This is a genomic window from Psychrobacter sp. GP33 (assembly GCF_014119005.1).
In the GTDB taxonomy this organism is placed as follows: Bacteria; Pseudomonadota; Gammaproteobacteria; order Pseudomonadales; family Moraxellaceae; genus Psychrobacter.
The window spans coordinates 1-57671 of sequence record NZ_JACGYX010000008.1 but is presented as its reverse complement, the minus strand read 5'-3'; the positions used below and the strand labels follow the sequence as shown (position 1 = coordinate 57671).

Genomic DNA, 57671 nt, shown 5'->3' with positions numbered 1-57671 from the left:
ATACCAGCAGCAGCGACTATACTGAGATAACCATTAGCGCCGCCGATAGTCTAAAAGACGAGCTTATCAGTACTTTTTATACAGAAGAAGCATTAAAGCCCGTATTAACAGCCACCTTAGACTATATTAATGAACGCATGAATGGTGGTCTTAGCCTGCCCTATTTTGCCGATATTGATGAGTCATTATGGCAGCAGAAACCTAAAGCGCTGGATATTTATATTACCGACAGTATTGAAGGGCGCGAGCTAAATGCCGAGGCGCGTGGTAAGGATTACCCCACTAATATTTTATCCTATCCAAGCGAGATGCCAGTCAGCATTATTGAGCTCATGCCGACATTACCGCTAGGCGAGCTGATTATCTGTCATGAGGTGGTTGTACGCGAAGCCACTGAGCAGGAAAAAACGGTTGAGCAGCATATTAGCCATTTATTAGTGCATGGTATTTTGCATTTACTTGGCTTTGATCACGAGCTTGGGCAAGATGAGCAGGATGAAATGGAAAGTTTCGAGATTGATATTTTAGCTCATTTAAACTTACCTAACCCTTACCTTTAATCCTACTCATTCTTATGACTTGTGCTTATAACTTATATTAGTTACTTATCTTTATGTATAGTGTTAATGGGCGGTTTGGGAGATTGCTCCTTATTCACCAACTGCTCTAAACCTTTAACATGGACACTACGCTGCGGAAAGGGCATATCGATTTTATTATCGTCCAGCGCATATTTAAACTGCTCGAGCAAATCACATTGCATGCTCCACCAGTCATCATTGGTCGTCCACACATTTAGGGTCAAATCAACGGAGTTATCGCCCAAGTTGGTTACCCGAACGATGGGCGCAGGTTCACTAAGTGCAGCAGCGTTGTTTGTGGCTAACTCAAGCAAAATATCCTTTGCCGTTTTTATATCGGCATCATAGCCAATCCCAATGGTAATATCGACACGGCGATTGGGCAGCGTAGTATAGTTGGTAACCGCTGAGGTAGTGATACTGCTATTCGGAATGATAATGTCATGATTATTAACCGTCGTCATATGAGTATTGACTAGCGTAATCTCGTTAATGGTGCCCGTAAACTCCTTGATTTGCACATAGTCGCCCCGTACAAACGGACGAAAAGTCACAATCATAATACCTGCTGCAAAATTTGACAGCTGATCCTTTAAAGACAGACCGATGGCAACGGCAGCCCCGCCCAAAATCGCAACCACTGAGGTCGTATGCACGCCAACCTTATTAAGCGCGGCAAGCACAACGATGACCAGCAATATACCGTATAGCAATCGACTTAAAAAATTCGCCGCTGTATGTTCTATACGGCTACGCACCATAAGTCGGTTGGCAAAATTGACCACTTTGTGAGCCAGCCAGCGCCCAAACACAAAAATAAGCAACGCAATAACGACTTTAAATAATAAGCGCAAGCCATTATCTGTGAGTGTTGCCAAATCAAGGGTAAATCCTAAAAATTCCATAACAACTCGTTGTACTGTCTTTTTATAAATGGGTTGTAAACACGATGTGTTTGATAAATCTATTACTGTTAGCCAAAATTTATCGGCATATCAGCACGTTGTTTAGGTTATTTGCTACAATGCGCACCCATCAGTTTTGCCCCATACTTTTTTGCTATATACTCTTTTCATTGCCCATCTTGCACTGCCGCTCATAGAAACAACTCACCGGTTTACGGTTTATATCAGCGCAGCTTTTTCTATTATAACAACTTATAAGGATAATAATTTTGAGTAATTTTGAGAGTTTTGATAAATCTGCTAGCTCTAACAACTTCGACAGCTTCGACAGTTTCACAGACAATCTAGATCAGCGTTTTAATGAATCTTTTATCGACGGCTGGGATACACTGACTCAAGCCATAAAAAAACTTTATAATAAAACCACGGATAAGCTTGATGATGAAATCCGGCTACCTGTCGCACAAAAATACGTCAATGATGCGCTACAAAAATTTGTTACTGACAATGTAAAAGCCATTTTAGAGCTACGTGTAGAATTGCATGAGCAATGGTTTCGGCTGTATTGTACGATTAACGTCGCTGGCATCTACGTCGAAGTTGCCAGTAACTTTAAACTGGTACATGTTCAACTTGATCGCAATGTTCAGCGTTTTGTCTTTGGGCAATTAACCTACACCGATGTGCTCAATTTACGCTGCGAATCCTTTGCCAAAAGACAAGGTATCAAACTGGCGATTTGGTTCTATCATAGTGTTCTTAAAAAGGACCCGTTGGGCGTTATTCTGACCTACATTAATATTGCTCGTGCTAAAGAAGATATCATTTATCTAGACATTCATCGCTGGCTGAAAAAGAACCAAAAAATTATGAGTACGCTGCATAAAGTTCAAGTTAATTATGGTGAGGTTGAAGAAGAACAACTTATTCTTAAAACCCAGATTAATTATCGCGATTTATTGGGCACAAGCGGCGGTGAAAACATCATTAACGATGACGACAGCAACGAGCCAGAATTAATGAAAGGTCCTATCAACCCTATCGGCGATGCTACCGAACCCAGTCAGGAATAAATAGCCAAGAATGACCAATCAAGACTAGACGAATTCCAATCTAATCTCTTTATAAAATATATAGCCGCTACTTTACTTTTTTGATAAGATTGCGACTATAAAGCCTATTTACCAATAATTTTCTACAGCAATATTGCCCTCACCGCGACGGTTCATTACCAAGCCGAGGGTTTTTAACGCCTCCTTGGTATCATCAACCATTTCTGGATTACCGCACACCATCACATGGGCACTATCAATCTCTAGCGCAATGCCAGCTTGTTGTTGCAGAGCTTCTTCTAATAACAACTTGGGCAAACGCTCGCCCAGCGTACCGTCAACCGACTCTCGCGTGACAATGGGTACAAAAATTAAGCGGGCAGGATTGTCCACCAGTGAGCCAAAATCGTCCTGTAGCTGCTTAATTTTACCTACATATGCCAGCTCATCAGCCGTTCGCGCGCTGTATGCCAACACGATATGCTTATAGTCTTGCCACGTTTGCAAATCTTGTAACATCGATAAAAAGGGTGCTAATCCCGTACCCGTTGCCAGTAACCATAAATCTTTAGGTAACGGCTTCTGATAGCGAGCAAGCGTCAAAAATCCAAATGGCATTGTATTAAGTAAGAGCTCATCACCTACTTGCAGATGCTGCAATTGCGATGTAAAAGCACCATCTGCAATGACAATGGAGAAGAATTCTAACACCTCGTCAAAAGGTGATGACACAATAGAGTACGCCCGAAAAATGGCTTCATCTGATACAGAATCTAAAGTGAGATTGTTTTGCTGATGATAGTGCAGCTGACTGGGATTGACACCCAAGCGTACAAACTGCCCTGCTGTAAATTTAAAACTTGTTGGACGTGTAACGGTAAAACTAAAAAGATTGGGCGTCCAAGCGGTCTTACTAAGTACCGTCACTGCTTGAATATTATCACTCATAGTACTAAATCGCTTATCGGTTATTGATGTTTTTTATTCATTATTAGATGTTAAGAATTTAGCAAGTCATACAAAAAAGATGCGCCAAGTTTATCATAAACATGGCGCATCTTGGTTTTCTATCAGTAACCGCTCAATGAGAGCGCTTATTTAGAGTTAGTTATTGATAAGTTGCTATTGCCAAATACGAGCCATACTTGACCAAACAATCAGACTATTCGGCAAAATACCAAGGATAAGAACTACAGCGGTGACCCCAATAACCATCAATCCGCCCATACGCACGCCCCACTGTCCAGAAACATCAAACTCGATGAATTCTTTTGGACGTTTAAATAGTGTCAACAACACGCGTAGATAGTAGAACAAGCCAATACCACTACCCAAAATAATCATCGCCGCCAAGAACCAGTTTGTGCCTTGCACTGCTGCTAATATCGCAAACAACTTGGTAATAAATCCTGCGGTCAACGGAATACCAGCTAATGACAGCAACATAATGGTGAGTACTGCAGTTAATACCGGACGACGCCAAAATAATCCTTGATAATGAACCAGCTCTTCGGCTTCACCACTCAAACGATAAGGGCTCGACATCAAAGTGACCACACCAAACGCACCAATGGAAGTAAAGGCATAAATTGCCATATACATGCTTGAGATGCTATCGGCTGCGCTGCCAATACTAACTATGACCACCATGACATAACCCATATGGGCTATGGAAGAATAACCAAGTAAACGTTTTAGGTTGGTCTGGCGTAACGCTAATATATTACCAACAAGAATAGATAACGTCGCCATAACCATAATCAACATCTGTACTGATGGTAAAGCTAATAGCGCTGTATCAATAAGAAAGCGGATTGCTAATGCCATCATAGCCACTTTGCTCACTGACGCTAAGTAAGTGGCAATAGGTGCGGGTGCGCCTTCATAGACATCAGGTGTCCATGCATGAAAAGGTGCTGCCGATAATTTAAAGGCAATACCAAACATCATCATTGCTGCGCCCACGATTAATAGTGGTGAATCGAACATATCCGCCATCTGCAAGCTGATCTGCTTAAAGCTTAATGAGCCCACTTGCGCATAAATAAACGCCATACCCATAAGCAAGGTTGCTGATGCGGTAGCCGACAATACCAGATATTTTAGCCCCGACTCAAGCGACTTATTGCGTAAAAAGGTATAAGACAATAAACCATATAATGGAACAGACAATAGCTCTAAACTCATAAAGAATGATGCCATATGCTGCGAGCAAACCATCAGTAAGGCACCGACAGTAGATAGCAGCATAAGCAGATACAGCTCATCTTTATTGTCTTTTAAATTTAATAAGTAAGCGTACGACAACGTACAACACGCCAGCGCACAGATAAAGATGATCACCATATTAAACTGGGCAAAGTTATCTATAACAAAGAGGTGCTCCGCTTGCGGCAACGCTGAGCCTGTAGTAATAATTCCGCCAATTTGCGCTAATAAAGTAAACAAACCCACGTTAAGGCCAACCACGGTAATCGTACCCGTAACCACATGCGAGCGTTTAATGGTAATGGCGATCATCACAATCAGAGAGGTAATTACTACCGCAATGATTGGGGCATAAGGTATCAGCCCCATCAAATCATTCATCGTAAATTCATTCATGACTTAACGTGCCTCCATTGCATCAAGTAACTGCGACGCATCGACTTGGGTGACTTGACTATAAACATATGCATTATTGATCCACTGCATCGCATGACTTGAGGTATCAAGGAACGGCTGCGGATAAAGTCCAAGCCATACCAAACCCATCGCTAGTAAAATAAGCAATGACAACTCACGCTTACCCAAATCCTTTAAATTACGCTCAGGTAAACCGTGTGACTTAGTTTCATGTAACGCTACTTCTTTAATATTATTCGCCCCAAATAGCGCGCGGTGAATCAAAATCAGTGAATACAATCCTGCTAAGACCAAGCTGAATGTTGCCAATACCACAAACACCGGATACTGAGCAAAAGAGCCAAGCAGAATCATAAATTCACCGATAAAGTTCCCCGTACCCGGTATACCTAGCAATGCCGCACAGAAGAACATCAATATTGGCGCGTAATAGCGAAACTGACCCCACATACCACCCATTAGAGTTAAATCGCGGGTATGCAGACGCTCATAAAGCTGACCCGCCATAATAAACAGTGCGGCTGAACTTAACCCATGTGCCAGCATCTGAATCATTAAGCCTTGCAAGCTGAGTAATGTACCAGCGTAAATCGCCAACACTACAAAACCCATATGCGAGATACTGGTATATGCCAATAATCGCTTCATATCGGTTTGCATAAATGCCAGCCATGCGCCGTAGAAGATACCAATGGTACCTAAGGTCATAGCAATCGGTGCAAACTCTTGTGATGCTGCTGGGAATAATGGCAATACAAAACGAATCAAACCATATGCAGCGGTCTTAATCAATACCCCTGCCAAATCCACTGAACCTGCTGTTGGGGCTTGCGCATGCGCATCTGGCAACCAACCATGAAATGGAATAATCGGCAACTTGACGGCAAAGCCAATAAAGAAGCACAGCATAATCGGATATTCCCAGCCGCCCAAAGGCGTACCGAGCAAGTCATTATAATTAAAGCTTACCGTACCACGGTAGGCATAATTAATAATTACCAAAATTAAAATACCGATGAGCATGATAAGCCCAGACGCTTGGGTATAAAGGAAGAACTTAGTCGCCGCATACTCTTTGGTTTTGCCCGGTACATCATGACCCCAAAGGGCAATCAAGAAGTAAATCGGAACCAGCATCATCTCCCAAAAGAAGAAGAATAAGAACATATCAATAGCTAAGAATACGCCAATAACACCGCCCAAACTCCACAATAGATTGAGATGGAAAAACCCAACACGGCGTTGAATCTCGTTCCACGAACAGGCAACGGCAGCCACACCCAGCAATCCAGTTAGACCTACCATCAATAATGATAAACCATCCATTGCTAAGTGAAAACTGATACCAAAGCTAGGTATCCAAGGCACACTAAATTCTGCAACCCAAGGTACCGACGCATCTGGCGCGATAACCTGAGTACTCATTCCAGAAAAATCGCCTTGCTGCCATAACACTACTGACAGACCAAAGGTAATGATCATACCAATTAACGCAATCCAGCGTGGCAAGCGTTTATTAACCCGCTCAACCAACCAGCACAGCAGACCGGCTATAAACGGCACTGCGATTAATGCTGGTAGCATCCACGTTTGTTGTAACTCTATCATCTTATACCACCGTCATCATTACCAGCACCAACAATACAGCGACGCCCAAGCCAAAGCTTGTGGCATAGCCTCGAAGTGACCCTGTTTGCGTTGCAGACAAGGCTTTATTACCTGCTGATGCCAGCATTGGCAATATATTCCACGACTTATCAATAGGATCGGCTTTGAATAAGCGGCCAATGAATAAAAAGGGTTTTACAAACACAATATCGTATAGCGCATCGAAGCCCATACCATGATAGCACCAGTGATATAGCGCAGCGCCAATACGTGTATGCTTAAATCTGGTCAATATACGACCTTTATCTACCGCATATAATAAGGCGGCAATAATTAAGCCCGCAAGCATTGCTCCCATTGCGATAAATTCAGCCGTATGTTTGTCATGTGCCTGATTCGCCAATTCTAATAAATGCCCAGCGCTCTCTGGCAACACGCCTTGTAGCGGTGGCGTAATAAATGCCCCAACAGCTGTTGATAACACTAGTAATACGCTAAGTGGTAACCAGTAAGAGATACCTGATAGCTTGTGCGCATGGGTTTTTTCTTCACCAAAAAAGATAATCCAAATCATACGGAAAGTATATAACGCAGTTAAGAAGGCACCAAACACACCCATATAAAATAAGAACTGATGACCCGTGGCATAGGCTTCCCAAAGAATCGCTTCTTTTGAATAAAAGCCAACGGTGACAAAGGGTATTGCTGCCAGCGCGCCACCACCAACGATATAACACCAGAATACCAATGGAATCTTTTTACGTAAGCCGCCCATCTTAAAGATATCTTGTTCATGATGTACGGCTAGTATCACCGCACCTGACGCTAAGAATAATAAGGCTTTAAAGAAAGCATGGCTCATTAAGTGGAAGATTGCCCCTTGCCAAGCGCCAACACCCAGTGCCAAGAACATATAGCCAATTTGACTCATCGTTGAATAGGCAAGAATACGCTTGATATCAGTTTGTACCAGTGCACAGAATCCAGCAACAACTAAGGTTAAAGCACCTACAGCGCCAACCCAATACAGCAGTACACCCGGAGTCAATAAGAATAGCGGATGCATACGGGCAATTAAATACACCCCAGCGGTTACCATGGTTGCCGCGTGAATCAATGCGGAGACTGGAGTTGGACCTGCCATTGCATCGGCAAGCCATGTATGTAGCGGCAACTGAGCCGACTTACCCATCGCCCCACCAACCAGCATCATTGTGGTTAAAATCATCACTGGATTATTAACATCGAACACCTCAGGCGCACGGGTAATAATCTCTTGAATGTTTAAGGTACCAAATTCGCGGAATAATAAGAACAGTCCGAACGCTAAAAATACATCACCGACGCGCGTTACGGTAAAGGCTTTCATTGCCGCACGACCGTTGGCGCGGTCTTGGAAATAAAAACCAATCAGCAAGTAAGAACAAATACCTACACCTTCCCAGCCAAGATATAGTAATAATAAATTATCGCCCAATACCAATAACAACATACTGGCAACGAATAAATTCATATAACTGAAAAAGCGCCCAAAGCCCTCTTCACCGTCCATATACCAGGCGGCAAACAGGTGAATCAAAAAGCCAATACCAGTAATCACACCAGTCATAGTCAACGCTAAGCCATCAAAACTGAGACCGAAACTGGGTGCAAAATCACCGACTTGTAGCCAAGTCCATAACGGCATCTCGACCACTGCTCCGGCAGGATAGCTGGTTAAAAATGTAAAACTGACCACCAGTGCGCACAATGCTGACAATAGCATGCTGCCGACACCGACCACGGCGGCTACCTTTTGGGACAATCGATCTCGCATAAAGGCTAGAATCAAAAAGCCAATGAGCGGGAAGATAAAGGTTAATGGTAATAAATTCATGACATCATCCTTTCATCTCATTGGCGCTATCGACATCAAGATGCCCACGCTTATGATAAAACTGTAATAATATTGCCAAACCAATAGATGCTTCAGCGGCGGCTAGGGTCAAGATAAAGATGAACATAATTTGTCCATCAGGATCTACCCAACGACTGCCTGCTATCACAAATGCCAACGCTGCCGCATTCATCATGATCTCAAGGCTCATTAGCATAAATAAGAAGTTACGCCGTACCATCACACCACACAGACCAATGGCAAATAAAATACCTGCCAAAATTAATCCATGGCTCATGGGTATCGTGCCAAGCATATTTTGTGCCGCAACCGCTGGCTGTACTAAGCCTGCCACTTCATGGGCAAACGGTACATTTGACACCTCTTGTGCCACACTCACAGCTAATACCATCAGTCTGACTCCTTACGTCTGCTTGCCTGAGTATTTATCTGCGTATTGACAGCACTAACATAGTCATGAGGGTCAACATCTTTATATTCGTAAGATTCAGGCATTACATCTGCTGTATCGGCAACATGATTGGCATTGATATCCATCGTGGTGTTGTGAAGATAGTTTTTAACATTACCGCCACGTCTATCAATATCCAGCTCATTATCAGCAATGATCTCATCATTAAGAGATTCTTTACCTAAGTGATACGCTGCGACCAATGCTGCTAATAATAACAATGCCGCTACTTCAACCAACATCATATATTTACTAAATAATGCCGTACCGACCACTTTAGCAGAGACGGTCACACCGCCAATGACTGCTGCCTCATCATGATTGATACCAATCAGCGCATAAAGTACTACAGCAATAACAATCGTTAACCCTGTTGGTACTGCCCAAGTTCTAGCATCTAACCAGCGCTCTTCTCGCGACTCGTTCGCCATTCCTAAGTTGAGCATCATAATCACAAACACGAACAATACTAAAATAGCACCTGCATACACTACAATCTCAAGCGCACCTGCAAAAGGCGCACCTAATATAAACAAAATACCCGCAACGGCTAATAACGACACAATCATCGATAAAATAGCATGAACAGGATTGGCATGGATGACGACGCGCAGACTGGCAAAAATAGCCACCGCTCCAAGCGCATAAAACCCCACCAAATCAGGATTATTTAAAATAGTCATTATGGCAGTAAGCTCCTTAGATCAATAGGTGCCGACTCATTTTGCGCCGCGCCTTTAGGTTTATCTGCCACCGCCATTCCGGATACACGATAATAGTTATAATCAGGATATTTACCCGGTCCTGAAATAAGCAAATGTTCTTTTTCGTAGACCAAGTCCTGACGCACATATTCGCCCATCTCAAAATCGGGGGTCATCTGAATCGCGGTCGTAGGACACGCTTCCTCACACATACCACAAAAGATACAACGCGAGAAGTTAATGCGGAAAAACTCAGGGTACCAACGCCCATCTTCACGTTCTGCTTTTTGCAATGAAATACATCCTACCGGGCAAGCGACGGCGCACAGATTACAGGCGACGCAGCGCTCATCTCCATCCGGGTCACGAGACAAAATGATACGCCCCCGAAACCGTGGCGGAACTGGAACTGGCACTTCAGGATATAGGATGGTATCGCGCGGACGCAGCGCGTGACTGTTGACCATCCACATGCTGCGGACAATGGTAAATATACCAATGACAGTCTTTTTTATGGTCGTAAACATGGGATTATTATCCTTATCAGCATTACTCTAGATCATCCGCGAGCTTACAGCGTTGGAGAGAAAATCAAAATGACTGCGGCAGTAACCAATAAATTAATCAAGGTTACTGGTAAACATACTTTCCAGCCAAAGTTCATCACCTGATCATAGCGTGGACGCATGAGCGAACCACGAGCCAAAATAAACATGGTCATAAAAAATAGCGTTTTAATCATGAACCAAAAAGCTGGCGGTACAAAGGGAATATTTAAATTAAAAGGCGCAAGCCAGCCACCAAAGAACAGACAAGTCATTAACGCTGAAATCAATACCACGTTGACATATTCGCCGATAAAGAACATACCAAACTTCATACCTGAATATTCGACATGATAACCTTCGGCAAGCTCTTGTTCAGCTTCTGGTTGGTCAAACGGATGTCTATGGGTAACGGCAACACCAGCCACGACAAAGGTCAAAAACCCAAAGAACTGTGGAATGATATACCAACCATCAGCCTGTGCTTCAACAATCGCACGTAGGTTAAAAGAACCCGTCAATGCAACCACACCCATTAACGATAAGCCTAAAAAGACCTCATAACTGATGGTTTGTGCGGCAGAACGTAGACCACCTAATAGCGAAAACTTATTTGCTGACGCCCAACCGCCAAACATCACCGCGTAAACCGCGATACCTGCCATGGCAAAGAAGAACAATATACCGATATCCCAATCTGCAACACCAAGCGTTGGTGAAATCGGAATAATCGCAAAAGATGCCAAGGCGGTAAACATAGCAACCGCAGGTGCCAGCACAAAGATAAACTTATCGGTAAAGTTTGGCGTCCAATCTTCTTTAAAGAAGATTTTGAGCATATCAGCAACCAGCTGCAACGACCCAAAAGGACCTACACGGTTAGGACCATAACGATCTTGCCATAGCGCCAGCATACGGCGCTCATAGACAATCATCAATGCAGCAACTATTACCACTACTAAAAAGATGACTAATGATTGTACAACCATAAATAGAATAGACCACGTTTCAGCAGTCATCATACCAGCTAAAAAGCTTGGCGCTTCAGGGATAATACGGGTAAATGACATATTAAACCTCTTGTATGGTTGTCGGTATTGGTATTACAGGCTCTGCTTTATCAGTCGTTAATAAGGCGCTATCATTTGCCATAGCGCCAGATAACGATACGGCAGCGAGTGGTGCAGAAACTTTAAGTACTGACGCAAACATAGAGGGATGAATAATAGTCACCTGCCCGACCGGATAGCCAATACACCCTTCTGCTAGATAGTGCACCAATTGCACAGGTAAGGTAATGTGCTGTTTATCAATTTCAATAGCTAAGTAATCGCCTTGAGCAACATCCCAAGCACTGGCATCATCACGACCGATTTGCCATGTAGCAACGGGTAATTGCTCTGCGACGACTGGACTACGTGATGCCATCATTGAGCTGGCATAAATATTATATACTGGCACAAGCTTGGCTTGACCCAGCTGTATGTCAGTGGTGATTGACGCCATATCAGGTGCCACATATTGACGTGCTGCTAATCGCTCTAGCTGATCAAATAAGCGAACGCCCGGATCACCATTTTTCAAGCTACCGCCGACTTTATCTTGATATTTATTCCACGCTTGTGGCGAATTCCAACCAGCTGATTGGGCGAAAGGAATCATTGAACTTGGCGTTTGCGTACCGCTATAACCTTCCATTGAGAAGGTTAAGCCTGTATCCAAATCTTTTGGCTGCATCGGCTCATGTACAGAAATTGGTGCGCGCATTGCCGTACGACCTGAATAACGGCGTGGCTCACGCGCAATTTTTAAACCACTAATACGGTAATCAGCATCAGGTGCTGCCTTTTTAATACCAGCAAGCTTTGGATGCGTGACTATTAAGGCATTAATAACGTCATCAAGTTGTGTCCAGTCGACCGCTTTACCGAGTAAGCTGCTATGCAAAGCATGTAACCAGCGCCAGCCTTCTTTAATATTACTTAGCGGATGATAATAGGTATTGTCATAAACTTGAAAAAAGCGCTGAGCACGACCTTCAGCCGATACTAACGTACCGTCTGCTTCAGCAAAGCTTGCAGCTGGCAATACAATATCGGCATTTTTATGCCAATCTAATAGCTGATGATCCAAGGCAATCACTGTCTTATCAGCTAATAGCTGAGTAAGCTTTTCAGCATCAAGTACGTCAGTGAGTTGATTTTCAGCCACAATAACCACATCAAAATCTGAGGCCAATATCTCCTCTACTGACTGTCCACCCAGTAAACACACACCAATACTATTGGCATCGGCTACCGCTAAGTAAATACCTGCTTGTGCATGGTAATTAGTATTTTCATACTTTAGTTCTAACGGCGTTGCTGGCGTACGCTCAACGTTATCTTGTGTTTCAGTATTACTGCTCATTTCAGGTTTATCTGGCTTAGCGGCTAACTCTTGATCATCAACTGGCTGAGTTTTCTCTTGGGCTTGTGCAGCACGAACTTTTGCATTATGTGCTTCAATATACGTATGTTCAGTGGCTTTAATCGCGCTACGTTTTTGCGTTAACGCTTGTGTAATTTGCGCTGCAGCTTCTATTAACGCAACCGAAGACAAACTGCTGCCTGATACAACCAACGGCTTATCGGCTTTAATCAAGTCGTAAGCAATTTGCTGTGCAAGCACTTGCATCGGATCAGCATCTGCACTTTGTTCTGTATTAGGCGCGTCAATTTTTGCCAAATTATCTGCTAAATTGGTAATCTCACTAGCGACTTTAAAGCCAAGCTTAGTAATATCTTCAGGCGTTGCCACCACGCTAACTTTACTAATATCATCAAGTTTGGTTTGTGTCACATCAATGACATATACTGGGCTGAGAGCACCTTGCGCAATACGTTGTACAGGCTCTGCTAACCAAGGCTGCGTTTGTACGGCCGCTGCCATTTTAAACGCTTCATTTTTTGCTGCCTGACGTACTGACAATGCTACTCGTGATGATGTTTGGGTAATATCTTCACCCAAAATCAATACCGCATCATGACTTTCAATATCCGTCATGCCTGGGTTATAAATACCTTCTGTACTTAATACTTCAATACATTTATTAACCAATGCTTGTTGCTGATGGCTCATACCGGTTGAGAAGTTATCAAAACCAACCAGATTTTTAAGCGCAAAATTAGTCTCTAAACTAGCGCGTGCCGAGCCAATACCAATAATTTTTTTATCTTGTAAGCGTTTAACTGTCTCATCAAGGGCATGATCCACGCTAACTTCAAGCAGCGTATTATTAGTACGCTCAAGCGCTTGAGTTGGACGATCTTCACGGTTGACGTAGCCATAACCAAAGCGACCACGGTCACATAAGAAGTAACGATTAACCTCACCGTTATAGCGGTTTTCGATACGGCGCAGTTCGCCATAACGCTCACCAGCTGATATATTACAGCCCGCAGAGCAACCATGACAGATACTTGGCGCATACTGCATGTCCCATTTACGGTTATAACGATCCGAATGCGTTTTATCCGTAAATACGCCGGTTGGGCACACTTCCGTTAAGTTGCCAGAAAACTCACTTTCAAACTGACCATCTTTATCACGACCAAAATACACGCGATTGTTAGAGCCATAGACGCCTAAATCTTCACCGCCTGCATAGTCTTTATAGAAACGGACACAACGATAACAAGCAATACAGCGGTTCATCTCATGCGCGATAAACGGACCAAGCTCTTGGTTATGATGCGTACGCTTGGTAAAGCGATAGCGGCGCCGACTGTGACCTGACATATACGTCATATCCTGCAAATGACAATGCCCACCCTCTTCACAGGTTGGACAGTCATGCGGGTGGTTGGTCATGAGTAGCTCAACCATTGACTTACGGAACGCTTTGGCTTCATCATCGGTGACCGAGATATACATATCATTGCTTGGCGCCACCATGCATGACATGACCAAGCGTCCGCGACCTGCTTCCATATCTTCTTTAGTCAGATACTGCTTTACCGCGCACTGACGGCACGAGCCTACCGAGCCTAAAGCAGGATGATAACAAAAATAGGGGACATCAATGCCGAGCGACAAGCATGCCTGTAGCAAGTTGTCCGCGCTATCTACTTCGACAGTGGTTCCATCAATATGTATGACTGCCATGCCGCTCTCCTTATTTCGCGTCTAGCTGTTGATTCGCTGCAGCAGCAATAACATCTTCACCAACTGCCTGTGCAATTTTTTGATCAAACTCAGGACGGAAATATTTAATTGCACTCATAAGCGGTTCCATAGCACCGGGCGCATGGGCGCAGAATGTTTTACCGATCCATAAGTCACGGGTTAGACCCTCAAGCTTCTCAACATCACCCACTTGACCTTCGCCATCGTTAATCGCAGTGAGTAACTTCACACCCCACGGTAAACCGTCACGGCATGGCGTACAAAAGCCACATGATTCACGTTGGAAGAAAATCTCAAGATTACGTAGCAATGGCACCATATCTTGTTCTTCATCAACAACCATAATCAGCCCGGTACCCATCCGACTACCAGCTTTTTGAATGGTATCAAAATCAACCACGGTATCTAAATGATCAGCAGTCAAAAAGTCAGTAGATGCACCGCCCGGTAACCATGCTTTTAGCTTTTTACCTTCTTGCATTCCGCCAGCAAAATCTTCAATAATTTCACGTGCCGTATAACCAAAGGGCAATTCCCAAAGACCAGGATCATTCACCAAACCTGAACAGCCAAACAGTTTCGTGCCTGGCGTTTCAACCACGCCTTTGGCTTTTGGTAAGTCTTGATACCACTTGCTGCCATGCAAAATAATAGCTGAAACGTTATGTAAGGTTTCGACATTATTCACAACAGTCGGTCGACCCCATGCGCCTGCCACTTGTGGAAATGGCGGCTTAGTACGTGGATTAGCACGGCGCCCTTCGAGACAATTAATTAATGCAGTTTCTTCACCACAAATATAACGACCGGCACCAGTATGCACATGCAAATCAAAACTAAAATCTGTGCCTAAAATATTATCACCAACCAGATTGTTAGCACGTAACTCTTCAATCGCTGTATTCAAACGTTCTGCTGCTAGAATATACTCGCCACGAATAAAGATATAACCTGCATTTGCGCCAATAGCATAGGCAGATATCAGCATTCCTTCGATAAGCTGAAGCGGTAAACGCTCCATAAGCAGACGGTCTTTAAAAGTACCCGGCTCCATCTCATCCGCATTACACACTAAATAACGTGGTCCACCATCTGGCGGTGCCATCAACGACCATTTAATACCCGCTGGGAAACCTGCGCCACCACGACCTTTAACGACCGCTTCTTTAATAGTGGCTAAAGTGGCTTCTGGTGGTTGATTTAAAGCCATTTTAAGCGCTTCAAAACCACGTAAAGACTCATAAGTGGCTAAATCCAATACGGCATCATGATGTGCTAAGCGCCACGTCAAAGGCTTGGTTTCACTGGTTGCCGTTGCCTTATCACCGTAAATTGCAATACGCTGATTATTTAACTGGCTTGGCGCCTTACCTTGGTTGCGAAGAGCAATCTGCTCTGAAATGGTTAATCTCATGCGTATAACTCCAACAATTGAGTAACTTCATCAGGCTGAACAGGACCATAGGTATCTTCATCAATAAGCACTGCAGGCCCTTTATCGCAGTTACCCAAACAACAAATTGGTAGCAAAGTAAAACGACCATCAGCTGTGGTTTGACCATAATCAATACCCAACTCGGTACGCAAAGCGGTTGATAAAGCTTCATAACCTGTTAAGTAGCACGCCACTGAATCACAAATCAAAATCACATGACGACCCACTGGCTGACGATAAATGCGATTAAAGAAAGTCGCGACACCATCCATATCGGTTACTGGAACGTCCAATATATTTGCAATAGCATTGACTTGGGCATCATTTACCCAACCGTTGCGCTTTTGCACAATTTTTAGTGAATCGAGAGAAGCGGCGCGCGCATGAGGATAATGATGCATAAACTCATGAATCGCTGCAATCTCATCAGCCGTTAGGATGCTGGCCACATCTACTCTTGGCGCTTTATCGGTAACAATTTTCATAATCTTTTATCTTTCCTCACTCATCACGCCGCTTGTGCTGTGGTTGTTGCACAGCCGCTGCGATTTGGTGTGCCAGTTGGCGCTAATCTATGAAATAATTTAATTTTATTAACAATAAATAAAATCTAACGATCACAATCTGCCATCACAATGTCAATAGAAGCTAGATACATAATGGCATCTGATACCAATGAGCCATTAATAACCGACGGCATTTGCTGAATATGAGCAAATGTCGGTGTGCGAATACGAGTACGATAGCTCATGGTCGAGCGGTCTGAAGTAATATAGTAGCTATTAAGCCCTTTGGTCGCTTCGACTATCGTAGTACACTCACCAGCTGGCATCACAGGACCCCAAGAAACCGAGAGGAAATGATTAATCAGCGTTTCAATATCATTTAAAGTCCGATCTTTTGGCGGTGGTACGGCAAGTGGATGATCTGCTTTATAAGGACCTTGCGGCATATTGTCCATACATTGACGGATAATACGTAGCGACTGACGCATTTCTTCCACTTTAACCATACAACGGTCATAAGCATCACCATTATAGCCAACCGGGATTTCAAAATCGTAATTCTCATAGCCCATATATGGACGTGCTTTACGTAAATCAAAATCAACGCCAGTGGCACGCAAACCTGCGCCGGTCACGCCCCAAGCCAGCGCTTGCTTAGCATTATATTGCGCCACGCCTTGAGTACGACCTTTTAGCACACTGTTTTGTAGCGCTGCTTTGACATACTCATCCAAACGCTTCGGCATCCAATCCAAAAACTCGCGAACTAAACGTTGCCAGCCACGCGGCAAATCATGCGCCGTACCACCGATACGGAACCAAGCTGGATGCATACGGTAACCTGTTACCGCTTCAATAACGTCATAAGCTTTTTGACGATCCGTAAACATATAGAAGACGGGCGTCATACCACCAGCATCTTGAATAAACGTACCGACGAACAGTAAGTTATTAGTAATGCGGAAAAACTCACTCATCATGACCCGAATAGTTTCGGCACGAGGTGGAATAGTAATACCAGCAAGCTTTTCAACTGACATGATATACGGCAGCTCATTCATAACCCCGCCGAGATAATCAATTCGATCGGTATAAGGGATGTAGGAATGCCACGTTTGGCGCTCTGCCATTTTCTCCGCACCGCGGTGGTGATAACCGATGTCAGGAATACAATCGACCACTTCCTCACCATCTAACTGCAATACCAATCTAAAAGCACCATGCGCAGAGGGATGGTTTGGACCGATATTCAAGAACATGAAGTCCTCATCACGTCCTGAGCGTTTCATGCCCCATTCTTCAGGGACAAAACGTAAGTTTTCCTGCTCATACTGCTGCTTGGCAGTATTCAAGAAGTAAGGAGTAAATTCGGTCGCGCGCGCATGATACTCTTTACGCAGCGGATGCCCTTCCCAGTATTTAGGTAGCAAAATGCGGGTTAAATGCGGATGTCCGCTAAAGACAATACCAAACATATCCCATACTTCGCGCTCGTACCAATTGGCATTAGGCCAAATTTTGGTCGCACTGGGTATATTTAAGTCATCTTCACTGAGTGCCACTTTAATGCGTACATCACTGTTACGCTCAAGCGACATCAGATGGTAAAACACCGTAAAGTCACTGGCAGGCATACCCGCGCGGTGCTGACGCAAGCGCTCATCCATTGCTGATAAGTCAAATAGCATGACATAAGGCTTTGGCAAAGTACGCAAGTACATTAGTACGTCTAACACATCAGCACGTGCCACCCAAACAGTCGGAATCTCATCGACAGTCTGCTGGATGACAAATTTGCCGGCATACTTAGCTTCCAGCTCTTGAATAACCGCTGGTACGGGCTTGATCTTAGGATCTGTGTTTTCAACTACCGTGACCATGAATGATGTCTTCCTTCATTAATCATAACTGATTTGTCATAACGAGACTGTAATGGGCGCATAAAACTATGAAAGCATGAATCTAAAGCATTAACCATAAAACTATTAAATACTGTCTGGACTACGCAGGTTTTTCACTGCAATGCGATCGGCTTGCTTACGATCTCGCTCAGGCATCATTTGTGGCTGATAGATACCCTGATCGTTCACATGAATACCAAGCGGACGACGCTCTTTAGTTATTGACTCTTGTAACAGCATTAATCCTTGAATCAATGCTTCAGGACGAGGCGGACAACCAGGAACATAAACGTCTACCGGAATAATCTTATCAACGCCTTGTACTACAGAATAGATGTCATACATCCCGCCTGAATTGGCACAAGCACCCATCGAAATGACCCATTTTGGCTCTAACATTTGCTCATAAAGACGCTGAATAACAGGTGCCATTTTAACAAAACAAGTCCCTGCTACAATCATCACATCTGCCTGACGAGGTGATGCACGAATCACTTCCGCCCCAAAGCGGGATAAATCGTGAACCGCTGTTAGGGTCGTCGCGTATTCCACATAGCAACAAGACGTACCAAAGTTAAATGGCCACAGAGAATGCTTGCGTCCCCAGTTTGCTGTTGAATGCACAAGGTCTTCTAAACGTCCCATAAAGACATTTTTATTGACTTCATCTTCAAGAGGATCACTAACCGTTTGGCGAGTCTGAGCAGGATAAATATCTGCATCAGGGTTGGCTTTTGTTAATGTATATTTCATAACATTCAACCTTTCAATTAACCGCAGCGCAGTAACCATAGGGTTAGCGCTATTATTCGCATACTGTTACAACGTCGACTATTAAAAGCTCATAAACGTCATCATTTATAAGCTTTTCTAGCGATTACGTTCAATACTCTGATTAGGTGCAGATACCGCAAAATCTACCGAGGTAATATTACCTGTGGTATTAATACGGTCGATGCTTTCTAAATGACGACGATTGGCTTCAATATTATTGGACACATTGATTCGACCAGAGGACTGCGCTGGTATCTTACCCGTTGGGTCAACCATCAGCTCATCAACGCCATCAAATTTAGTAATGTCGGCTAGATTAAAGCCAGCAGGAGCGGCATATAAACGCACCTTTTTACGCAACTTATCTGCCGGCGCCCAATTAAGTGCGCCTAGACTCAAGGCATAAACCAGACCAATCAATAAGTCGATAATAAATGTCGCAGCTGCAATAAAGCCTGCCCATCCTGTTTCACGTACTGAAACAGCGTAAGCATATAAATAAAGAGCTTCTAAATCAAAAATGACAAAGAAAATCGCCACCAAATAGAATTTGGCAGATAGACGGATACGAGCGTTACCAGCCCCGACAACACCTGCCTCAAAGATTTCTTCTTTTTGTAAGCCCTTAGAGCGTCCGCCGAGTAAACGCGGAACGGTCAACATAAATACAACCAGACCGATTGCAGCTAGAATAAAGGCAATTGCTGACCAATTAAAGGCAGACATGATAATACGTGCTCCTCACCCAATCGAGTGTCTTAAGCGGCATCTGCTATTATCAATACTAAAATAACAACACAATGGCTTTGACTCAAACGAAAACACAAAAATTCGTGCTGGTAATAGCCAATCATCAAGAGTATTGACACAAGAATCAGACGATAAAACCCATAAATCATCTAAACACTGAGCGAAACTGATACTGTCTGCCATCTCGATAAGAAAATCTAGAGTCGACACACAGCGCATCTCAAAAGATGACATCAGGTAAGATAAAGTGGCTTAGATAAAGGCTGGTCGCCGAACCCATTTTTACAACGGAAAATAAATTTATTAAATCAATATCATCACAAACTATTTAATTGATTTAATAACTCATCACACGTGGTAAGCAATGTCATGACAACTGGCATAAACCGGTTACTTACTATACGCCTATCAAAGATTAAAAGCCAGTTATTGACAGCATTGCGACGTCACTTTGCAAAATACGAGACATCCCAATGGCAATAAGCACAATGACATTCAGCGATAATTATTACTGATACACGCAGTAAATTAGCGCATATTGTAAACCAAATATTACCAATTGCAACCTATGACCGTGCCTACTTGCAACAAATTATCTCAGCGTAGGTTAAGGTTAAAATTTTACGCATAAAAAAAGCAAACCGATATCTCGATTTGCTCTTTTCATATTAAGCATTATATCTACTACACTCATCGTCATATTAATAGTTGTTTCTAAAATAGCTATATCACTATAAAAATCTGCAAGCTGCTTTATTACTTTTAGCTTTCTTTTCTTAATTTCTTGATTATTTATTTCTTAGTTATTGATTAATGACATCTACGCCTTTAGGCGGAGTAAACTTAAATAAACTGCTATTGATAGTAGGATTCAGCTTAATGTTACTAAAATTAATCGACGTCGTTTGACCTAAGGTATCATTTAATACCATCATTACCGGTTTACCACCACTAAAGCTCACGGATAAGTTCTTAAAACTGGCGCTATTTGATTTAGGATACAGTACATAGTAGTTCTTAGTACTATAAGGTTGGGTAATTTTAAAGTTCTTATCGATTTTGCTTGGGTCACCCGATAATAGTAGCGCTGGCGTATTGCCTACTTGGTTATCAACGCTCTGCTTAGTTGCTTGCTCCAAATCCTTATCAAAAATCCATAGTGAGCTACCATTAGCCACGATCAATTGCTCTGAAGGTGAAGTGGTTTCCCAGCGAAAGTTATTAGGACGTTGAACGCTCATTGAACCCTTGAACGTGCCGTTGGACGCGCCTTTGGTAGTTTGAGTAAAGTTAGCAGTCATACTCTTAGTATTGCTCAGTAATTTATTTAAACGCTGAGCCGCTACTAAATTAGTTGCTGGCGCTGCTTGAGCGGTTTGGGTAAGTGCTACCATAGGTGCGGCAACCCCTAGCGTCGTCATTAAAACGCCAGTTAAAGCACTGGTCATAATCTTTTGTTTTACAGTCGTGGTTTGTTTTACTTGTGTTAATAAAGTCATTGTACATCCTCTCAAAATAAAAATTGAATACCAATTAAACGGTTGATAGTTGGTCTATTAACGTAGCGCGCTATTTATATGAGCAAATATTCATTTTGCCTGTTATACACTTATTGCAGTTATCCATAGTAATAGTGATAAGCAAGGTGCTTCGTTAGTTGTGACAGCGCTACTAACCAATGTGCACAGTGTGCCAGCTTTTTTATTACGCGCCTAGTCATGAATTGCAATCAATACTACGCCTGCCATACACGCTTGTAACGAGTGCTGTTACATCTCTCCGAGCTTTCTACGAGGTACCTTGTTTCTAAGCGCTGCCTTAGAGTATCGTTCTGTTAGTACATTTAATATCGCTTTGAATCAGTAAATTCGATTATCTAATTAAATATCTAAGTGCCTTTTTTAATATTTTTTATTACACCTTATACATTAGGCACGATATTTTTCTATCCTTTACGCTACTTATCTTAATTATTCTATCAATGTAAAAAATCCCCATCACTGTAAAGTCATGGGGATTTGGATACTGGTGAATCTGTTAGCTAGATAATAAGAATATTACCTAAAACCATCAGAAAATCAGTGTCATTTATGCTTCTTCAACCATCACATAACGACGGTTAAATTTACCTTTGGTCGCAAACTTCACTACACCGTCATTCAGTGCAAATAAAGTGTGGTCACGACCCATGCCAACACCAGCGCCGGCGTGGAATTCTGTACCACGTTGACGAACGATAATGTTACCAGCAACAATGGCTTGACCGCCAAAGATTTTTACGCCGAGCATTTTTGGGTTTGAATCACGACCATTACGGCTTGAACCGGCAGCTTTTTTATGTGCCATGAGAAAATCTCCTTGTTAATGTGACTTATCGCTAATGCGACAACTCTTAAGCTTTTAGTGCGTTATTAATTACCAATAAACTGATAATCGTTAATTAAGCATTAATCGCTTTGATTTTTAACAAGGTGTACCATTGGCGGTGACCTTGCTCTTTGTGGTAATGCTTACGACGGTTGTGCTTGACGATACGGATTTTTTCGCCGCGACCATGTTCAATCACTTCCACTTCTACGCTTGCGCCGTCAACAACAGGCTGACCGATTTTAACGGTTTCGCCGTCAACAACCATCAATACGTCGTTAAATGTGATTGTTTCGCCTTGTTCTGCTTTAAGTAATTCGACTTTAAGCAATTCATCGACGACTACACGGTGCTGTTTACCACCAGTTTTGATTACTGCGTACATTGTGTGACTCCGCTTAACCCGTGTGCCGTGGCTGGTATGATACCAACGCTTCGTCAACGAACACGACAGGGAAAAATTAAAGGCAAGATTTTACGGCTTTTTGCTAAAAAAAGCAAGCTGCTTATCTTGGTTTTATAGGCTGGTAACGTGATTAATATGAGCATTAACCGTCGTCATTATAGCTTATACAATCAGTAGCTTACAATAATTTATCTTATAAATTAGTATATTCCTCTAGCTTATATGCATTTATAAAGAAATTTTCGTCATTAGGCATGTTCACGCTATTGTCGTCCTCAGTGGTTTATTCTATTCGTTGTCGTTTGTAACTTGCACGGCTTACTTACCGTCTGCATGGATAGCTATGGTATTATAGGTCACCTGATAGCACGGGCTGGCAGCACTCTCTTGCTGAACTACTCTGCTGATTTTTAATTCTTATTACTGTGACGATTGATTATGACGCCTACTTCTTTGTCTGATATTGCACCCACATTGTTATCCATTCCAAGCTATGCTGATATTCAGAGCATCGTTGCTGATGATTTTGATATTATGGATAAGCAGGTTTTTGGTAGTCTCAATTCAAAAGTCCAACTGGTGATGAATGTCTCGCAGCATGTGATTAATGCTGGTGGCAAGCGTATGCGTCCACTGATTACTCTGTTGTGCGCACGAATGTTCGACGATGCACCATCAACGCAGGCGATGCATTTGGCGGCCATCACTGAGATGCTGCACACCGCAACTTTAGTTCATGATGATGTGATTGATGAATCAAACCAGCGCCGTGGCAAACCCACTGCAAATGCGACATGGGATAATGCGACTGCAGTATTGGTAGGCGATTATTTGATTGCACGTGCCTTTAACTTATTAGTTAGCTTTCAAAGTTTGCCTTTATTACAATTATTCTCTGATGGTACGTGTGATATTGCCGAAGGTGAAGTCTTGCAGCTACAGCATCAACACAATCCTGCGGCAACTGAACAAGACTATCTTAATATTATCGATGGTAAAACGTCGCGCTTGTTTATGATGGCAACCCAAGGTGCAGCGATTTTGCAGGAGCAAACGCAACATTTACAAGCATTAGCAGATTTTGGGCAGCATTTTGGTAATGCCTTTCAAATTATCGATGATGTGCTCGATTATAGTGGTGACAGTGCGCTGATGGGCAAAAACTTAGGTGATGACTTAGCCGAAGGCAAACCTACTCTTCCTACTATTAAAGCACTTGAATTGCTAAAAGATACCGATAAAGAGGGTTATGACAAGCTACGTATTGCCATACAAACAGGTAAGACGCCAGATACTGAGCAGTTAATTGAAATGGTACGCGCTTCTGGCTCTCTTGATTATTGCAAGCAGCGTGCGTTACAAGAAACTAAACTTGCTCAGCAAGCATTAAGCAGCTTACCAGACAATCGCTATCGCCAAGGATTGTATCAGCTGACAGAACTTGCCAGCGCCCGTTTAATTTAATTCAAATTCAAGCATTTTTCCTTGCTGGCTTAAAAGTAGTTAATCCTAATATTGAGAAAATTGATGATATTAGGGTTTACTGTAATGCAGGATTAAAATCGCGCTCTGATTTTTTAAAAAAACCATACAACTGCTTGAAGTAATAATGGCTAATTTGCAATCATATTAGTCTGTTCATATTTAAGTATTGCTAAACGTTTCATTTTCTGAACACACCATTTTTATTGATAAATATCCGTTACGTCTTGTCTCATTCATGTATACATTCATTCATACAACAAAATATAACAATACTTTACTTATTGAATTATTGTAAGGTTTCTTGTGCGTTGCTTCATGTAACGCTTATGTTTCCAGCATCATTATCCTTTTTTTCCATAACATTGTGAGTAAGATGTGTGATGACTATGCCAAATAGAACTCACTTGCTACTTGACTGTGGGGTAGACCCTATAGTTTATAATGTTCGATTGCCTTTATTTAACGTTGCTTTTCTTGCATTGTTTTTGTTATGACCATTACGATTCACTAAAGGCAGTCGTTTAAACCTATATTTTTTAGTTGTTATTTTCCATCTCTTATTTGCTAGCGGTTATTTTTCAGCGATTAGGTTAAAAAATAGCCCTACACATTTTTTATATTGTATTAATACTATATTACTACCGAGGACATTGATGAAGCACTCTTATCTTGCGCTTGTAATAGCATCTGTACTATCTGGAGCTGTACTGGTTGGCTGTGACAAAAAAGAGGACGCCGCTGGTGAGCAAGCCGCACAGCAGCAGATGCCGCCTGCCGTCGTCAACTTCCAAACGGTGACTCTTGAGACCGTACCCCAAGAGCAGACATTCTCTGGACGTACAACGGCTTATCAAACTGCAGACGTTCGCCCACAAGTAAATGGTATTATTGACGAAGTATTGTTCCGTGAGGGCAGCAATGTCAAAAAAGGTCAACCTTTATACCGTATTAATACCGATAATTACGCTACGTCTCTTACAAGTGGTCAAGCAGCGATTCAGCAAGCCGAAGCCAATTATCAAACAGCGATTGCTAATAATGCCAATGCTAAAGCAGATTTGGTCAGTCGCCAAGCGTCACTAGCGCAAGCACAAAATGACTTACGCCGTTTAAGTGGTTTGGTTGAAATTGATGCCATCTCAAAACAACAGTATGATCAAGCCCAAACTGCGGTACGTACTGCTCAAGCCGCAGTCGCCAGTGCAAATGCTGCTATCGGTCAGTCACAAGCAGGTATAGAAAGTGCAAAGGCTGGTATTCAAACTGCAAAAGCAGGATTAAAAGCCAGTACCTTAGATTTCAATCGTACGATTGTGCGCGCACCAATCTCTGGTCGTAGTGACCGCTCAAGCGTCACCGCTGGTACTTTGGTCAGTTCTGGTCAACCAACTCCTTTAGTGACCATTTCGCGCTTAGACCCTATCTACGTCGATATCAGTCAATCATCGTCTGAGCTACTTAAGCTGCGCCAACAGATTACTGAAGGTAAAGCACAAGCTGGCATGAATAGTGTTGAGTTGGTATTAGAAGATGGTTCTGTGTATCCGGTACGCGGACAGCTCGCATTAGCAGAAGCTAAGGTTGACGAGTCCACAGGCGCGGTCACACTGCGCGCAGTATTCCCAAATAATAGCAATATATTACTACCGGGTATGTATGTCACTGCACGTTTGACCCAAAGCGTCATTACCAATGCTGCCTTGGTCCCACAGAGTGCCGTTACACGTACGCCCAAAGCTGAAACCCAAGTTTATATTGTAGATGCCAACAATAAAATTCAGGTTCGTCCAGTTACGATTAATGGTACATATAATGGAAACTGGGTGGTCACTGATGGTCTGCAAAATGGCGACAAAGTAGTGGTTATCGGTGGTGCAAAAGTGAAGCCTGAACAAGAGGTTGTTGCGAAGCCATTAGAAAATCCAAACCCTGCGCCTTCTGAAAAAGGGGCTGCTGCCAAAACACCGCAGCAAGCTGCTAAAAATATGGATAAGTCTACCGATGGTACAACTGCCAACAAATCGGCACAATCAGCCGCCAACTAATTCCATTCAAAGCTAGGAAGACTTAGGGATTTACTATGTCACGTTTTTTTATTGATCGCCCTATTTTTGCATGGGTGATGGCTATTTTGGTCATGCTCATCGGGATAATCTCGGTTATAAACCTACCGATTGAACAGTATCCAGCGATTGCACCACCGACCGTTACAGTCAGTGCAACCTACCCTGGTGCCAATGCACAAACTGTTGAAGACTCTGTCGTTCAGATTATTGAACAGCGTATGAAAGGACTTGATGGCTTGATGTACATGAAGTCTTCGAGTGCCTCAAATGGTAGTGCCTCTGTACAGCTGTTCTTTGAGAACGGTACCGACTCCGATACCGCACAGGTTCAAGTACAGAACAAATTACAGGCCGCCATGAGTTCGTTACCTGAGCAGGTACAGCGTCAAGGCGTTAACGTTAATAAAGCCTCTGAAGGCTTTTTAGTCGTTATAGGATTTGTCTCCGAAGATGGCAGTATGGATCGCGCTGATATCGGCGACTATATTAACTCTAATGTCGTCGATCAGCTCAGCCGTGTTGAAGGTGTCGGTCAAGTGCAGGCATTCGGTGCTGCTTACGCGATGCGTATTTGGCTCGACCCTGAGCGCTTACGTGCTTATAACATGGTGCCATCAGATGTGGTTAATGCGGTACGCGCGCAAAACGCACAAGTATCTGCAGGTCAATTAGGTCAAGCACCCGCTGCTGTCGACGAACAAGTTATTAATGCGACCGTTACTGTACAAAGTTATTTACAAACGCCTGACGAGTTTAAAAACATTCTACTAAAAACCGACAGCTCAGGGGCACAAGTGCGCTTAGGAGATGTTGCAAAGGTTGAAATTGGTAGTGAAAACTATAGTACGCTTTCATTGTTTAATGGTAAGGAAGCCGCTGGTCTTGCCGTTTCACTAGCAAGTGGTGCTAATGCGCTTGAAACTCGTGAATTGGTCGCTGATCGAATCGCTGAGCTAGAAGCAAGCTTCCCAGCTGGTATGAAAACAGTCATTCCTTACGACACGACTCCATTTGTACGCTTGTCTATCGAGCAAGTGGTTAAAACACTGATTGAAGCAATTATATTAGTATTTATCGTCATGTTCGTCTTTCTACAGAACTGGCGCGCGACTATTATTCCAACGCTTGCCGTGCCTGTGGTACTTCTCGGTACTTTTGCAGTTCTATATGCTGCAGGGTTTACTATTAACGTATTGACCATGTTTGCGATGGTACTGTCCATTGGTCTACTGGTCGATGATGCTATTGTAGTGGTAGAGAACGTTGAGCGGATTTTGGAAGAAGACCCTCACATTTCTATTAAAGATGCCACGATCCAATCAATGGGCGAGATTAGTAAAATCGTCGTGGGTATCGCCCTTATCTTATCAGCGGTATTCGTACCAATGGCATTCTTCGGCGGCTCAACTGGGGTAATTTATCGTCAGTTCGCCATTACTTTGATTACCAGTATGGTGCTGTCGGCGCTGGTCGCTCTTATTTTCACCCCTGCCCTATGTGTAACTTTACTAAAACGTAGTAAAAGTCATGAAAAAGGCAATACCGAAAACCAAAAAGGATTCTTTGGTTGGTTCAACCGCTCTTTTACCAAAACCAGCCGTTCTTATGAAAATTTTGTTGGTAAAAGCTTTCGCTTAAAATGGGTTTATTTCGCCATTTATGCCGCTATCATCGCTATTATGGCAGTGGTATTCTTACGTATTCCTGGCTCATTTTTACCAGAAGAAGATCAGGGCATTATGTTTACTGCAGTACAGCTGCCTGCTGGTTCGACACTGAACGAGACGCAAGCTGTGCTAGATAAAGTTAACGATTATTATAGTAGTCAAGAACCGGATAATGTGGCTTCAGCCTTTACTATTGCAGGCTTTAGTTTCGTCGGTCAAGGACAAAACGTCGGTATCGCCTTCGTAAAATTAAGTGACTGGGCAGATCGTAAAGGTGAAGAAAATACAGCAAGGGCAGTATCTGATCGTGCCCAAGGTTACTTCTTTACCCAAATTAACGAAGCAACTGTTTTTAACATTATTCCACCAGCGATTAGCGGTCTTGGTAACTCTAGTGGCTTTGACTTGATGCTCCAAGATACTGGTAGCGTTGGTCATGATGGTCTACTTGAAGCACGTAATATGTTACTTGGCATGGCCGCTCAAAGCGATCAAGTAGCTGGTGTACGTCCAAATGGACAAGAAGATGCGCCACAGCTTAAAATTGATATCAATCAAGAACAAGCAGCAGCTTATGGTCTGTCGCTGGCGAATATTAACAGTGTTATCTCAACTGCATGGGGTTCTAGCTACATCAATGACTTCGTTGACCGTGGTCGTATTAAACGCGTCTTTGTACAAGGTGAGCCAAGCAGCCGTACTAATCCTAGTGATATCGGTAAATGGTATGTGCGTAGCGATAACAACGAGATGATTCCGTTTGATGCTTTTTCTAGCAGTAAATGGGAAACCGGTTCACCAGGTCTTACGCGTTATAACAGTTTGGCGTCAATGAATATTCAAGGTAGCGCTGCCCCCGGTCTTAGTACGGGTGAAGCAATGGATGCCATGGAAGCAATGGTCGAAAAACTCCCTGAAGGCGTCGGTTATGAATGGACAGGTCTGTCATTAGAGGAGCAAAAGTCAGGTGCTCAAGCGCCAATGCTATATGCTATCTCAATCTTAGTGGTATTCTTATGTCTTGCTGCTTTGTATGAAAGCTGGTCAATTCCATTCTCAGTACTCTTGGTTATTCCACTTGGGGTATTAGGGGCGGTTCTATTCACATGGTTCCGTGGCTTATCTAATGATGTTTATTTGCAAGTTGGTCTACTCACGGTGGTTGGGCTCTCCGCCAAAAACGCCATCTTAATTATTGAGTTTGCAAGGGATCACCAAGACGAGGGTTATACCTTAAAAGAAGCCGTCATGACAGCAGCACGGCAACGTTTGCGTCCTATTATTATGACCTCACTTGCCTTTGGTCTAGGTGTTGTGCCATTATTTATCGCAACGGGTGCCGGTTCTGGTAGCCAAAATGCGATTGGTACCAGCGTTGTTGGTGGGGTTGTCACTGCAACCGTCTTAGGTATATTCTTTATCCCGATGTTTTATATTTGGGTGCGTAGTATTTTTCCTTATAAATATGACACGCCACCGAATGGTCCAAATGGTGGCATGACTGCTAGTAACTATCCTAATGACGATAGTCCTAATGATGGTCCTAATGATGGTCCTAATAGTGATAATGACGGCAATGGCTATCATGATGCAAGCGACTATAATGCAGGCAATCATGATGAGAGTATCAATCGTGGCAGCATTGATGTAGCGCCTGCTTATATAGATACTGTTGGTTCAGGCAATGGTGGCACGACGTCACCACGCCTGACTAAAGAACCTATTGTGACGCCTATCGATGAAGAACCCCAGTCAGTGTCAGCTATCCCCTATCCGCCTGTAAGCCTTGGAGACAATAAACAATGAGTTATCAATCTCAATTAATCCTTAACTCAGCTCGCCATCATGGCGGGCGCTTACTGGGTTTAACAGTGCTGGCTTTAAGCATGGCCGCTTGTAATACCATTCCAAAAGCAGATATGCGCCCTGTACTTGCTGAGCCTAATTTACCGATTCAGCAAACTTACGGTGCTTTTGACAAGGAAACGATCAGTAGCGCCGAGCGACAAAGCCTTGCCAATCAGCGATGGCAGAATTTTTATAGTGACGAGCGCCTAAAAGGCTTAATTGCTCTAGGACTTGATAACAATAAAGATTTTGAAAGTGCACGTTTGGCAATCGAGAAAGCTCGCGCGCAATATCAAATTACTGATATCCGCGACCTGCCAACGATTGATGGTAGTGCTGGTTATTCTCGCCGGCGTCAAGGCAGTCCTCAAGGTGGTAGTATAACTGGCGATAGTTATAATGTTAATTTGGGTCTAGCCAATTATGAACTAGACTTTTGGGGCAAAATTTCCAGCCTAAAAGATCAGGCGCTGCAAAACTTTTTGTCAACAACAGCAGCAAAAAGTTCGACCCAAATCAGCTTGATTAGTAATATTGCCCAAAGCTATGCCAACTTAAGCTATAGCTTGGCACAGCTCAGATTAGCTGAGGCCACGGTTGAAAGTCGCAATAAATCTCTATTTATTGCTAGCAAGCGTTTTGAGGCAGGGATTGATCCAAAACTGCCCTCGCTACAAGCCAGCGCGTCCCTTGAAAATGCTAAGCTTGCAGTATTACGTGCCCAAAGCAGTATTTTAAAATCGCGTAATGCACTGCAATTTTTGGTTGGTGCGCCCATTCCAAATAATTTAGTGCCCACGCCAGCAGTCAGCAATATTACTACCCATCAAATATTTAGTGCTGGTTTGCCAAGTGAGCTATTACGCTACCGCCCTGATGTACTGCAAGCAGAGTACAATCTGAAAGCAGCAGGCGCTAATATCGAAGTCGCACGTGCCGCTTACTATCCTTCTATTAGCCTTGCGAGTAGCATTGGTCTGGGTAGTAGCAGCTTGAGTGATTTGTTTAAAAGTGGTTCAGTTGGGTGGTCGTTTGGTCCAAATATCAGTGTACCAATCTTTGATGGCGGACGCTTGAATGCCAATTATGACGTGGCGAAGATTGAACGCCAACAAACACTGGCAGCCTACGAGAAATCCATTCAAACGGCATTCCGCGAAGTGTCTGACGTATTAGCCACACGCGCAACCCTTGGTGAACAGCTGAGCGCCCAGTATCGTCTGCAAGATAACTTTGAACAAACGTTCCAAATTGCCGATGCCCGTTTTAAAGCTGGTGTGTCTAACTATCTAGACGTACTTGATGCTCAGCGCTCATTGTTCTCAACCCAACAAGGCATTTTGGATTTAGAACTACAAAAACTTATCAGCCAAATTGAGTTATATCAGGCATTGGGTGGCGGAGCTAATTTAGACGTACCAACAGTGATTCCTGTACCGCAATATAAAAACGTGGCGCAATTAGGTAAAAGACCAAGTGGTAGCGCTGAGTCTAAAGCAGCTTATGCACTTGATGCTGCCAGCTCAGCACGGGTTACAACTGTGCAAGAAGCCGTTAGCATTAAGCAATCAAAAGCCCCTGCTAGCGCGACCTTTAAACCAAAAGCCGTGGTAGATGTAAATAATGATGGTAAAGCCGATGCTACGGTTGGCGTGGTAACTGAAATAACACCTATTGAGCAAGCACCAGCTATACAGACTATTACGCCTTAAACCGTGATTTGATAAGCAGCCATTTGATATTTAATACTTAATGAATGGCTTCTTTCACTATTACTTTTTCAAGCGTATTGGCGCAATAGCTGTTAAAAACATCGTACAATTAGCCCTGCCGCCTTGGTGGGGCTTTTTGCTTTTGTCTGCCACTTTTCGTTATAGTAGTTACTGTAAAATAAGAACTGTAGAACAGGCGCATTATAATAGACGTATCATCATCGTCATATTAAACATCACAATGCTATCATTACGTAGCTAGCATAATCTCAATCATTATTCATTATTAAAGTACCACTTTATAAACCGCTTATAAGGATCTGTCATGAGCTATACTTTTAATCGTCAATTTCCTGCTACTCGCCTGCGTCGCCTGCGTTATAACGATAATGTGCGCGCTATGATTCGAGAAGTCGAGCTGCACCCTAAGCATTTGATCGCCCCCGTATTTGTACTAGAAGGCAGCAATCAGCGTGAAGCGGTCAGCAGTATGCCGGGCGTTGAACGTCTTTCGATAGATTTATTGATTCAACATGCTAAAGCGTTATTAGCAGAAGGCGTAACCACGATTGATATTTTTCCAGTCATTGATAACGCTTTAAAAACTGCGGATGGTAGCGCGGCTTATGACGAAAACGGATTAAGTGCGCGTGCGGTTAAAGCGGTTAAAGACGCCGTTCCAGAAATGGTCGTAATGACGGATGTTGCCTTAGACCCTTATACCTCTCATGGTCAAGATGGTTTGCTTGATGACACAGGTTACGTGGTTAATGATGAAACCGTTGAAGTGTTGGTCAAGCAAGCCCTCGTTCATGCACGTGCAGGCGCGGATATTATCTCGCCAAGCGATATGATGGACGGACGTATTAAAGCCATGCGTGACGCCTTTGAAGCTGAAGGTTTTGTGAATACGGCAATCATGGCGTACTCTGCTAAATATGCATCTGCCTATTATGGTCCCTTCCGTGACGCAGTTGGTAGTGCCGGCAACTTGAAAGGTGGTCATAAAAAACAGTATCAGATGGACTTTGGTAATCGAGCTGAGGCACTCCATGAAGTAGCAATGGATATTGCTGAGGGTGCAGATATGGTGATGATTAAACCAGGTCAACCTTATTTAGATTTGATTCGGGAAGTTAAAGATACATTCGGCGTGCCAACGTTTGCGTATCAAGTGTCTGGTGAATATGCGATGCATATGGCCGCCATTCAAAACGGCTGGCTGACTGATGCGGTAATTTTGGAGTCTTTGATTGGTTTTCGCCGTGCGGGTGCCGATGGTATTTTGACGTATTTTGCGTTAGAAGCTGCCCGTCAATTAAATAATGCTTAAACTGACTAGAATGAAAGCTTAGTTGGCTGAACCTTAAAAACATTAAACGGCTGATTTACTGCTATATTGCTATCAGTTAAAACAGCCGTTTTTTAGCAGTTAATTACGTCTATCTATGTCTCTTTCACGACAGCTTAATGAATAATAGTTTCCTGTCTGTGCTTGCGGTTTTTTAATACCAAGCTCTCTTAGATGAGTATTGAAATCGACTGGCTCAATTGAACATCTATTTTTTCGTGCAAAAGCTTTTACATTACTTAGACTGCCTTTTTGCTTAATAATAACACCTACGCCCGGACTCACACAGCAACCAATATATGCAGACATATATTCTTCTTCAATCACTTTCAAATCATGCCCCAAGAAGGTTGCAGGTTTAAGTAGTAAATAATTATCAATATAATCATAGCGCAGATCAGGTGAAGCTTTTATATATTTGTTTCTCTTGTAGTTTCTAAGCGCTATTCCCGAACTATCATCTCGTTCTATATCGCCTTCATGATTAACCTTGATTGACATTGATTTCAATAATCCAGCTTCAAGAGTAGATGGCTGAGCCATTGCTACAGCTGGCAATACCATTGTTAGTATTAAACTCATCATTAAGTGAACTCTCATATATTTTTATCCCTGATACGCTTATGATGTTTTATTGTTTTACTAGTTAGAATTATAGCAAGGAAGCGACCACTTAAATGTCATAAGTTAATTTGCAGTTTAACCTACCATCATCTCCTGCCCAAAAAATCTCATTTTGCTTTATAATAGCTCTCCTAATTTTTAGCTCTATTAGTTGCTATCCCCTACATTTTATTGCCTTTATTAGGGCGCGTGCCGGTGGCGTTTCTTAGCGCCTACCCTCTTTTTTGCTTTTGCCTGACAGGTCATCTTATGAGTCAATTAAACCCAAAACAACAAGAAGCCATGCTGTATGTTTCAGGTCCGCTACTGGTGTTAGCGGGTGCGGGCTCCGGCAAGACGTCGGTGATTACCCGCAAAATTGCTTATCTTATTGAAGAATGTAACATGCCAGCCGAGCGCATTACGGCAGTGACTTTTACCAATAAAGCGGCGCGTGAAATGAAAGCACGGGTTAGCAAATTATTACCCAGTGATAAAACACGCGGTTTAACGGTGTCGACGTTTCACCAATTTGGCTTACAGTTTTTGCGTTATGAGCTGATACATACGCCGCTAAAAGGCAATTTTTCCATCATGGATAGCGATGATAGTAAGCGGTTGCTGATGGAGCTGATGATGCGTGATAACTTATCAGGAGCAGAGAGTCGCGAGCTAGTCGGCAAAGCCATTAAGATGATTTCTGACTGGAAAAATGATTTGATTAATCCGGCACAAGCAATGGATATTTTGAACGATCCCGAAGACATGATTTTTGCGACGCTTTATGCACTATATGAGCGGAATCTGCGCGCGTATAATGCCGTTGATTTTGATGACTTGATTGTGTTACCCACTAAAATATTACGTGAAAATGCCGAGCTGCGTGATAAATGGCAAAACCGTATTCGTTACTTATTGGTCGATGAATATCAAGATACCAATACCGCACAGTATGAAATGATTAAATATTTGGTTGGACCACAAGGGCGCTTTACCGTAGTGGGTGATGATGACCAATCTATCTATGCATGGCGTGGCGCGAAGCCTGAGAATATGGGACTGTTAAAAGAAGATTTCCCTAAACTTAAAATCGTCATGCTGGAGCAAAATTACCGCTCAACCAGTCGGATTTTGACTTCAGCAAATGCCGTAATTACTAATAATGAGCATTTATTTGAGAAAAAACTCTGGTCTGATAAAGGTCAAGGCGAGAAAATCCGCATTATTAATTGCCGTAATGACGATGATGAAGCCGAACGCGTGGCAAAAGAAATTGTTACTCACAAATTGCGTTTTGGTAATGAATGGGAAGATTATGCGGTGCTGTATCGTAGTAACTTTCAAGCGCGGATGTTAGAAGCGCAGCTACGCCAATTGCAAGTGCCATATAAGTTATCTGGCGGTCAGTCATTTTTTGCACGTAGTGAAATCAAAGATATCATGGGCTATTTGCGCCTGATTTTAAATCCAGAAGATGACAGCGCCTTTTTACGTATTATTAATACGCCTAAGCGTGGTATGGGTCCAGCAACTTTAGAGAAGCTGGGACTGTTTGCGCAAGAGCATAGCATCTCGCTGCTTGCTTCTTGTACCCATGCCGGTCTTGCTCATGTTTTACCGAGTAAAGCTTATAGCACCATCAAAGCATTTGGCGACTTTATCGAGCATTACACACGCGAGTTGGATCAGCATCCTGACCCTGTGCCGATTGTTCGCCAGATGATTGATGAGACTGGCTATATTGATTTTGTCCGCGATGATGCTAAAACACCGCAGCAAGAAAAAAATCGCATTGATAATATTGATATGCTTTATACCAGTATTCAGTCGCTTATCAACCGCGCTGAAGAAGATGAAGACCGCACCATTGATACCATTATTCGCAAATTAGTGTTACTTGACATGCTTGAGCAGCAGCAAGAGGAAGAAAATACTAATAAGGTCAATTTAATGACCTTACACGCGGCAAAAGGCTTGGAATTTAATTACGTCTACATCATGGGGCTTGAGGAAGAAATGCTGCCCCATCGCAACTCAATCCTCAGTGAAACAGTCGAGGAAGAACGTCGCCTGATGTATGTAGGTATTACCCGCGCGCGTCGCGAACTGACATTAACATTAGCGACCCAGCGCCGCGCCGGTGGTCAGATGCGTGTGACCTCCGAATCGCGGTTTTTAGAGGAATTACCCGAAGATCATATTGACTGGCCGGCAAAGGCGAAGAAGAAGAAAGCCACCAAAGATCCGCAGGCAGTGGCGGATGAATATTTAAGCAATATCCGCGCGTTATTAGGTAAGCGTTAACGCACCAACGCATGATGGTTGCTAAATAATACGGTCAATTAAACGTTGTGACCCAAATACTGTGAGCCAAATGCTGTAAACCAGTAGTCGTTCCTCCTTGCCCTTTCTTATAATTTTATTTAACACTTTGGAATGCCTATGCCCGTCTCAACGCCTAATTCTGAACGCTCGTTTAAGCTTGGAGACTATAACCCACAAGAATATACGGCTGAGTATAAGCTTCTATATTTGCAGGGTTTGGTGGCAGATGGGTCATACAATGCCATTACCGAATTTTTAGCCAAGCAATCTGAATATGAGATTGCTAATTTGCTTGAGTCATTTCCAACTCAAGACAGGTTATTGATTTGGGCGCACGTTGCCGAACCAATTAAAGGTCGCGTCCTAGCAGAATTAGAAGTCGATACCCGCCAGCCATTGATGGAGAATATCTCCTCAACAGAGATATCAGTACTGACCCAAGACCTTGATGCGCAGGATGTTTTCGAGATTTTAGATACCGTTACTGAAACGGTGCGTACGTCAGTGATGGCAACGCTCGATGAAGACATTCGGCTACAGGTTAATAAGCTTGATACCTATATGGACTGGGAAGTGGGCAGCTATATGGACCCTGATATTATCCAAGTCCATGATGATATCACTCTAGGACAAGTACAAACGTGGCTACGCGGTAATATTGACTTGCTTGATGACCAAAGCCAAGAGCTGCTCGTGGTAGATAAAAGTCAACATCTGCTCGGTTTATTAAGTTTAGTAGATTTAATTAAACATGAGCAAAACGCACTGGTATCGAGCTATATTGATAATGCAATTACGATTAACGATCGCCTAGATATTCAAGATGCTGCCGCAATTTTTCGCTCAGAAGATATTCGTTTTGCCCCTGTTATTAACAGTCACGGCGAGCTGGTTGGTCAATTAAATGGCGAAGATATCATGGAGATTATCCAAGATGATGTCGATAGTACGATGAGAAATCTAGCGGGTGTTAGTCAAGATGAGGAGCTGTTTGCACCCATTTTAACCAGCGCAAAGAGCCGTAGTATTTGGCTTGGCATTAATTTGTGTACCGCGCTGCTTGCAGCTATCGTTATCGGTCAGTTTGAAGCAGTGCTGGCAAAAGTTGTAGCGCTAGCAATATTAATGCCGGTGGTTGCCAGTATGGGAGGTATTGCAGGGTCACAGACACTTACTGTGGTTATCCGTGGTATGGCAATGGGTCAAATTGGCGGCTCTAATCGCTGGTGGTTGTTTAACAAAGAGTTATGGGTTGGTGCTATAAACGGAATTATTTGGGCGATTATTATGGCAATTATTGCACAAATGTGGTTTCATGATAGTAAGATTAGTGCGGTTATCGGCTGCGCCATTGCTATTAATATGACCGCAGCCAATGTGTCCGGTATCAGTATACCGTTGATGCTAAAACGTATGAATATTGATCCCGCGCTATCCGCCTCAGTGATTTTAACTACAGTGACTGATATTGTTGGTTTTATGTCATTTTTGGGCTTAGCAAGCATTTTATTACTTTAAAATTGCTGCTTTAGAAATGACTGTCATAGTTTTAATTTTTAAATATTGTAAGGTTGTAATTTAATAAAACCTTTAGATGAAATATTATTAACATTGAAGTAAAGGACGACCGCTATTAAGCGTTGTGGTCATGGTAAATTATTTGAATTTATAAATGGCTGATGACTAAGTCAGCCTCGTTATCAAGTGAGTGTGTTATGCAAGTGGTACAAGTTAAAGTATTAAATCCTAAAATTACTCAAGATGCAGCGTTTTCGTTACCTACCCGTGCCACGGACGGTTCGGCTGGTATCGATTTGCGTGCTTGTATTGACGAGCCTTTGCTTATTAAGGCCGGTACAACCCATTTAATAAAGACCGGATTAGCCGTCTATATCTCTGACCCTGATTATGCCGGTATGATTCTGCCGCGCTCGGGTCTAGGGCATAAGCATGGCATTGTACTGGGTAATTTGGTCGGGCTCATTGATGCTGATTACCAAGGTGAGCTAATGGTCAGTATTTGGAACCGTAGTAATGAGGATTTTATACTCAATCCTGCCGAACGTATGGCACAGTATATTGTGGTACCGATCGCCCGTCCTGAATTTGAAGTCGTGAGCGAGTTCAGTGATAAAAGCGCACGCGGTGCAGGTGGCTTTGGGCATTCAGGTCGTCAGTAGCATGTCTGCGGCGTTGGGTACGCTCCCGTTCGTTGACACCTTAATTACGGATGACGCTATTAACAGTAACGATAGCAAGGAAGCTGCTTTGATGAGCGCGTTTACCGACCAGCATGTGCTATTTCGTGCCTATGATATTCGTGGCGCGCGCCAGCTCTTTACCTCAGATTTTATACGAGCATTAGGGAATGCTTTCGCGCAGCTATATCTTGCGGCACCCTGCCAAAAGTCATGCTCTACTAAACATATTACTAAGAATCATGTTGCTCAAACCCAAATGGTTAACAATCGAGCGGGGAATCATTTAGCTCAGCCTAATACAGTCGTAATTGGTTATGATGCACGTTATGACAGCGATAACATTGCTCATACTTTAGCTGATATCTTGCATCATCATGGACTAACAGTGGTTTATTTAGGGTTAGTGACGACCCCCATGATGGCATTTTGGGCAGAGCGCTATGATGGTCATGGCATTATGGTGACTGCCAGCCATTCACAGAAAGACACTTTAGGGGTTAAATGGTTGGTGAACACTACCTCGCCTAGCCATAAAGATATTAAAGCTCTGTATCAAAACTTGTCATTAAACTCCCATAAAAAAACAGCTAGCCATGTTACTAATCGACTCATTTACCTACCTATTGAGACCGTTGCTAATATATACATAGAGGCAATAAGCAAAGTATTGACACATATTCACCAGCCTAACAATAATCAGCATTTGGTTAAGTTAGATATTACTCTGGTGATTGACTGTATGCATGGTGCAACCAGTAATGTTGCTCAAGCGTTATTTGAACGTTTTTGCCACAGGGTTATTTTGCTCAATGATAGCCCTGACGGCAATTTCCCAACCGGCAATCCTGACCCAACTGAGCCTAATCGCTTAGCTGAGCTACAGCAAACCGTTATGGTGCATGAAGCAGATATGGGCTTAGCATTTGATGGTGATGGCGATCGGCTCATGATTGTTGATAATCGGGGTAAAGTGGTTGCGCCCGATCATCTGCTTTATTTGTTAGCACAAGTGGCAATCACAGAACGGGAAAAGGCGACTACAACCAATGTAAACGATAAATCTAGCAAAGAATCCTACATTGAAAATATGGAACCGCAGGTTTTATTTGACGTTAAGTGTTCTCATCATCTGCCAAAGCTATTGACCGCACTTGGCGCTGTGCCAGTGATGACTAGAACCGGAAGTAGTTTGTTGCGGCGGCAACTTGCAGGCGAGCGTCAGGCAATATTTGCAGGCGAGTTATCGGGGCATTTTATCTTTAATGATGGCTATTTTATGGCCTATGATGATGCCATGTATAGTGGCTTACGGTTGTTACATTGGCTGACCTATACTGCAACTATTAACCAAATACAAATGACGAACCAACCTGTATTTGATGCAAACATTAGTACTGACTATGAAGTAGGTGATAATACAGTAGCTAATAATGTAATTCATACGCAGAGTAGACAACATCTGCCAATGACTTCAGGCGTTTGGGGAGAGCCGAAATCTTTAACCGCTCCGTTTCAGCTGACTGATATTACCCAACACTTACCATTAATGGTCAGTACTGCCGATCATTATTTACCTCTTTCTCAACCAGTAGAAAGTCGCTGTTCTATCATTGAGCACCTGATAGATTTCTGTCATCATTTGCAGCAGTTGGTACAAACAGATAGTCTTTCAAAAATACCAACGCCCATTATATCGTCAAATAAAGTGATCACTGCAGATCTACAGCCAACATCGTGTCGTTGTGTGCATAGCGTAGGACATACAACGCTTGCACAGGCACATGAGTTGTTACCAATAGGCACACGACTATCTTGTATCGATGGGCTGCGGCTCGACTTTGAACATGGCTTTGGGGTATTGCGCAAATCCAATACCAGCCATAGTTTAACAGTGCGTTTTGCAGGAGACAGTCGCGCTGATTTAAAAGAAATACAGGCACGATTTGTAGCATTATGTCGCCCATTTTACAATACACTAGCGGAACAAATCGCCACGATTTATCCCGAATAAGCCTTGTTAACTGTGACAGTGATTACAAATAATCTGTGGCTTTCATACCGTATTGATAAATCAAATCACGCTATCGTAGTCATTAATCACTGTCTTTAATTTTTAAACATTTAAACTATTTTAGGAACCTATCATGTCGCTTAATTTGGGTGATGCTAAAATCACCGCTGAAGTCTTAACCACGGCACTACCTTATATTCAGCGCTTTTCAGGCAAACTGATTGTGGTTAAATATGGTGGCAATGCCATGACCGATCCTGAGCTTGAAAGCTCCTTTGCTCGTGATATCGTCTTGCTAAAAACAGTAGGTTTGCATCCTGTCGTGGTGCATGGCGGCGGTCCACAAGTCGATGGTTTGTTAAAAGAGTTGGGTCGCCAATCTCAACGTATCGATGGTATGCGCGTGACAGATAAGAGCACCATGGATGTGGTCGAGATGGTACTTGGCGGCAGCGTCAATAAATCTATCGTCAGCCTTATTAACAAACATGGCGGGCGCGCCATCGGTCTTACGGGTAAAGATGCCAATCTTATCCTTGCCAAAAAGTTACTGATGGAACGAATCGGTGACGATGGAATTGCGGTTCCTGTTGATTTAGGCTTTGTTGGCGATGTGGTAAGTGTAAATAAAGATGTCATTACCATGCTTATCGCCGCCGATTTTATTCCAGTGATTGCACCCCTTGGCGTGGATAGCGAAGGTAATACTTATAATATTAATGCTGATTTGGTAGCCGGTAAAGTTGCCGAATTTTTGCAAGCAGAAAAGCTGATGCTATTGACTAATATCAAAGGTGTCTTGGGTCGTGATGGCAACGTTGTCACCGGTCTAACGCCTAAAACAGTAGATGGCTTAATTGCCGATGGAACCATCTCAGGCGGCATGATTCCAAAGATTCAATGTGCTCTGGATGCCGTTCGTAGTGGCGTGAAAAGTGCGGTCATCGTTGATGGTCGCGTGCCACATGCCACTCTGTTAGAGATTTTCACCAATGAAGGCGTAGGCACATTAATTAGCCGTGATTTGGATGCGGCACTCAGCTAGAGGTTTAAGCGGATAAGCACTGTGAAACCTGAGTTAAAAGGCGACTTAATATAATTTTTAACTATCATTGTCGTTTTTAACGAGGGTTCGATTTTTAGAGTTCAATGTTTTAGAGCTGAACGTTCACCAGTTACGCGAACATTTCGGTATATTTCGCTTTATCAAAACCGCATAATAATACCGCTTTACTCTTATAACTACCCTCTACTATCGGGCGTTTAATCATACTATTATTGGCGACCAGCAAACCAATCGCGCTATCGATATTTGCATCAGCCGCTTGCTTTTGCTCCTCTGTCAGCTTGCGCCAAGTGGTGCCGCGTTTATTGAGCACTTTCTCAATACCAAGCTCATCTACCCAGAGCTGAACACTGTCTTTATCAATACCTTGTTTTTTATAATCGTGAAACTTATAAGGAACGTCCAGCGTATCAAGTAAGGTTATGGCTTTTTTCATAGTGTCACAAGATTTAATGCCGTAAATGGTAATGGTCATTTTTGCTCCAATTGGTATGCGATTAACGTGTTTAGCGTTTGCATATCATGTATCAATTATTTAGACCCAGTCTACCATTTTAGTCATTAAAAATACCGCAAACCCTTTATACAATTGACCTATCATATCGTCGCAATTTTTGCCAAATTACGCTATGCTATGGCATTGTAAAAATTCACCCCTTTTTATTTGTGTTAACTAATTCGAGCCGACAATGAGCAACTTGCAAACCGACCAAACCAATAATCAAGCAAGCGGTCCTACTGAAACACCTATTAATACCTATCAGCCACAACTAATCGAAGCGCAGCAGCAGCAAAAATGGGCGACTGATAAGCGCTATGAAGTCAGTAATGAGCCAAGTGATAAGCCAAGCCGCTATATGCTATCTATGTTTCCGTACCCAAGTGGCAAGCTGCATATGGGGCACGTGCGCAACTATACGATATCTGACGTGCTCAGCCGCTATTATCGTTTAAAAGGCTTTGAAGTCATGCAGCCAATGGGCTGGGATGCATTTGGCTTGCCAGCAGAAAATGCAGCAATCGCCAATCAAACACCGCCTGCCAAGTGGACGTTTGATAATATTGATAACATGCGCGCGCAGCTTAAACTGCTGGGCTTGTCTGTAGATTGGTCACGTGAATTTGCCACCTGTAGCCCTGAGTATTATAAGTGGGAACAGTGGTTATTCTTGCAGTTGTACAAAAAAGGCATGGTGTATAAAAAGCTGTCTACCGTCAACTGGGATCCTGTTGACAATACCGTACTCGCAAATGAGCAAGTTATTGACGGTAAAGGCTGGCGTAGTGGCGCAGCAGTTGAAAAACGTGACATCCCTATGTATTACTTTAAAATCACCGATTATGCCGATGAGCTACTCGATGATTTGGATCAACTAGAAGGTCATTGGCCATCTGAAGTGCTCACCATGCAGCGCAATTGGATTGGGCGCAGTTCTGGTATGGAAGTACATTTTCCCTATACGTTAGAGGGTCAAGACAATACCTTAGATGTGTTCACTACCCGTCCGGACACCTTAATGGGTGTTACTTATGTGGCGGTTGCTGCTGAGCATCCATTGGCGCAATACGCCTCTGAACACAATGAAAAAATTGCGGCTTTCTGCGCTTTATGTAAAAAAGGCTCGGTGGCTGAAGCAGATTTGGCAAAAGCCGATAAAATTGGTATGGATACGGGGCTTACCGTCACCCACCCATTAACCGGCAAGCAAGTGCCAGTTTGGGTCGCTAACTATGTGTTAATGAGCTACGGTTCGGGTGCAGTCATGGCAGTTCCAGCACATGATGAACGCGATTATGAATTTGCTACCAAATACAAATTGCCAATCAAACAAGTTATCAATATCCCTGAAGGCTACTTTGATGAGCTAGATGCGGATGCCGCTGCTGATAATATTGAAAGTAATCGTGCTTATACCGAGCGTAATACTTTGGTAAATTCAGGCGAATTTGATGGTATGGATTTTGATCAAGCGTTTGAGGCGATGCTAGCCAAGCTTGCCCCGACAGAACTTGCCAATAAAAAGATTCAATATCGTCTGCGCGATTGGGGCGTGTCGCGCCAGCGTTATTGGGGTTGCCCTATTCCTATGGTGAACTGTGAGCACTGCGGCACCGTTCCAGTCGAAGAGCAAGATTTGCCGGTTATTTTGCCCACTGACGTCGTTCCTGATGGTCGCGGCAATCCGCTTAAAAATATCCCAGAATTCGTAAATACCACTTGTCCAAAATGTGGTAATCCTGCTGAGCGTGAAACTGATACCTTCGATACCTTTGTTGAGTCAAGCTGGTATTACGCACGTTTTGCTAGTCCGCATGATGATACCAATATGGTTAATAAGCCTGCGGCAAATAAATGGCTGCCGGTTGACCAATATATCGGCGGCGTAGAACATGCGGTGATGCATCTGCTTTATGCCCGCTTCTTCCACAAGCTGATGCGTGATGAAAACCTTGTTTCTGGCGATGAGCCCTTTGCCAATTTGATGACTCAAGGCATGGTACTTGCCGGTACTTTTTACCGTGTGAACAGCGATGGCAGCACTACTTATTATTTCACTCAAGATGTGGATATTGATTTTAATGAGCGTGGTCAGCCGATTAAAGCGATATTAAAAGCCGATGGTCTACCAGTCACTATTGGCAAAATCGAAAAAATGTCGAAGTCAAAAAATAATGGTATTGACCCACAAACTACCATCGATCAATATGGTGCCGACACCGTGCGTCTGTATACGTTATTTACTGCCCCTGCTGACCAAACGCTTGAATGGTCAGACGATGCGCTAAAAGGTCCTTATAACTTTGTTAAAAAAGTATGGCGCATTGCTACTGTGCATCTTCAAGCATTGAGCGATGCTGACTTAAATCTTGAGACGCTTAATAATACCCCTTTAAACACTGAAGGTTTAACCAAAGCCGCCAAAGCGTTGCGCCGTAAAACACATGAAACCATTGCGAAATTTGATAATGACCTTGGTGAGCGATTGGCATTAAATACGCCGGTTTCAAGCTTGATGGAATTGTCCAATGAGCTTGCCAGCTTTAATGCCAGCAGCGCGCAGGACTTACAAGTTCAGCATGAAGCATTAATTGATTTACTAATTATGCTGTCAGTATATGCCCCGCACGTGGGTGAGCATTTACTTGAGCAGTTGGGTCTGGATACGCAAACACTGACCTACCCTGCGGTCGATACTAGCGCTTTGGTACAAGATATGGTCACCATGGTGATTCAGGTTAATGGTAAAGTACGCGGTAAGATGGATGTTGCCCCTAATAGCGATCCCGAGCAATTAAAGGCGCAAGCACGTACTATTGATAGTGTCGCGAAACATATTACTGGCGAGATCAAAAAAGAAATCGTCGTGCCTAATAAATTGGTTAATATCGTAGTAGCCAATTAAACGCATTTAGCCTTTTTACTTAAGATAAGGATAGCGATTATGTCGTGCCCACATCAATCAGCTTTAAAGCATAGGCACTTTAAAAGAATGCGTGCTAATACCGTCGCTCGTCTGTTGTTAGCGACCTTGCCATTGCTGACGGTGATGGGTACGACAAGTTTGCTAGCAGGCTGTGGCTTTCATCTGCGTGGTTATGATGCACCGCTGCGTTTTGAGATGGCAAAAACTGCCATTATCATTGATGATAATCGTACCTCATTTCCTTTAAAGCTTCCTCTAACTCAACGCTTGAAATCTTTAGGTGTGGATGTAGTTGATAGTAGCGCTATTAGAGGCTCAGCTACTAGCGCTGAGCAAATAGCGATTATCAATGTGGATAACATACGCTTTAAACGTTATGAGCTGGTCGGCGTCTTGACTGAAATCAGGTTGGTAATATCTGCGGATGTCACTTATAAAACCCTGCAAGACGGTAAACCTGTTACCTTGACCAATCCTATCCAGGTCGAGCGCAGTTACCAATACAATGAAGCGTCAGTCAGTACTGATGATCAGCAGGGCACGCAAATCCGTGATTGGTTGTACGAAAGTTTAGCACGGCGGATTGCTGATCAATATGTAGCGATTAACTTACCTAAAAAGACAGCGGCTACCGCTAAAAGCACAGCACCACTTCTGAAAAATGGAGTGACAACAAGAGATGAAGCGGCTGTTATCGTGCCTAGCCATTAGTGTAGTGTTAACATAGTTTTTAAACACTGTTTTTGTTGCTGGTCTTTTTATAGTAGCATTCTTCTATTGTACCTTTTGATAGACCCTCTGTTATGCAACAAACCTTTATACAAGCGTACCCCAAACTGCTGCAACCCTCGGTTGCAGTCGCTGGACTGTGGATCGCGCATGGAGATGAGCCATTGCTGAGTCAATGGCTGATTGATGCCTTGCGACCGCATTGGCACACGCAAAATTATGCAATCAAGCGTATTGAGCTGGTATCAGTTAAGAGCTGGCAAGAAGTGCTTGCCGAGCTTGGCAGCTTATCGCTGTTTGATGATGCCAGTGCGCTGATTGTTACCGGCAACCATAAACCTGATAAAGCCGTTACTTCTGAATTAGAGCGATTCGCGATTGAGGCACAAGCCGGCACTCACAGTAATAGCTTGTTGTGGCTAACCTCAAAGCTGGATCGCCGCGCCCAAACGGGCAAATGGTTTACTCCGTTTGCACAATACGGTCATGTGATTGATTGCAATTTATATGATGAACGTCAGCGCCAACAGTTGTTACAAGTACAGGCACAACAGTTTGGCTTAACCTTATCACAAGACGCATGGCAGCTTTTGATGTCGCATACGGAGCATCACCTGCTTAGCGCCTATCAAACTTTGTGGCGACTGTCCTACTTATTTGCACCAGAGTTAGCAGAAAATTCAAGACGCCTTGATGCCAAACCAAGCAAAATACCTTCAAACGTGGCATTAGATCTTACCGATTTACAAGCGGCATTGGTTAGCGATGCTCAATTTAGTGTATTTGACTTGTCCGATGCCATGCTTGCTGGTCATAGTACACAGGTGGCAAAAATCATTTTGCAATTACAAGCCAGTGATGAACCCACAACTTTAGTACTGTGGGCGATTAGCAAAGACATGCGTCATATTTTGGCACTACTTGATGGTCAAGATCCACAAACACTTGGCATTTGGCGCAGCAAACAAGGATCATACCAACAAGCATGTCGACGCCTATCTCCTGCCCAAACTGTAGTCTGGGCGGATCTCATTTACCGCTGTGATCAGGCGATTAAAGGTATTGTTCGTCAGCCCGCTTGGGAGTTATTATTACAAGCTGCCCTAGAAGTGTCGGGAAAACGATTATTTACACTTTAATTTGCTATATCTTGTCCTTCCCATCACTCCTCTGATTTTCCTATTTCATGGACTCTCTCAGCTTTATTTGTAGATAGTCTGATACCTGAGTCTCTCTTGTCTTAACCTTTCGCAAACTAACCCTCATTCCCTTTTCGCCTTGAAGCCTTTACTATAGCCATACTTGTTTGAATTGGTATGGGATAGTGGTTATGCGCAAGATTAGCAAGAAAAAGGCGGTAAGGTGGGCGGTCATTGCGCTCATTGCTATTATATTTATTGCTCTAGCTTATAAATTTTTAAAACCAAAAGCAGAGTCGCCGAATTATATTACCGCGACCGCTGAGATTGGTGATATTGAAAATAACGTCATGGCATCCGGTAAAGTTAAAGCCTTAAATACCGTTGATGTTGGCGCGCAAGTATCAGGCGAGGTTAAGAAACTATTTGTGGAAGTTGGTGACGAGGTACAAAAAGGCGATCTGATTGCTCAGATTGATCAAGTTACCCAAAAAAATAACTTAACCAACCAACAAGCCAGCCTTGATCAAAGCATAGCCGCTATTCAAAGTGCAGAGGCAGAAGCATTAAGCCGGGAGGCTAGCTTAAAAAGTGCTTATACAGACCTTGCCAGCCGTCAGTCTGAGCTAAAACAAACGCAAAATGACTTCAGTCGTCTGCAATCTTTAGTTGCTATTGATGCCATCTCTCAACAAGAGTATGACACTCAAGCAACCCGAGTAGATACTGCTAAAGCTGCAGTTGCCAATGCACGCGCTGCTATTGATACCGCCAAAGCGACTATTACCACTGCCAAAGCCAACATTAACAGTCAGCAAGCAGCGTTACGCAAATCACAAACCAACGTCAGTACCGCGCAAGAAGACCTCAGTTATACCACTATTCGTGCGCCCATAGCTGGTACTGTCGTGTCTATCACTGCCGAACAAGGCACCACGGTTAATGCCAATCAAACCGCACCAACCATTGTTACTTTAGCCGACTTGTCCACGGTGCGCATTAATGCGCAAATCTCTGAAGCGGACGTCATTAACGTACAGCCCAATCTGCCAGTATATTTTAATATTATTGGCAATCCTGATAAAAAATACGATGCCGTGCTCAAGGCAATTGAGCCTGCGCCAGAGCGTATCAGTGAGACAAGCTCCACCGATGCTGCCATTTATTATGTCGGCTATATCGAAGTCCCTAACTCTGAGCGCCGCTTTCGTATTGATATGACTGCGCAAGTTTATATTATTGTCAATCAAGCTAAAAACGCTCTGTTAATCCCTTCTGCTGCCCTACAACCTGCCAGCAAGTCTAAAAAAAGTAGAAATAACAAAGCACCTGCAAGTAATGCAAAAAATAATGTAGAAAGCGATACTAACATTACTACTGCTACCGTTCGCGTTTTAAAAGCTGAGGGTAACGTTGTTGAACAAACCGTTAAAGTGGGTATTAATAATCGAGTAAATGCCCAAATATTAAGTGGCTTAACCGTTGGTGATGAAGTTATTTTAAGCGAAGAAGGACCTGCAAACGCTAAAAAAGGTGGCAGAGGTGGTAGACCCTTTTAACTAGCACTCTTAAAAGAACAAGCTTAAAAGAATAGCTGAGCATAGAAGACCATTCGTTACATATCCCGTAGCAAAAGATAAGCATTGATATAGACTGAAATCGATTGATACAGGCAGCATGACCCATGAGTAATCAAGAATCCAATTCAAATGCCATGAGCGATGTTCCCTTAATGCAAGTTAAGGGTTTAATTAAAGAATTTAAAGCCGGTGAGCAAATTATACGGGTGCTGCATGATATTAATTTAACCATTAATCAAGGCGAAATGGTTGCTATTATTGGTCAATCAGGCTCGGGCAAATCTACGTTAATGAATATATTAGGCTGCTTGGATCAAGCAACAGCTGGCAGTTACACTATCTTTGGACAATCTGCGAGCCAATTAGAAGCTGATGAGTTAGCAAAACTGCGCCGTGAGCATTTTGGCTTTATTTTCCAGCGTTATCATCTACTGGGCGATATCAGTGCCCGTGATAACGTTGCGGTTCCAGCGGTATATGCTGGTATGGATAGCTCGGCGCGCAGCGAACGTGCTGAACAACTACTGACTGATTTAGGTCTCGCAGACAAGATAAACAATCGACCAAACCAACTGTCAGGTGGGCAACAGCAGCGTGTTTCTATCGCTCGTGCACTAATGAACGGTGGCGACATTATCTTAGCGGATGAGCCAACCGGCGCTCTTGACAGTAAGTCTGGTGAAGATGTGATGCAAATACTGCGGAACTTAAATGCCCAAGGTCACACAATTATCATGGTCACCCATGACCCCAAAATTGCTGAACAAGCTGAGCGTGTCATTGAAATTAAAGACGGCTATATTATTGCTGACTATAAAAACGAACATTACCAACACTCGCACCTTAAGCCTGAGTCTATCTTAGAACAGCACCGTAAAAGTGCCTTTAGCAGCTTTATTGACCGATTATTCGAAGCCTTTAAAATGTCGCTGCTTGCCATGCGCGCTCATAAAATGCGCACTTTACTGACCATGCTGGGTATTATCATTGGTATTGCCTCTGTGGTCTCGGTTGTTGGCATTGGTAAAGGCTCTCAAGCGCAAATCTTGACTAATATCAGCTCGCTGGGCACCAACACCATCACCGTCTCTGATGGCTACCCCTACGGCGACCCCAGACGCCAATATAACGATGACAATCTTACCCCACAAGATGCACAAGCGGTTGCAGACCAACCCTACGTGATCAGCGTCAGTCCACAAATCAATAGCAATACTAATGTGCGCTACCGCAACATTCAAGAAGCCGCGAGCATTAGTGGCGTGGGTAAAGACTATTTGGACGTCACCGGAGAAACTCTGATACAAGGTCAAGGCTTTGATGAACAAAGTATCTTAAAGCGCACCCAAGACATCATTATTGATGACAATGCTAAACGGACGTTTTTTGCCGACAAACCAAACCCTATCGGCGAAGTGATTTTAATCGGTAGTGTACCGGGACGCGTCATTGGTGTATTGGCAGCCAATGATGGTGGTTTTGGTCGTGGCAGTGCAGATTCTCCAACCTTATACATGCCTTACACCACCATGATGTCACGTATCAAAGGTACTGCCTATATTGGCAGCTTTGTGGCACTTATCGATAACAACATTTCATCCGCAGCGGCTGAATCTGCCATTTCAGATTTAATTAAAAGTCGTCATGGAGCCGATGATTTTCGCATACGCAACTCAGACTCTATCCGTCAAACCATTGAAGCTACTACCGCAACACTCACTCTACTTATCTCATCGATTGCTATTATCTCTTTAATTGTTGGCGGCATTGGGGTTATGAATATTATGTTGGTCTCCGTTACCGAGCGGACCAATGAGATTGGTGTACGTATGGCAGTCGGAGCGCGGCAGAGTGATATTATGCAGCAGTTTTTGATAGAAGCAGTACTGGTATGTATTTTAGGTGGTCTTTTAGGCATTAGTCTTGCTTTTGGCATTGGTGAGCTGATTAATCGCGTGGGTGGAGAGAGTTTTAAAGTGATTTATTCCTCTACCTCTATCATTGCCGCTTTCCTCTGCTCAACGCTTATAGGCGTCGTTTTTGGTTTCCTGCCTGCACGCAACGCTGCTAAACTTGATCCGGTCGATGCCTTATCTAGAGATTAACTTACCGTTATCCATTTTTATAAATAATTAACACTCCTTAAAAAAGATTAACCACGTTTAGAAAGCTGATATTTTAGAGAAATACTATAAAAAACCACTTTTTTTCTTAAAACCTGCTTTTTTTCTTAAAAATAGAGTTTTTTTAGAATTATAGGGTTGCAATTGCCATGATTATATATATAATGTGCTCTCACGTTTAGAGATAGAAATAACTAAACGCGAAGGAAGTCTAGTATTAAGGATTTCAACTTGTAGAGTTAAAAAGCATTGCTTTTTTATAGTCTCTTCAGGGCCGTTAGCTCAGTCGGTAGAGCAGTTGACTTTTAATCAATTGGTCCCGCGTTCGAATCGCGGACGGCCCACCATCTTTAGTATCGCTTCTTATATTCGTTATTATCTTTTTAGGTAATCGCATGATAAGATAGTTTAGTTAGACCCATCCCTTAGGATGGTAGCTTATAGAGTTAAAAAACCTCGGTTTTTATTATCTCTTTAGGGCCGATAGCTCAGTTGGTAGAGCAGTTGACTTTTAATCAATTGGTCCCGCGTTCGAGTCGCGGTCGGCCCACCATATTCGAAAAGCTCAGTCATTCACTTGACTGAGCTTTTTTTTTGCTTAGCATTTACGTTATTTAAAATTATGTTGAAAGCTATTTTATTAGCCAGTATCGTATGACTGTTTGCTTGAATTACTTTACTATCCTATTTGGCTTCCATAACAGTTTATGACGAATAGTATCTTTTACTGTACGTTGATGCGTTGGCGCTTGCTTGATTAATGTATCAAACGTCGCTTCATCAATTATGAGTTCTCCCCCATGTGCCATCATGACATTAGAAGGCTGTAAATTTTTCACTTTTTGCAAAGAGTGAATATAAGCTTTTGGATCATAAATCGGAAATGGCGCCACGAATTTATGGCGTAGCTTAATAATCAAATCTGCGGTATAAATTTGTCGACTGGGCAAATGCAATAATGACAAGTCTCTATCGGTATGTCCTGGCGTCTCCAACACTTGCCAGTCCTCAAAGTTAGGAATAGCATCGCTCTCTTGCACTGTCTTATCTGCTTGAAGGTGAGCTGGATACCATAGTCGTCTAAACGGACGACCTTGACGCTTAGCAACATAATGCGCAAGCCCGGTATCCACTAGATGCATAAGCTGACCACCTATACCGTGATACCATTGTATGGGTTTATCAGCCGATACAATCTGACAACCAGTGGCGCGTCTTAATTGATGGGCACCACCAGCATGATCAGGATGCATATGAGTCACCATTACCACTTTTAAGTCGCTAGTAGGGCGCTGTAGCGTGGTCTGTATGTAGTTCAGTATCATAAGCACATCAGGGCGACAGCAGCCATCAAGGAGCAATAATTTATCGGGATACACAGCCAAATAAATACTCTGGATATAACCTTCTAAACGTACTATTTCACATAAACTCATAATCCATCCTTATCTCGTATTCTGCCCTGTTCTCATCGGTCATCTGTGAATATCAGTGACTCTGATTTCATTGACTTAGTATAACCTCGCTACTATTAGCCAAATACATTTTGCATGAACGCTGGCGTTTATTGACCAGTAAAAATTAACCATGACAGTTAAGAATATAAGTTAACCATATCCGCTTATAATACAAAAACTCAGCACGATGGCTGAGTTTAAGGAATATTGTTAATAGAACCATTTATTTAAAAGCGGTTAAGCCAGATCACGCACCTTCGGCTCACGCTCCCACAGACGCGACTTCGCATTATCAATAAAGGCATCTAAATCAGCCAGTGGCGTGACAAAGCTGTCTTTTTCAATCGGCAATTTGCTTAGGATAAACTCATCGGTCGCACCGCAATAGGCAATCGCTTTGCAGTGTACATAAGCATCAGTGAACCAATCTAGTGTGGCGCTGTCTTTAGCAAGCTTCTTTGCTTGCTCTGGCATAATGATACTAACGACCGCATCAAACATTACTGACGGACCGCCTGCTACGCGCTCATCAGCTTGTATAACGGTATCATCATCCAACTTAACCTCTTTGTTTGGTGCAATGATTTTAACGCTCGCGCCTTCTCCTTTTGCTGCCTCTTCAAATTTCTTAATTTCGCTATGTTTTGAGCCTTCTGCAACCAATATCCCAACCATGCGACCTTTTAATGTCTTAGGCGTACGCCCAATCGTTTGTAGTACCTCAGATGTCGCCAAGTCTTGTATCGGTGCAGCAGTCTCTGCCGCTTCTGGTAATTGCATACCCAGCGCTGTTGCCACCCGATTCGCCAAATCTTCATCAATATTAATCAGATGACCAAGCATACGCGTACGCACATGCGCCGTATCTACTTTACCCAGCTCAAATGCGTATGCAGAGGCAATGTGTGCTTGCTCAATTGGTGTTTGGCTACGATAGAACATACGTGGCTGGCTATAATGATCCGCAAAACTTTCAGCGCGCACGCGACCTTTAACGCCATCATCTAGCGTCTCGGCGAAAGACGCAAAGCCTTTTTTCGCACTCTCACGTGGACGCGTTGGATCAAGACTTTGTGGTTCATACAACACACGAGTTTTTGGCACGTGCATCTGCATATGACCATCTTGCTGATTATTAGCAAACGGGCATTTTGGCGCGTTGATTGGTATTTGAGCAAAATTCGGTGAGCCCAAACGCGATAGCTGAGTATCTAGATAACTAAAAAGACGACCTTGTAATAACGGGTCATTACTAAAATCGATACCAGGGGGCAGATGCGATGGACAAAATGCTACTTGCTCTGTTTCAGCAAAGAAATTATCCGGATAGCGATTGAGTACCATTTTACCGATGATTTTTACTGGTACCAATTCTTCTGGAATCAGTTTGGTGGCATCTAGATGATCAAATGGAAATTCATTGGCTTCGTCTTCGGTAAATAACTGAACGCCAAATTCCCACTCTGGATAATCGCCATTATTAATCGACTCGAATAAATCACGGCGATGATAATCAGGATCAGCACCCGATATTTTTACTGCTTCATCCCATGTGGTGGACTGTACGCCCAATACTGGCTTCCAATGGAAACGCACAAAGGTACTTTTGCCATCTTTATTGATCAGGCGATAACTGTGAATACCAAAGCCTTCCATCATGCGTAGGCTACGTGGTAATCCGCGATCACTCATGACCCAAATCAAATTGTGCATGGTTTCAGGGCTGAGTGAGACAAAATCCCAAAAGGTATCATGAGCAGATGCAGCTTGCGGAAATCCGCGATCCGGTTCAGGTTTGACCGCATGTACAAGGTCTGGGAACTTCATGGCATCTTGGATAAAGAAAATCGGCATATTGTTACCAACGATATCCCAATTGCCCTCTTCCGTATAAATTTTTACCGCAAAACCACGCACATCGCGCGGGGTGTCTTTTGAACCTTTACTACCGGCAACCGTAGAAAAACGAGTAAATAATGGCGTTTTTTTACCGGTTTCGCTTAAAATTTTCGCCGTTGTAAATTCTTCTAAAGATTCTGTCAGTTCAAAATAACCGTGCGCTGCACTGCCTCGCGCATGGACAATACGCTCTGGAATACGCTCATGATCAAAATGATTGATTTTTTCACGTAAGACAAAATCTTCTAACAACGTTGGTCCACGTGCGCCAATCTTTAGCGAGTTTTGATTGTCGGATATTACCACCCCTTGCTGGGTAGTGAGCAGATTACTGTCATCATCGGCACGCTGATGGGTCTCACCCCCATGTCCACGTGTCGGATTCATCGTTTTGGCGGGGTCGGTATGATCAATATTTGTTTTCATTATCCATCCTGGCTATTATTGTAGTTGATTATAGATAAAAGATGCTTGTTACCATGCTTACAGACGTGCTTATATACAAAGCAGATGCTGTCTTTTTCACGCATAACGATTTATCTTAAGCAAAAAATAAGTTAACGTTGTTGATGTTTAGTTAAAAATTACATAGTTTAACAACGAGTTAGCGGAACAGATAATACAGAGAATATCTAAAGTAAGATAAAGAAAAATAGAAAGACTAACACTAAAAATTTATCAGGCATAAGGAAAATATTAATATTAGTAGGTAAGAATATGAGAATAAATCATTAAGCAAAAAGCGCATTTAAATAGTATTTTTTAACACGGTAGACTTAAAAATAATCCATGAGTAAAAGACATCACACTGTCTTTTCAAACCCCAATTTTTCAAACACCAATAATTGATTATTAGCAGGCATATCATGGTTAAACTTTAATGTTAATTGATGCGTTTCTGCCAGCTCAATAATGGCTTCTATATCACGTATCCCACTACCAGAATCACGCTGGCGTAACATAGCATCAAACCGGCGATTACCAGCGCTGGTATATTTACCCTGTACATTAAATGGCCCATATATAATCAACTTTCCGTGTGCGGGTAACGCCTGTGCCGTTAAAGCAAATAGGTTTTTAACCAACGACCAATCAATGATATGCAGTGTATTCGCGGTGAATACGGCATCATAAGGCTGATGGATATCAGGGTTAAACGGTAATACATTTTGTGCTAAATCGAATATTAAGGGCGAATATAAATTAGGCGCAGGATAAGCCTCGTGCCATGCCTTAATAATGTCATGATTTGCGCTAACGTCACTGGTTTGCCATTTTAAATGTGCAAGTTGCGGGGCAAAATAGACACTATGTTGACCTGTGCCTGAACCAATCTCTAATACATGACGCGCAGCCTGTAGCTCTTGCTGTAAAATCGCTAAGATAGGACGCTTGTTATTCTCGCATGCTTGAGAAAACGGTAACGCCGCGCTCGCATTTACATCTGCATTACCTAAATTGTCATTACTCATAGTTATCTCTATAAAAACTAATAGATACCTGCCTCGACCCCAGCTGCCAGCGTCATCGCTAGCTCTTCGACTTGTTCAGTAAAACTTTCTTGCCAATCACCTTGCAGAATAAGTGCTTCTTGAATCCATTCCCAACGTAGCCCCGTCGTAATCGTCTTGATAGCAAGCTTAGTACCCGTACCATCATGACCTGCTCGAATATATAAGGCAAACGGCATGCCCTGCTTTTTCTCTAACACCGGATAATAACAGCGATCAAAGAAGTCTTTGGTCAGCCCTGCCATATAAGCTAAGTTTTCAGTCGTACCTAATAACAAAACATCTGCGGCTAGCACATCTTCAGGCTGGGTATCTTGTGGTAACTTTAATATGACATTGATATCTAAATCAGGATGACTAGCACCAGCATAAGCCGCGTGAGCCAATTTTTTGGTATTCGTCGATGGTGCATGAGCGACAATAAGCAAGGTTTTGGTAGCCATATTAATCACCATGATAGAGGTTACTAGTTTTTGGAATTAGTAATTCTTAGAATCAATAGCTCTTAGAATCAATAGTCACTTTTTGAATAATATCAGGATGGATGCTCTTAGCTACTGGGCACGTGAGCGCGGTGTTATAGAATATCTTTTGCGTTTTCTCATCTAACGCTTGATTAAAAGTAATCGCAACATGTATTTCACTAACCCGTCTTGGGTCAGCTGCCATCACTTTAGTTACTTCAGCTGTAGTACCTGCAATATGAATATCCATATCGCGAGCTTTAATACCGATAATGGTCAACATACAACTGGCTAAGCTAGTCGCCAATAAATCAGTCGGTGAAAATGCTTCGCCTTTACCTTGGTTATCAACTGGTGCGTCAGTAATGATTTCATTATTTGATTGCAAGTGAATAGCGCTAGTACGCAAGTCGCCTTGATAAGTTACTTTTGAGGTTGTCATAGGGTTCTCTTCCATAGTTGTTTTTAGATTATCGTTTTATAAAAACTCTAAATAGATTGCTGACACGCAAGAAATATTTTGGACCTTTTATAAAAAGAGTCGATATAAAATACTATTTTAACTCTATATATCTAATGCAATTTTATTGTAAAGCGAAGAACATATTGCGAAGTAAAAAGTAACAAACTACATCACTTTGACAACTTTAATAAAATTCTAATTTTTATAAGTTGTGTTGCAATATGGATGAGAAAGCTGTGCATTGCTCAGCAAACCAGTTCCCCCATCTTCTTTACGAACTTTATGATCGATTGAAATAGATTTTTGATGAAGAATCCCTCCGCATATTTTACATTTCGGAGAAGCTTTAATTGCCTCAGAAATATATGCTGCGCTTTTCGTCGACCTTGAAAATGATAGGGAAACAGTTTCTTCTTGATGTATTTCGTCCAAATTTAGATATGCAAACTCTGCTGATTTACTTAGTTCAACTAATACTTTATCGGATGAGGTCGCATTACTAAGATTATCAAGGATAGCATGGAAAAACTTAACCAAAGGTGCTACAGCTTTATTAGCTTGTCGCGCCTTTCGAACTATTTGTTGAATTAATATATCAGATTTAATAATGATACTTTCAAATTCAGCTCTATTTTGAGTGAAAATATTTAATTTCTTACTATTTGAAAGCTCCTCAATGAAGACAATTGTTGCATGAAAGCAACTGACTCTGAAATTTCCTGATCGACTATAAATATATACGGCTGGATGCAGACCTAAAGAAGATGGATGAATATCGTTTATTCGTTGCATAGATTTTTTAATTTTAACTAGAGCTTTAAGAGTCTCTTCTCCAGTAGTGTCCTCTTCAGTATTATTAATACCTAACAACTTCACAAGCTCGAATACCATTGATAGTGAGTTACTAGCATGGTTTTTTCCACCTAGTGGTAGGTCTAAGGTTTTAATCGGTGTTAAAAGCTCTGGTTTGAAAATTAATGAATTGATTATTTCAGCTTCTTTTTGAATTTTATGAGCTAAACTTGCTTCGAATACGCTCCAGTATTTATATCCTTGACCACCACGCAAAATAGCTCTAGAACACAATCCAGCTGGCTTTCTTCTAGCTTCTAATATTGCGATCTCAGTATCACTAATTGGTGTAGATGATTGATTTATTTTAAAAAAACTACTTTCGGCTTTTTTAGAATCACCATCTACCCACTGTAATTGCAGTGCTCTTGTACCAAAACTCTTTAATCTTTTTTTGACATGTTCAGCTGCAATATCTGGTTCATATAGAGCATCTTTAAAGTCTTTATATGCACCAATATCTCGATTTATAATTTCGCGGGCTTTCTTTGCAATTTCTAATTGTTGCTCCGGTATAGCATTATCAAAGAACTTTCTAGAAATTCTTCCATCACCATAATCATCATTAACCCATGCAGAAATCGCGCTAATTCTATGAGCTCCATCAATTACAAATGTATAACTATCAGCATACTTCCAAAGAATGATAGCAGGAACCAAATCTCCATCTAAAAAGCTTTTAACAAGATCTTTAACCTTTTCAGCATCCCACTCGTTAGTTTCACGCTGGAAATCCGGTTTGCGTAGTGAAGAAAAGAAAAATCCTGGTATTTCAAAGTCAGCATAACTTAATGTAGTTTTGTGAGGTCCCTGTGAACTATGGGATTGATCCTCAACTTCAAAGTCATCACGCCCAATAAGTGCGTCTAAAAACAATTTCTGTGCCATACCATATCCTTGATTGTATTTTAATTATAATAATTCTTCGCCTTACGAATCTAACACTAATGTTTAATTTTTAGTAAACTTACATTTATCAGTTTATAACAATTGAGTCTAAGATATCATTTTAGCCAACCT

At 42.7% G+C, this 57671-nt stretch carries 43 protein-coding genes and 2 tRNA genes (1 of these 45 running past the window's edge); 19 read left to right on the top strand and 26 right to left on the bottom strand.

Going from position 1 to position 57671, the window contains the following annotated elements; genetic code table 11:
• Window positions 1-560: the 3' portion of an rRNA maturation RNase YbeY gene (gene ybeY / locus H2245_RS10680; protein WP_182407373.1), read on the top strand. It extends 43 nt beyond the left edge of the window; 560 of the gene's 603 nt are visible here — the last part of the coding sequence; the start codon falls outside the window, past its left edge; the stop codon is at window positions 558-560.
• Between the two features lie 41 nt (window positions 561-601).
• On the opposite strand, the gene H2245_RS10675 is transcribed toward ybeY, so the two are convergent.
• The gene (locus H2245_RS10675) at window positions 602-1486 is read right to left on the bottom strand and encodes a mechanosensitive ion channel family protein (RefSeq protein ID WP_182407372.1); all 885 of its coding nucleotides are present in this window, start codon (window positions 1484-1486) and stop codon (window positions 602-604) included.
• Window positions 1487-1755: 269 nt separating this feature from the next.
• On the opposite strand from H2245_RS10675, the gene H2245_RS10670 reads away from it, so the two are divergent.
• A complete protein-coding gene (locus H2245_RS10670; RefSeq protein WP_182407371.1) occupies window positions 1756-2559 on the top strand; it encodes a hypothetical protein in 804 nt (267 codons plus the stop codon).
• Between the two features lie 108 nt (window positions 2560-2667).
• On the opposite strand, the gene H2245_RS10665 is transcribed toward H2245_RS10670, so the two are convergent.
• The 17 genes from H2245_RS10665 to rplU form a co-directional block, all read right to left on the bottom strand.
• Window positions 2668-3486, bottom strand: coding sequence for a ferredoxin--NADP reductase (locus H2245_RS10665; RefSeq protein WP_182407370.1), 819 nt, complete (start codon window positions 3484-3486; stop codon window positions 2668-2670).
• A gap of 174 nt (window positions 3487-3660) precedes the next feature.
• Entirely contained in the window at window positions 3661-5142 is a 1482-nt protein-coding gene (locus tag H2245_RS10660; RefSeq protein ID WP_182407369.1) for an NADH-quinone oxidoreductase subunit N, read from the bottom strand.
• A 3-nt stretch (window positions 5143-5145) separates the two neighbouring features.
• On the bottom strand, window positions 5146-6771 hold the full coding sequence (gene nuoM / locus H2245_RS10655; protein ID WP_182407368.1) for an NADH-quinone oxidoreductase subunit M: 1626 nt from the start codon (window positions 6769-6771) through the stop codon (window positions 5146-5148).
• 1 nt (window position 6772) lies between these two features.
• On the bottom strand, window positions 6773-8647 hold the full coding sequence (gene nuoL / locus H2245_RS10650) for an NADH-quinone oxidoreductase subunit L (RefSeq protein WP_182407367.1): 1875 nt from the start codon (window positions 8645-8647) through the stop codon (window positions 6773-6775).
• 4 nt (window positions 8648-8651) lie between these two features.
• Window positions 8652-8963, bottom strand: coding sequence for an NADH-quinone oxidoreductase subunit NuoK (nuoK, locus tag H2245_RS10645; protein WP_182407388.1), 312 nt, complete (start codon window positions 8961-8963; stop codon window positions 8652-8654).
• A gap of 95 nt (window positions 8964-9058) precedes the next feature.
• The gene (gene nuoJ / locus H2245_RS10640; RefSeq protein WP_404944680.1) at window positions 9059-9805 is read right to left on the bottom strand and encodes an NADH-quinone oxidoreductase subunit J; all 747 of its coding nucleotides are present in this window, start codon (window positions 9803-9805) and stop codon (window positions 9059-9061) included.
• Window positions 9802-10350 carry an NADH-quinone oxidoreductase subunit NuoI gene (nuoI, locus tag H2245_RS10635; protein ID WP_182407365.1) on the bottom strand — a complete coding sequence of 183 codons (549 nt, stop codon included), beginning with the start codon at window positions 10348-10350 and terminating at the stop codon, window positions 9802-9804. The genes nuoJ and nuoI overlap by 4 nt, the downstream gene beginning before the upstream one ends.
• Window positions 10351-10394: 44 nt before the next feature.
• On the bottom strand, window positions 10395-11390 hold the full coding sequence (nuoH, locus tag H2245_RS10630) for an NADH-quinone oxidoreductase subunit NuoH (RefSeq protein ID WP_404944679.1): 996 nt from the start codon (window positions 11388-11390) through the stop codon (window positions 10395-10397).
• A gap of 49 nt (window positions 11391-11439) precedes the next feature.
• The gene (gene nuoG / locus H2245_RS10625) at window positions 11440-14514 is read right to left on the bottom strand and encodes an NADH-quinone oxidoreductase subunit NuoG (RefSeq protein WP_182407363.1); all 3075 of its coding nucleotides are present in this window, start codon (window positions 14512-14514) and stop codon (window positions 11440-11442) included.
• Between the two features lie 10 nt (window positions 14515-14524).
• Window positions 14525-15949: an NADH-quinone oxidoreductase subunit NuoF gene (gene nuoF, locus H2245_RS10620; protein ID WP_182407362.1), complete on the bottom strand. Its 1425-nt coding sequence runs from the start codon at window positions 15947-15949 to the stop codon at window positions 14525-14527.
• The gene (gene nuoE, locus H2245_RS10615) at window positions 15946-16455 is read right to left on the bottom strand and encodes an NADH-quinone oxidoreductase subunit NuoE (RefSeq protein ID WP_182407361.1); all 510 of its coding nucleotides are present in this window, start codon (window positions 16453-16455) and stop codon (window positions 15946-15948) included. Before nuoE ends, nuoF begins: the two co-directional genes overlap by 4 nt.
• A 125-nt stretch (window positions 16456-16580) precedes the next feature.
• Entirely contained in the window at window positions 16581-18356 is a 1776-nt protein-coding gene (nuoC, locus tag H2245_RS10610; RefSeq protein WP_182407360.1) for an NADH-quinone oxidoreductase subunit C/D, read from the bottom strand.
• A gap of 105 nt (window positions 18357-18461) precedes the next feature.
• Entirely contained in the window at window positions 18462-19130 is a 669-nt protein-coding gene (locus H2245_RS10605; RefSeq protein WP_182407359.1) for an NADH-quinone oxidoreductase subunit B family protein, read from the bottom strand.
• A 117-nt stretch (window positions 19131-19247) separates the two neighbouring features.
• Complete coding sequence (ndhC, locus tag H2245_RS10600; RefSeq protein WP_182407358.1) at window positions 19248-19877, bottom strand: NADH-quinone oxidoreductase subunit A; 630 nt, start codon at window positions 19875-19877, stop codon at window positions 19248-19250.
• Window positions 19878-20704: 827 nt separating this feature from the next.
• Window positions 20705-21400: an outer membrane lipoprotein chaperone LolA gene (gene lolA / locus H2245_RS10595; protein ID WP_182407357.1), complete on the bottom strand. Its 696-nt coding sequence runs from the start codon at window positions 21398-21400 to the stop codon at window positions 20705-20707.
• A gap of 589 nt (window positions 21401-21989) precedes the next feature.
• Window positions 21990-22247, bottom strand: coding sequence for a 50S ribosomal protein L27 (rpmA, locus tag H2245_RS10590; protein WP_062533594.1), 258 nt, complete (start codon window positions 22245-22247; stop codon window positions 21990-21992).
• 94 nt (window positions 22248-22341) lie between these two features.
• Window positions 22342-22653 carry a 50S ribosomal protein L21 gene (gene rplU / locus H2245_RS10585; protein WP_062533595.1) on the bottom strand — a complete coding sequence of 104 codons (312 nt, stop codon included), beginning with the start codon at window positions 22651-22653 and terminating at the stop codon, window positions 22342-22344.
• 459 nt (window positions 22654-23112) lie between these two features.
• Between rplU and H2245_RS10580 the strand changes: the two genes are divergently transcribed.
• The 5 genes from H2245_RS10580 (at window position 23113) to hemB (ending at window position 32785) form a co-directional block, all read left to right on the top strand.
• The gene (locus tag H2245_RS10580) at window positions 23113-24138 is read left to right on the top strand and encodes a polyprenyl synthetase family protein (protein WP_182407356.1); all 1026 of its coding nucleotides are present in this window, start codon (window positions 23113-23115) and stop codon (window positions 24136-24138) included.
• 674 nt (window positions 24139-24812) lie between these two features.
• Window positions 24813-26204, top strand: coding sequence for an efflux RND transporter periplasmic adaptor subunit (locus tag H2245_RS10575; protein ID WP_182407355.1), 1392 nt, complete (start codon window positions 24813-24815; stop codon window positions 26202-26204).
• A 35-nt stretch (window positions 26205-26239) separates the two neighbouring features.
• Window positions 26240-29698 carry an efflux RND transporter permease subunit gene (locus H2245_RS10570; RefSeq protein ID WP_310734138.1) on the top strand — a complete coding sequence of 1153 codons (3459 nt, stop codon included), beginning with the start codon at window positions 26240-26242 and terminating at the stop codon, window positions 29696-29698.
• A complete protein-coding gene (locus H2245_RS10565; protein ID WP_182407354.1) occupies window positions 29695-31452 on the top strand; it encodes an efflux transporter outer membrane subunit in 1758 nt (585 codons plus the stop codon). The genes H2245_RS10570 and H2245_RS10565 overlap by 4 nt, the downstream gene beginning before the upstream one ends.
• A 325-nt stretch (window positions 31453-31777) precedes the next feature.
• Window positions 31778-32785: a porphobilinogen synthase gene (hemB, locus tag H2245_RS10560; protein WP_182407353.1), complete on the top strand. Its 1008-nt coding sequence runs from the start codon at window positions 31778-31780 to the stop codon at window positions 32783-32785.
• A 99-nt stretch (window positions 32786-32884) separates the two neighbouring features.
• Here the strand turns inward: hemB and H2245_RS10555 are convergent, their stop codons facing one another.
• Window positions 32885-33403, bottom strand: a complete 519-nt coding sequence (locus H2245_RS10555) for a hypothetical protein (protein ID WP_182407352.1) — start codon at window positions 33401-33403, stop codon at window positions 32885-32887.
• 273 nt (window positions 33404-33676) lie between these two features.
• On the opposite strand from H2245_RS10555, the gene H2245_RS10550 reads away from it, so the two are divergent.
• From H2245_RS10550 to argB, 5 genes are all read left to right on the top strand, one after another.
• Window positions 33677-35710, top strand: coding sequence for a UvrD-helicase domain-containing protein (locus tag H2245_RS10550; protein WP_182407351.1), 2034 nt, complete (start codon window positions 33677-33679; stop codon window positions 35708-35710).
• A gap of 138 nt (window positions 35711-35848) precedes the next feature.
• Window positions 35849-37249: a magnesium transporter gene (gene mgtE, locus H2245_RS10545; RefSeq protein WP_182407350.1), complete on the top strand. Its 1401-nt coding sequence runs from the start codon at window positions 35849-35851 to the stop codon at window positions 37247-37249.
• Window positions 37250-37446: 197 nt separating this feature from the next.
• Window positions 37447-37911, top strand: coding sequence for a dUTP diphosphatase (dut, locus tag H2245_RS10540; RefSeq protein WP_182407349.1), 465 nt, complete (start codon window positions 37447-37449; stop codon window positions 37909-37911).
• Entirely contained in the window at window positions 37859-39943 is a 2085-nt protein-coding gene (locus H2245_RS12150) for a phosphomannomutase (RefSeq protein ID WP_310734137.1), read from the top strand. Before dut ends, H2245_RS12150 begins: the two co-directional genes overlap by 53 nt.
• Window positions 39944-40076: 133 nt before the next feature.
• Window positions 40077-40988: an acetylglutamate kinase gene (gene argB / locus H2245_RS10530; protein WP_182407348.1), complete on the top strand. Its 912-nt coding sequence runs from the start codon at window positions 40077-40079 to the stop codon at window positions 40986-40988.
• A gap of 130 nt (window positions 40989-41118) precedes the next feature.
• Here the strand turns inward: argB and H2245_RS10525 are convergent, their stop codons facing one another.
• Window positions 41119-41484 carry a Spx/MgsR family RNA polymerase-binding regulatory protein gene (locus H2245_RS10525; RefSeq protein WP_182407347.1) on the bottom strand — a complete coding sequence of 122 codons (366 nt, stop codon included), beginning with the start codon at window positions 41482-41484 and terminating at the stop codon, window positions 41119-41121.
• A gap of 214 nt (window positions 41485-41698) precedes the next feature.
• On the opposite strand from H2245_RS10525, the gene leuS reads away from it, so the two are divergent.
• The 7 genes from leuS (at window position 41699) to H2245_RS10490 (ending at window position 50558) form a co-directional block, all read left to right on the top strand.
• On the top strand, window positions 41699-44413 hold the full coding sequence (gene leuS, locus H2245_RS10520) for a leucine--tRNA ligase (RefSeq protein WP_182407346.1): 2715 nt from the start codon (window positions 41699-41701) through the stop codon (window positions 44411-44413).
• An 87-nt stretch (window positions 44414-44500) separates the two neighbouring features.
• Window positions 44501-45145 carry an LPS assembly lipoprotein LptE gene (gene lptE, locus H2245_RS10515; protein ID WP_182407345.1) on the top strand — a complete coding sequence of 215 codons (645 nt, stop codon included), beginning with the start codon at window positions 44501-44503 and terminating at the stop codon, window positions 45143-45145.
• Window positions 45146-45237: 92 nt separating this feature from the next.
• On the top strand, window positions 45238-46302 hold the full coding sequence (gene holA, locus H2245_RS10510) for a DNA polymerase III subunit delta (protein WP_182407344.1): 1065 nt from the start codon (window positions 45238-45240) through the stop codon (window positions 46300-46302).
• Window positions 46303-46493: 191 nt separating this feature from the next.
• Window positions 46494-47861 carry an efflux RND transporter periplasmic adaptor subunit gene (locus H2245_RS10505; RefSeq protein ID WP_182407343.1) on the top strand — a complete coding sequence of 456 codons (1368 nt, stop codon included), beginning with the start codon at window positions 46494-46496 and terminating at the stop codon, window positions 47859-47861.
• A 125-nt stretch (window positions 47862-47986) separates the two neighbouring features.
• Entirely contained in the window at window positions 47987-49987 is a 2001-nt protein-coding gene (locus H2245_RS10500; RefSeq protein WP_182407342.1) for a MacB family efflux pump subunit, read from the top strand.
• A gap of 289 nt (window positions 49988-50276) precedes the next feature.
• Window positions 50277-50352 (top strand) — tRNA-Lys (locus tag H2245_RS10495).
• 130 nt (window positions 50353-50482) lie between these two features.
• Window positions 50483-50558: transfer RNA gene (locus tag H2245_RS10490), tRNA-Lys, on the top strand.
• A gap of 118 nt (window positions 50559-50676) precedes the next feature.
• Here H2245_RS10490 and H2245_RS10485 read toward each other — a convergent pair.
• The 6 genes from H2245_RS10485 to H2245_RS10460 form a co-directional block, all read right to left on the bottom strand.
• Window positions 50677-51441, bottom strand: a complete 765-nt coding sequence (locus H2245_RS10485; protein ID WP_182407341.1) for an MBL fold metallo-hydrolase — start codon at window positions 51439-51441, stop codon at window positions 50677-50679.
• A gap of 258 nt (window positions 51442-51699) precedes the next feature.
• Window positions 51700-53787, bottom strand: coding sequence for a catalase (locus tag H2245_RS10480; RefSeq protein WP_182407340.1), 2088 nt, complete (start codon window positions 53785-53787; stop codon window positions 51700-51702).
• A gap of 377 nt (window positions 53788-54164) precedes the next feature.
• The gene (locus H2245_RS10475) at window positions 54165-54833 is read right to left on the bottom strand and encodes a DUF938 domain-containing protein (RefSeq protein WP_182407339.1); all 669 of its coding nucleotides are present in this window, start codon (window positions 54831-54833) and stop codon (window positions 54165-54167) included.
• 17 nt (window positions 54834-54850) lie between these two features.
• The gene (locus H2245_RS10470; RefSeq protein ID WP_182407338.1) at window positions 54851-55315 is read right to left on the bottom strand and encodes a flavodoxin family protein; all 465 of its coding nucleotides are present in this window, start codon (window positions 55313-55315) and stop codon (window positions 54851-54853) included.
• Window positions 55316-55367: 52 nt separating this feature from the next.
• Window positions 55368-55778: an OsmC family protein gene (locus H2245_RS10465; RefSeq protein WP_182407337.1), complete on the bottom strand. Its 411-nt coding sequence runs from the start codon at window positions 55776-55778 to the stop codon at window positions 55368-55370.
• A gap of 216 nt (window positions 55779-55994) precedes the next feature.
• The gene (locus H2245_RS10460; RefSeq protein ID WP_182407336.1) at window positions 55995-57539 is read right to left on the bottom strand and encodes a DUF262 domain-containing protein; all 1545 of its coding nucleotides are present in this window, start codon (window positions 57537-57539) and stop codon (window positions 55995-55997) included.
• Between the last annotated feature and the right edge of the window lie 132 nt (window positions 57540-57671).

Excerpts from the sequence above, each read along its gene's own strand:
- H2245_RS10675 (WP_182407372.1), bottom strand. The coding sequence starts at position 1,486 with ATGGAATTTTTAGGATTTACCCTTGATTTGGCAACACTCACAGATAAT.
- H2245_RS10665 (WP_182407370.1), bottom strand. The coding sequence starts at position 3,486 with ATGAGTGATAATATTCAAGCAGTGACGGTACTTAGTAAGACCGCTTGG.
- H2245_RS10660 (WP_182407369.1), bottom strand. The coding sequence starts at position 5,142 with ATGAATGAATTTACGATGAATGATTTGATGGGGCTGATACCTTATGCC.
- nuoM (WP_182407368.1), bottom strand. The coding sequence starts at position 6,771 with ATGATAGAGTTACAACAAACGTGGATGCTACCAGCATTAATCGCAGTG.
- nuoL (WP_182407367.1), bottom strand. The coding sequence starts at position 8,647 with ATGAATTTATTACCATTAACCTTTATCTTCCCGCTCATTGGCTTTTTG.
- nuoK (WP_182407388.1), bottom strand. The coding sequence starts at position 8,963 with ATGCTTGGCACGATACCCATGAGCCATGGATTAATTTTGGCAGGTATT.
- nuoI (WP_182407365.1), bottom strand. The coding sequence starts at position 10,350 with ATGTTTACGACCATAAAAAAGACTGTCATTGGTATATTTACCATTGTC.
- nuoH (WP_404944679.1), bottom strand. The coding sequence starts at position 11,390 with ATGATGACTGCTGAAACGTGGTCTATTCTATTTATGGTTGTACAATCA.
- nuoG (WP_182407363.1), bottom strand. The coding sequence starts at position 14,514 with ATGGCAGTCATACATATTGATGGAACCACTGTCGAAGTAGATAGCGCG.
- nuoF (WP_182407362.1), bottom strand. The coding sequence starts at position 15,949 with ATGAGATTAACCATTTCAGAGCAGATTGCTCTTCGCAACCAAGGTAAG.
- nuoE (WP_182407361.1), bottom strand. The coding sequence starts at position 16,455 with ATGAAAATTGTTACCGATAAAGCGCCAAGAGTAGATGTGGCCAGCATC.
- nuoC (WP_182407360.1), bottom strand. The coding sequence starts at position 18,356 with ATGGTCACGGTAGTTGAAAACACAGATCCTAAGATCAAGCCCGTACCA.
- H2245_RS10605 (WP_182407359.1), bottom strand. The coding sequence starts at position 19,130 with ATGAAATATACATTAACAAAAGCCAACCCTGATGCAGATATTTATCCT.
- ndhC (WP_182407358.1), bottom strand. The coding sequence starts at position 19,877 with ATGTCTGCCTTTAATTGGTCAGCAATTGCCTTTATTCTAGCTGCAATC.
- lolA (WP_182407357.1), bottom strand. The coding sequence starts at position 21,400 with ATGACTTTATTAACACAAGTAAAACAAACCACGACTGTAAAACAAAAG.
- rpmA (WP_062533594.1), bottom strand. The coding sequence starts at position 22,247 with ATGGCACATAAAAAAGCTGCCGGTTCAAGCCGTAATGGTCGTGATTCA.
- rplU (WP_062533595.1), bottom strand. The coding sequence starts at position 22,653 with ATGTACGCAGTAATCAAAACTGGTGGTAAACAGCACCGTGTAGTCGTC.
- H2245_RS10580 (WP_182407356.1), top strand. The coding sequence starts at position 23,113 with ATGACGCCTACTTCTTTGTCTGATATTGCACCCACATTGTTATCCATT.
- H2245_RS10575 (WP_182407355.1), top strand. The coding sequence starts at position 24,813 with ATGAAGCACTCTTATCTTGCGCTTGTAATAGCATCTGTACTATCTGGA.
- H2245_RS10570 (WP_310734138.1), top strand. The coding sequence starts at position 26,240 with ATGTCACGTTTTTTTATTGATCGCCCTATTTTTGCATGGGTGATGGCT.
- H2245_RS10565 (WP_182407354.1), top strand. The coding sequence starts at position 29,695 with ATGAGTTATCAATCTCAATTAATCCTTAACTCAGCTCGCCATCATGGC.
- hemB (WP_182407353.1), top strand. The coding sequence starts at position 31,778 with ATGAGCTATACTTTTAATCGTCAATTTCCTGCTACTCGCCTGCGTCGC.
- H2245_RS10555 (WP_182407352.1), bottom strand. The coding sequence starts at position 33,403 with ATGAGAGTTCACTTAATGATGAGTTTAATACTAACAATGGTATTGCCA.
- H2245_RS10550 (WP_182407351.1), top strand. The coding sequence starts at position 33,677 with ATGAGTCAATTAAACCCAAAACAACAAGAAGCCATGCTGTATGTTTCA.
- mgtE (WP_182407350.1), top strand. The coding sequence starts at position 35,849 with ATGCCCGTCTCAACGCCTAATTCTGAACGCTCGTTTAAGCTTGGAGAC.
- dut (WP_182407349.1), top strand. The coding sequence starts at position 37,447 with ATGCAAGTGGTACAAGTTAAAGTATTAAATCCTAAAATTACTCAAGAT.
- argB (WP_182407348.1), top strand. The coding sequence starts at position 40,077 with ATGTCGCTTAATTTGGGTGATGCTAAAATCACCGCTGAAGTCTTAACC.
- H2245_RS10525 (WP_182407347.1), bottom strand. The coding sequence starts at position 41,484 with ATGACCATTACCATTTACGGCATTAAATCTTGTGACACTATGAAAAAA.
- leuS (WP_182407346.1), top strand. The coding sequence starts at position 41,699 with ATGAGCAACTTGCAAACCGACCAAACCAATAATCAAGCAAGCGGTCCT.
- lptE (WP_182407345.1), top strand. The coding sequence starts at position 44,501 with ATGCGTGCTAATACCGTCGCTCGTCTGTTGTTAGCGACCTTGCCATTG.
- holA (WP_182407344.1), top strand. The coding sequence starts at position 45,238 with ATGCAACAAACCTTTATACAAGCGTACCCCAAACTGCTGCAACCCTCG.
- H2245_RS10505 (WP_182407343.1), top strand. The coding sequence starts at position 46,494 with ATGCGCAAGATTAGCAAGAAAAAGGCGGTAAGGTGGGCGGTCATTGCG.
- H2245_RS10500 (WP_182407342.1), top strand. The coding sequence starts at position 47,987 with ATGAGTAATCAAGAATCCAATTCAAATGCCATGAGCGATGTTCCCTTA.
- H2245_RS10485 (WP_182407341.1), bottom strand. The coding sequence starts at position 51,441 with ATGAGTTTATGTGAAATAGTACGTTTAGAAGGTTATATCCAGAGTATT.
- H2245_RS10480 (WP_182407340.1), bottom strand. The coding sequence starts at position 53,787 with ATGAAAACAAATATTGATCATACCGACCCCGCCAAAACGATGAATCCG.
- H2245_RS10475 (WP_182407339.1), bottom strand. The coding sequence starts at position 54,833 with ATGAGTAATGACAATTTAGGTAATGCAGATGTAAATGCGAGCGCGGCG.
- H2245_RS10470 (WP_182407338.1), bottom strand. The coding sequence starts at position 55,315 with ATGGCTACCAAAACCTTGCTTATTGTCGCTCATGCACCATCGACGAAT.
- H2245_RS10465 (WP_182407337.1), bottom strand. The coding sequence starts at position 55,778 with ATGACAACCTCAAAAGTAACTTATCAAGGCGACTTGCGTACTAGCGCT.
- H2245_RS10460 (WP_182407336.1), bottom strand. The coding sequence starts at position 57,539 with ATGGCACAGAAATTGTTTTTAGACGCACTTATTGGGCGTGATGACTTT.